The following is a 50981-nucleotide window of genomic DNA, read 5'->3' as shown; positions in this document are numbered from 1 at the left end:
GGCATCACCGGATGAAATCCCACGGCCACCTCAACCCACCACCAGAAGACAAACAGACACCCCCACCGAAACCTCAGCGGGCGGTACCAGAGACGTCCCCACCGGCGAAGTCCCCGCCAGGGAAGCCGAACCCCAACCGGGGCCACCACAGACCCCGACCACATCATCACCGACACCCACCCGCCGTAGTCGCGCCTGCTCGATGAGAGGTGAGATGTGCAGTGAATACTCACCGGCAAATGCCCTACTCCTCCAGCTCCAGGGCATCAATAATCCTGTCCGCACAGGCCGGAGGTTCCAGCGGAAGAGAACCGTCCTTCTCCGTCACAAAGTTCAGATGCGTGGACCGGAACTCACGGTAATCCGGCGGGCCAATGCTCAGCGCCGTCTCCACCGCCTCCGCTGCGGAGTGCACAATGGGCCCAGGAACCTCAGCCTCATAATCCACAGCCAGGCCACGCGCCTCGGTGTAGTCAGCAATGTCATAGGGCCAGAAAACCAGCGGAATGTTCCGCAAAGTCGCCTCATAAGTAACGGCTGAATAGTCCGTGATCACCACATCAGCAACGGCCAGCCAAGCCAGCACCCCCACATCAGTGCCAATGATGGTGCGCCCACCATTGGGTAGAGGCGATTTGTCGATCGGATGAGGCAGCAGCACCAAGGTATTGGCGGCGTCGTACTCAGCGAAAGCTGCAGCCACCTGCGTGTAGGGGATGTGCTTGCCGCGCCGGAAAGTGGGGATGTAGAGCACAATCCGCCCTCCCGACTCCGCGGTCTGCCGCAGCCGCGGATACCTGGTCAGAATCTGCTCCCGCCGCGCGGCCAGCGTCTCCTGGTCCAGCAGATAGTCGACCCTCGGCATGCCGAGCGGCAGCACGCGCTCAGCGGGAACCCCGAACGCCGCCGTATAGACCGAGGCCGGAACCTGCCCGGAGGCGCTTGCGAACGTGTAATTCTGGTGCATCCGCATGGTCGCAGCCACTCGAGGGTCTGGTCCTTCACGGGTGCCCGAGGCCAGATGCCCGAACTTCTTGATCGCCCCCAGAGCGTGCCAGATCTGGCCGATCCGCAGCCCCTTGCGATGATTGAGAATGCTCACCGGGATGATGTACCCATCCACCAGACAACCCGAACAGGTGGCCAGGTGATACATCTCCCGGAAAGCCTTAGGAATATACGACGCCGAAAGCTTCCGGTGCTTGATCACCACAATCCGGTGCCCCGGATGCTTGCGGCGGATCGACTCCTTCAGCAACCTGAAGTCCACCGTGATCTGACGGGGCTCGCGGGTAATAAGGACCACTTTGCGCTGAACCGGCAACAGCTTCATCAGCGCGTAGATACTGCGCGCAGTAGAGACCATGATGCCTAACGGAGTGGTCAGGATTCGCTTCTCCAGGACCCAGATCCTTCCATCATGGCGGGCGCATTGAATATCACCGCTACCCTAACGCACCCTCACGAATTCCTGGGTGACCTGGGACATTTCCTGCCTGATCAGCAAGATCCGGTAGCGTATCCGGCTATGCGAGTCACCATTACCCCAGACACAGAGGGCATCCTCAACAGCGACACCGGAACCACCGTCCGGCGCAGCGTACTGCCCTGCGGAGTGCGCGTACTCACCGAAGAAATGCCCGGGGTCCGCTCAGCCACCATCGGCTACTGGATAGGCGTCGGCTCCCGGCACGAGGCCGACCACCAGCACGGCTCCACCCACTTCCTGGAGCACCTGCTCTTCAAAGGCACCGCCAAACGCTCCGCCCTGGACATCGCCTCAGCATTCGACGCCGTCGGTGGGGACTCCAACGCCGCCACCGGAAAAGAATCCACCTGCTACTACGCTCGCGTGCTAGATACCGACCTGCCCATGGCCGTGGATGTACTCACCGATATGGTCACCTCCGCAGTGATCGACCCCGCCGAACTGGAAGTCGAACGCGGCGTGATCCTCGAAGAGCTCGCCATGGATGAGGACGACCCCGCCGATGTAGTCCAGGAACGCTTCGCTGAACAAGTCCTGGACGGCCACCCGCTAGGCCGGCCCATCGGCGGAACCAAGGCCGCCATTGAGGCCGCCGTCCGCGACGACGTCGTCGACCACTACCACCGCTGGTACCGCCCGCAGGAGCTCGTCATCACCGCCGCAGGAGGACTTGAGCACGACGCCGTCTGCCGCCTCGTTGCCCAAGCACTTCAAGACTCCCGGTGGGACACCTTCACCCCCGCGCAGCCGGAACCGCTGCGCACCGCCAGGCAGGAACAGATCCCCGTCCGCGCAGGCACCGAACGCTTCACCAAACCAGTGGAGCAATCCCAGGTGATCCTCGGCGGCCGCGGCATGTCAGCCTCCGACCCCGACAGGTTCGCGCTCAGCCTGCTCCACGCAGTCCTCGGCGGGGGCATGTCCTCCCGCCTGTTCCAAGAAGTGCGGGAAAAGCGCGGCCTGGCCTACGCCACCTACTCATTCTCCGCCGCCTACACCGACGCCGGGTACTACGGGCTCTACGCCGGGTGCCTGCCCAGCAAAGTGGACCAGGTGGTTGGCGTGCTGGAGGATCAACTCCAACGCATGGCCACTGAGCCTGTCAGCGCCGATGAGTTAGCCCGCGCCAAAGGCCAGTTGCGCGGGGCCACCGTGCTCGGCATGGAGGAGACCTCCTCCCGGATGAATCGGCTCGGCCGGGCAGAACTGGTGCGCGGCGAATTCGTGGACATCTCAGAGACCCTCGATGAGGTCGACTCAGTCACGGTTCAAGACGTTCAACGTGTCGCGTCCCGTCTGGCCCAGAGCCCCCGGGCCACGACCATCGTCGCGCCAGAGCCTGTCTGAGGCGTAGGGTGGGCGTATGACTGACTACGATCCAAGCGCTCGAGTAATCGCACCGGTGATCGTCTCCACACGCGCCGCCACCGGAGAGCGCGAAGACCAGTCCACCGCGGTCATCGCCGAGTACGCCGAGCAGATCGGATTCATCTGCCGCCCACCGGTGGTCATCCCAGACGGGGAAGGCGTATTGGCCGCGCTCTCAGAGCTGATCGTTCAAGTCGGTCCCGCCGTCATCATCACCTCCGGGGGCACCGGTCTCACACCAGATGACCTCACCCCGGAATACACCAAACCCATGCTGGACAAAGAGATCCCCGGGGTGATGGAAGCTATCCGCAACCATGGCCGCACCAAGAACCCGCTGGCATCGCTCAGCCGCGGAGTCGCCGGGGTCAAAGACGCCACCGTCATCATCAACCTGCCCGGTTCGCCCAAGGCCGTGCGGGACGGCATGGAAGTTCTCGTGGAACTGCTGCCGCACCTGTGTGACCAGGTCGCCGACATCCGCGACTCACACCACTGGGGCTGATCACCATTGGCCCTGATCGGCTGCGAACGCAACACTCGGTAGGACGTTTCTTACCGGTGGGCAGTTGTCCCATCAGTTCGCGCGTACAGACCGCGAAATTGAGGTTTTCCGGCACATCCGATGGGAATCTCAGACATGGTGGCGAGTTGTCCTACCGTGACTCCCAGTCAAGCGCAGCACACCACTGCTGAACGGTCAGGCTACCGCTGGCGGTGCATGTCGATGGCCCGCTTCATGATCTTCCGGGCTCGGGAGCGGTCACCAGCGATGTCATAGGCATAAGCCAACCGGTACCACACCCGCCAATCCTCAGGGTCAGCCTCCGCTTCCGCTTTGAACCGCGCGAACTGCTCGTCCGCCTGAGCGCGATTCGGCCGCCCAGCGGGGGAGCGTTCCACAGTGTCCTCCGGAAGCGCGTCCTCAGAATCAAGGATCTTCCCCAGCTGCTCGGTGCGCACACCAAAGTAGATCGCATGCCACAGGAACCAGACGCCCATGGCCACGATCACCAGGGTGCCGGCGCCGAGCAGACGCGCCACCACGTCGTCGACCATGAGGAAGCGGATAGCTGACGTAGCCGCCCCGGTCATGATAATCAACACCAGGACGATCATGATCCACGTCCAAATTTTGTTCTTCACAGGCCCAAATCCAAGTAGCCGTCCAGGCCGTGGGTCAGGCCGGGGCGCTGCGCCACGGTGCGCAGCCCCAGCAGGACACCAGGCATGAAGCTGGCTCGGTCGAAGGAATCGTGCCGGAACGTGAGCTGCTCACCGGCCGACCCCAGCAGCACTTCCTGGTGAGCGACCAGTCCGCGAAGTCGCACCGAATGGACCCGGATGCCGTCGATATCCGCACCACGGGCACCCTCCACCTCCTGCTGCGTCGCATCAGGCGAAGGGCCCACACCCGCAGCCTGCCGCGCACCTGCCATCAGTTCAGCAGTGCGCACCGCCGTGCCGGAAGGCGCATCCACCTTATTCGGGTGATGCAGCTCCACGATCTCCGCTGACTCAAAGTACTGCGCGGCCTTCGCTGCGAAGGCTGAAGCCAACACTGAACCCAAAGCGAAGTTCGGGGCAATCAGGACACCCGCCTCCGGGTGCTCTTCCAGCAGTCCACGCAGCGCCTCTAAACGGCTAGCGTCCCAACCGGTAGTGCCCACCACAGAATGAAGGCCGTTCGCCACTGCGCCGTGCACGTTGTCCACCGTGGCATCAGGCACCGTCAGGTCCACCACATGCGTGGCACCGGAATCAATAGCCTGCTGGAACGAATCGCTTCGCCCCAAGGCCGCGACCAGCTCCATATCCTCGGCGGACTCCACCGCTTTCACTGCTTCAGAACCCATACGGCCGCCGGCGCCCAGCACCGCGACTCGAATTGTGTGCGCACTCATGACCTCCAGCCTACGTTCCGCAGACCAGTGCGACCACACCGCACAACGCACCACTAGGCGCTCGCTACCAGGGCGAAAAAAAGAATCTTCGCACCAGTGCAACCTTTTCTCACCACGGCCAGTAGTCCTGGTGTGAGCACAACATGTGTGAGCATAACAAAAAAGCCCATGGGCATTATGAAAGGCCGCGATCATGCGTAAGTCACTTTCCCTCGCCGCAACGGCCGGACTCGGTCTGGTACTTGCAGGCTCAGCAGCACCCGCCTTCGCCGATAACCACGAAGAAGGCGCACACCTGTCCGTACTCCACGCTGTACCGGATCTCCCGGTCGACGTCTACGTGGACGGCGAGCTCACCTTGGATGACTTCAACCCGGGTGATCTAGCTGGCCCACTTGAACTGCCGGCCGGCGAGTACGAAATCGCCATCACCGCTGCAGACGCCGAAGATGACTCCGACCCGGTCCTCGGCCCGGTGAGCGTCTCGCTAGACGGTGGCATGGACTACACCGCCGCCGCCCACCTGGACGCATCAGGTGAGCCCACAGTGACCCCGTTCGTCAACGACACCTCCGAGCTCAGCGCAGGAGACGGCCGACTGACCGTCCGGCACATCGCTGCAGCACCTGAGGTGGACATCTGGGCCAACGGCGAAGTTGCCGTTGAATCCCTTGCCAACCCAGATGAGGCTTCCCTCGAGGTGCCCGCAAGCACCGTAGAGGCGGCAGTCTCCCTGGCAGGTGAAAGCGACCCCGTGCTCGGCCCCGCTGACGTAGATGTTGCAGAGGGCGCCACCACGATCGTTTACGCCTGGGGCTCCGCTGAGGACGGCAACCTTGATCTGGCAACCCAGGTTGTTGACGGCATGCACTCCGCTCCCGACGGTGTTCCAGCCGGCAACTTCCAGGTCACCCAGCAGAGCTCACCCGCTGCCTGGGCCGCCGGCCTGGGCATCCTGGCCCTGCTTGGCGTCGGCGCAGCCGCCGTCGGCGTCCGGGCAAAGAGCCGCGCCTAAAGGTGACTATGGACCGCTGTCACCCCACACGAGGCTTCCGTAGAAGTGTCCCTGTGCTGCTGGTGGCCGCCCTGACTCTCTCAGGGTGTGCCGCCGGCGGTCAGGGCACTGCTTCCCAACCTCTAGAGTCAGCGGTCAACGACTCCCGGGGGTCAGAAGATCCCCCTGCTTCCCAAACCCCCGGGCCTTCCCCACAGGCCGGCACGGCATCGATCTCCGGTGCCGTGCCGGTCCAATCCGCCGAACTCGGAAGCACCGAGAAGGCTCCAGCACCGGTCCGGGTCGTCTACCCCGGGATCGACGCCGAGATTCCTGTCCTCGCCCACGGCGTGTCGGACGACGGACAGATGGACATTCCCGACGACGCCGCCGAAGCCGCCTGGTATCAGTACGGACGAGCTCCCGCTGACGACACCGGAACTACCGTGATCGCCGCCCACGCCGGGTCGACTCACACCCCAGTAGGACCCCTCTACCTCCTGCACGAGGCGCAACCGGGGGAGGAGATCACCGTGGAGGACGAATCCGGAGAGGAATTCCTCTACGAGGTGACCGAAGTGGAGCAGCAGGACAAAGATGACCTGGACTTCACCCCCTACTTCGCCCGCGACGGGGAGCACTTCCTGGTGCTCATCACCTGCGGAGGTCAATGGAATCCAGATCGGAGCAGCTACAATGACAACATCATCGTCACCGCCACGCCCGCAGACTAGTTCGGATTCTTCCGAGGTATTCGACCCTCCCCGATCGTAGGCCAAAGGAGGAACCCTGGACACGCAGTCTCTGGCGACGCGATTCGCATCTGGTGAGCCCGCAGCGATGCATGAGGTATATCAGCGTCACGCGCAACTGGTTTTCTCCCTGTGCATGGCTTCACTACGGCACCGGCAGGACGCTGAAGATGCCACCCAGCAGGTTTTCACCAGGGCGTGGCGATCCCGCGAGACCTATGATGTGACCCGCCCCACTGGCGCGTGGCTGACCGGTATCACCCGGCGAGTAATCGCTGATACCTTGGCAGCGCGTGACCGGCAGCGGCAGAGCGCCGAAGCAGGCGCCCACGCCCTCGACCGGGATGAAGTGTCCCAACCCACCGACGTCGTCGTCGACCGAGTCGTTGTTCAGCAGACACTCGGGCAGCTTGGCCCACCCCAGGATGAGATCCTGCGGCTCGCCTATACCCATGACCTACCGCTGAAGACCATTGCCGAGCGTCTCGAGATGCCGCTGGGTACCGTAAAATCCCACGTCCACCGTGGATTAGCCCGCATGAGAGAACGTTTGGAGGTGCACAATGACTGAGGAATTCCCCACCGGTCACGGCTCAGCAGCCGAACGGCACCTTTCGGATGAGATCCTCGCGGACCTCGCCTACGCCGCCATCCTCGGTGAAACCGCAGGCGAGCAGTCCGTCACCCATGCCGGCCATGCCGAGCACCTCATCTTCTGCACCGCCTGCCGCGAGGCGCTCGACGCCAACACCCGAGTCCTGCGGGCTCTGCAAAACCCGGTAGACCTTGAAGAGCCGCCGCCGGAACTCTGGGATCGGATCGCCGCCGAACTCGACGCCGACTCCTCACCAGACGAGGCCGGGGCCGAACCGGGCGTTGAGCGCGCAGCGGACTCAGCCTCCACCGTGCACTACCTGCCATCCCGCAAGACAGTGCGCTGGTGGGTGCCAATGGCCGCAGCCGCCGCCGGACTGCTCATCGGCGGTGCCGCCGTGGCAGGGGTGCTCCTGGGTCTGGAGGATGAAGAAGAACCACCGCCAGTGGCCACCACCACAGTCATCGGCGAAGCAACCCTAGAACCAGTAGCCGCCGACGAATTCAGCGGTGAAGCTTCCATGGTGGAAACCGAACAGGGCACGATGGAAATCACCGTGGAAATCACCAGCGCGCCAGAAGCCACCGAAGGGTACTTTGAGCTCTGGCTCCGGGATGAGGACGCCAGCCGACTCCACTCTCTGGGAGCTGTCAGCCCCGGCACCACCACCATCGAAGTGCCCACCGGTATTGACTTGGGGGAGTACCCGGTAGTTGACGTCTCCCACGAACACTTCGACGGAGACCCAGGCCACGGAGGCGTCACCCTCGCAGCCGGCGCCATGGAGCAGTCCGACTAACTGGAGCAGTCCGACTAGCTAGCGCGCTACCGCGGCTTCTGTCCGGCAAGGGCGATACCGGCCCCATGAGTCAGCGCCTCCAACGGACCACGACGCCGCAGCAACACCTTCAGCGCTCCGGCAGCCAGGGCAGCCACCACCAGCCACAGCAGCAGGACCGAATCCTCCACCTGCGCAAGTGGGGCGCCGTCGACGCGCCACAACGTCCCCAGGATGATCAGATGTCCCACGTACAGGCTCAGCGGCATCGCCCCGGCCCCCACCAGAGGCGCCAGTGCCCACTTCAGCCAGCGCACCAGAATGAGCATCAGGCCCAGCACCGCCACCGCACAGCTGATGGTGTGCAGCAGGTCCATATGGCTGCCCTGGTGCGGCATGGGGAGCAGGAACCACACAGGGTCCGTCACCAGTGGCAGGAAATGGTCGCCCGTCTCCAGCGAACCCTGAAGGGCGTCGTCGCTTCCGGTATATGGACGCATCCTATCCAGCACCTGCGATTGCGCCTCCACCCACCAACCCACCGCGTAGGTGAGTACAGCGCCAACGGTGCCCACCAGCAGAAGCCGCCACTGCGTTGTCGTTCTCCCCAGCGCCAACCGGCCCAGCGCCATCCCGGTGAACAGGTACGCCGGCCACAGAATCAGCGGGTAGTACCCGGTGACGAACAGATCCAGCCCCAACAGCCCAGGCTGGGCAAGGTCGAAGATCATCGGTGAATGCCACAGGCGCTCCGGGGGCTCGGCCGGACTGGGCCGCAGCATATTCTGCAACCACCAAAACAGCACCGGCGACGCCGCCACCCACCCGGCAGCCCACACCATCAGGGCCTTCGCGCCCATCCTGAGGAACGGCAGCGCCAACAGGAACAGCACACCATAGTGGACCAGGATCACCGCCACCCCGGCATCCAGCAGAGACACGAACAGCCCGATCCCGATAATCACCGCCGCTCGGACGGCAATGACCTTCCGGTACCAGGCAACCCGCGCATTGGAGTGCTCACCGGCCGCACCAGCTTTGCCGGCACCCCCGGTCAGCAGAGCTAGGCCCACGCCGGCCAAAACAGCGAAGAGAGCCGCCGACCTGCCCGAAAACAGCAGGCCCGCCCAGGTGGCGTCGCCGGTGCCCGGATCCGTGGTGGGCACCACGTGGACCGTCATCATTCCCAGCAGGGCCAGCCCACGGGCGGCATCCACCCCCCAGAGGCGCTCGCCGCGAGCTGAGCTGGAACGGGATGCAGATGAAGGGGAGGTCACACAGGTAGGCTAATGCCTATGACTTCCGAGTTCGCCTCTGACGGCGCGCCGCAGGACCACGGCAGCGCCACCGGCCACGAGTTCGACCCCTACCTGGCCAAGGGTGAGGTCCAGCACCCCGACCAGACTGACCCGCACTTCGGTCACCTCATCACCGCCATGGTCACGCCGTTCACCAAAGACGACAGGGTGGATTTCAAAGCCTTCGAGGCGCTCGCCGTGAAGCTTGTCGATGAGGGCAACGATTCCCTCGTAGTCTCCGGGACAACCGGTGAGACCTCCACACTGGAGGACTATGAGAAGGCGGATCTGGTGCGCGCCGCCAAATCAGCGGTCGGCGACAGGGCCAAGATCATCGCCGGCACCTCCACCAACCACACCTCGCATGACCTGGAGATGGCCTCCAAAGCAGAACGCGCCGGGGCCGACGGCCAGCTGGTTGTCACCCCCTACTACAACAAGCCCTCCCAGGACGGGGTGCTCGCGCACTACCGTGCCGTGGCCGGAGCCGCTGACCTGCCGCTGATGATCTACGACATCCCGGGCCGCACCGGCATCCCGATCGCCACCGAGACCATCCTGAAGCTCGCCGAACACCCGCACATCATGAGCCTCAAGGACGCGAAGAATGACATCACCGCCACCACTGAGGTGCTGACCAAGACCGACCTGGAAGTCTACTCAGGCGATGACCAGAACGTGCTCGCCTGGATGGCCATGGGCGCGGCCGGCGTGGTGTCTGTCACCTCGCATGTGGCGGCACCCAGCTTCCGGCGTATGGTCGACGCCGTCCTGAACTACGACCTGAAGGAAGCCCGCATCGCCCACTCGGAGCTGGGACCGGTCATCCGTGCCCTGATGACCCGGGTCCAAGGCGCGGTATCCTCCAAGCTGGTGCTGAACTGGCTGGGCTTCCCCATCAACACAGACGTTCGCCTGCCCCTGGTGCAGGCAAATAAGGCCGAGCAGGAGCTCGTCCTTGCCGACCTGCGAGAAGCAGGTTGGACGCTATGAGATAAGGAGCCCCACCCAACTGTGACACCTGAAAAACTCCGCACACCACCGAAGCTTTCCCAAGGAACCATGCGGATCGTACCGCTCGGCGGCCTCGGTGAGATCGGGCGGAACATGACCGTGTTCGAGCTCAACGGGAAACTGCTGATCGTCGACTGCGGTGTGCTTTTCCCCGAAGAAGAACAGCCCGGCGTGGACCTGATCCTGCCGGACTTCAGCTACATCGAAGACCGGCTCGACGACGTCGTGGGACTGGTCCTCACGCATGGACACGAAGACCACATTGGAGCTGTGCCCTACCTGCTGCGGCGCAAAGCGGACATCCCGCTCATCGGGTCCAAACTGACCCTGGCGCTCATTGAGGCGAAGCTCCAAGAGCACCGGATCAGCCCGTACACGCTCACCGTGCGGGAAGGCGATGCCGAGCAGCTCGGCCCGTTCGAATGCGAATTCATCGCCGTCAACCACTCCATCCCCGACGCCCTGGCGGTCTTCATCCGGTCCGAGGCCGGCTCCGTGATGCACACCGGCGACTTCAAGATGGACCAGCTCCCTCTGGACGGGCGCATCACCGATCTGCGGCACTTCGCCCGTGTGGGTGAAGAAGGTGTGGACCTGTACCTGGTGGACTCCACCAACGCGCACGTACCCGGGTTCACCACACCTGAGCAGGAGATCGGGCCGGTGATCGACCAGGTCATCTCCAAAGCGCAGCGCCGGGTCATCGTGGCCAGCTTCTCCAGCCACATCCACCGAGTCCAGCAGGTGCTGCGCGCCGCTGACGCACACGGCAGGAAGGTCGCGTTCGTGGGCCGCTCCATGGTGCGCAATATGTCGATCGCCAAGCAGCTGGGCTACCTCGACATCCCCGAGAACATCCTGATCGACCTCAAGAAGGTGGACCAGTACCCCGACCACAAAGTGGTGCTGATGTCCACCGGCTCACAGGGGGAGCCCATGGCCGCGCTCTCCCGCATGGCCAACGGCGACCACCAGGTGCAGGTGGGCCAGGGTGACACGGTGATTCTGGCGTCGTCGTTGATTCCCGGCAATGAGACCGGCGTCTACCGCGTGATCAATGGCCTCATGAGTTTGGGCGCTGATGTGGTCCACAAGGACAACGCCAAGGTGCACGTCTCCGGCCACGCAAGCGCCGGGGAACTGCTCTACACCTACAACATCCTCAAGCCCAACAATGTGATGCCCGTCCACGGCGAACACCGGCACCTGATCGCCAACGGCAAACTGGCCGAGCAGTCCGGCGTCCCGCGGGAGAACGTACTGCTGTGCGAAGACGGATCCGTAGTGGACCTGCGCGCCGGCCTGGCCCGCACTGTGGGTCAGATCGAGGCCGGCTATGTCTATGTGGACGGCTCCAGCGTCGGTGAAATCACCGACTCCGAGCTGAAGGACCGCCGGACCCTGGGGGAGGAAGGCTTCATCTCCGTGATCACCGTGGTGAACCGGCAGACCGGCAAGATCATCTCCGGTCCCGACATCCACGCCCGCGGTGTGGCCGAAGAAGACGAGGTCTTCAAGAAGATCAAGCCGAAGATTGCCGAGGCGCTCACCGAGGCCATCGAAAGCAATAAGGAACACACCACGCACCAGCTGCAGCAGATTGTGCGCCGCACACTGGGCTCCTGGGTCAGCCGCAAGCTGCGCCGGAAGCCGATGATCGTTCCCGTGGTGGTCGAAACCTAGCCACTCGCCCCCGTGGCCTACGCACCCGCCGTCCCCGCCGTTTGACCCTGGGTTTTCGACATGACAACGCGTTATCACGCCGTGTGATGTCGGAAACCCAGGGTAAAACGCAGCCAAGAGGCCCAACCCCGGCTGCCGCGCGTAAATGCGGGGCAACTGGGATGTCTGCGGCTAAGTTGGTCATATGGCGACACGTACTTCCCCCTCGCGGTCGTCCGGCAAGAAGAAGCCCACTTCCTCCGGATCTCGCGCGCAGACGTCGAAGAAAACCCCTTCCAATGAGCAGGAGCGCGGCAATCTGCTGGTGATTGCTGCCCGTGGCCTGTGGACGGCCCTGTCCACTCCAGTCGGCGGTGCTGTGCGTAGCATTGGCACCCAGGTGAAGATTCATCCCGATGATCGCCGTGATGGCGCGGGTCTGGTGTTCTTCCTCCTCGCCGCCCTCACCGCCGTCGTCGACTGGTGGGGTGCCCACAACTGGGACCACTGGTTGCCTGACATCGTCCACCGGGTGACTGCCGGGACCTTCGGATGGGCCTCGGTCATCCTGCCGCTGGCACTGTTCATCACGGCCATCCGCTACTTCCGCTCCCCGCAGCAGCACGATGCCAACGGTCGCGTCGCCATCGGCCTGTCGATCGTGCTGGCTGCCTCGGCCGGACTGTCGCATCTGGCCGCCGGCATCCCCACCATCAATGAGATCTTCGACCAGTCGCAGGCTGGCGGGTTCGATCAGATGATCAACTCCGGTGGAATTCTCGGCTACTTGGTGGTCGTCCCGATGTCCTCCCTCGTCACCCAATACCCCGTATGGGTCGTGCTGTCGGTTCTGCTGGTGGTCGGCCTGCTGGTGCTCACCGACACCCCCGTCCGCCGCATCCCCGACCGGCTGGCCGTAGCCCGTGACTACATCATCGGTGAACCCACCCCGCGTGCGGAGCGCTCTGAGGTGCCCAGTGGTGGTGCCGCCCAGCAGCAGCACGCTGAGTATTACGGCGACGACGCCGATTCCAAGGCTCCCCGCCCCAAGACCCGTAAATCAGGCCGAGGCAAGAAGGGCGACAACACAACAGAACGCCCCAGCTTCTTCGCCAAGATCACAGGCAACGACGCCGCCGGCTCATCCTCGGATACCGCGGCCACCGAGGCTGTGGACGCCGCTGCCGCAGTGGAGGGAGCCTACGACTCCTCTGTCCACGTGGAACCGGTGGACGAGTCAGCGCAGCTGAAGCCCGGGCAGAAGCGCCCCACTAAGCAGCAGCAGGAAATCGAGGCCACCAAGCGCGCAGCCGGGTTCACCGGCACCAACGGGAGAGCCACGGCGTCGTCCCCGAAAGCCACCTCCGTGCCGGAAGCCCCCGCTCCGGCCAAGGACCTGCCGGTGCGGAGCGAACAGCTCGAACTCTCAGGAGATGTCACCTACACCCTGCCGGAGCAGTCGCTGCTGCCGGCTGGGCCACCGCCTAAGAACAACACTGAAGCCAATGCGGAAATGGTGGCAGCCCTGGACGCCACCTTCCAGCAGTTCAAGGTCGACGCTGAGGTCACCGGGTTCTCCCGCGGGCCCACCGTCACGCGCTATGAGATTGAGCTCTCCCCGGGCACCAAGGTGGAGAAAGTCACCAACTTGGAGAAGAACATCGCCTATGCGGTGGCCTCCAATGAGGTGCGCATCCTCTCGCCCATCCCCGGTAAGTCAGCGATCGGCATCGAGATCCCCAACCGGGACAAAGAAGCCGTCGCCCTGGGTGATGTGCTGCGCTCCAATGCCGCACGGAAGCTGGAACACCCCATGGTTATGGGTGTCGGCAAGGACGTGGAGGGCGGCTTTGTGGTCGCCAACCTGGCCAAAATGCCCCACCTGCTGGTCGCTGGTGCCACCGGTGCGGGTAAGTCCGCCTTCATCAACTCCATGATCACCTCTGTGCTGATGCGCGCCACCCCTGACGAGGTGCGCATGGTCATGGTGGACCCCAAACGGGTGGAGCTCACCGCCTTTGAAGGCATCCCGCACCTGGTGACCCCCATCATCACGGACCCCAAGAAGGCCGCCGAGGCCCTCGAATGGGTCTGCAAGGAGATGGACAACCGGTACGACGACCTCGCCCACTTCGGGTACAAGAAGATCGACGAGTTCAACGCTGCCGTTCGCGCTGGCAAGATCGTGCTGCCGCCGGACTCCAAACGCGTACTGCGCCCCTACCCCTACCTGCTGGTGATCGTCGACGAGCTCGCCGATCTGATGATGGTCGCTCCCCGAGATGTGGAAGATTCCATCGTCCGCATCACCCAGCTGGCCCGCGCAGCCGGCATCCACCTGGTACTGGCCACACAGCGTCCGTCAGTGAACGTGGTCACCGGCCTGATCAAGGCCAATGTGCCCTCCAGGATGGCATTCGCCACCAGCTCCGCCACGGACTCCCGCGTAGTGCTGGACTCCGTCGGCGCAGAGAAACTGCTGGGCCAGGGTGACGCCCTGTTCCTGCCCATGGGCCAGTCCAAGCCGATGCGTGTGCAGGGAGCCTGGGTCAACGAATCCGAGGTCGTGGCCGTCGTCGCCCATGTGAAGTCTCAGCTGAAGGCTCAGTACCGTGAAGACGCGGTCAAGGCCATGGAGCCCAAGAAGCGCCAGATCGACGATGACATTGGTGAAGACCTCGATCTGCTGCTGGCTGCCACTGAACTGGTGGTCACCACCCAGTTCGGTTCCACCTCTATGCTGCAGCGCAAGCTCAAGATGGGCTTCGCTAAGGCTGGGCGCATTATGGACCTCATGGAGTCCCGTGGCGTGGTGGGCCCCTCAGAGGGCTCCAAGGCCCGCGATGTGCTCGTCGCACCCGATGAACTCGCAGACGTTCTGGCTGCCATCAACGGGGAATCGAACGACGACGAGGCCCCGCAGCCCTTCGACGGAGCCGCCGAGGTCGAACCAGCAGAGTCAGTGCCCACCACCGCGCAGACTGAAGCGGTGGAGCGTCATGGTCACGCCCCAGCTGCCGAACCCTCACCGGAGCCAGTGGCGGAGGAGAACGCGGAGGATGACTGGGGTTCGGACCTCATCGCCCGCGATATGGCCGAGCGCACCCGTGACCTCAGCGAAGTGGTCGACTACCACGATGAATCAGACAACCCCACGGGTTCTGAGGACGCTTGGGCGCTCACCGGACGGTGAGTGCCACGTGGGCCCGGGCCGGTCGTAGAAGCTCGCAGTGGGTAGTACTCTGACTGGGATGAATGCCAACGCCCAGGCTCCGCTGCTTAACATCGCCAATGCGCTCACCATGTTGCGCATCATTCTGGTGCCGGTGTTCATTGCCCTGCTGGTCATTGACGCCGGGCCCTCTGGCGGCGGGTCACTGCAGCCGTTAGAAGCCGGAGACGGCGGCTGGCGCTGGGCCGCTGCCGGTGTTTTCTTTGTGGCGATGGTCACCGACGCCGTGGATGGTGACCTGGCGCGTAAACGAAACCTCATCACCGACTTCGGCAAAATCGCGGACCCCATCGCTGACAAGCTCCTGATCGGCGCGGCCCTGGTCATGCTCTCACTGCTGGGCGAGCTGCCCTGGCTGGTCACGATCCTCATCCTGGTGCGCGAAATCGGTATCACCGTCCTGCGGCTGGTCATGCTGCGCACCCAAGTGATGCCCGCATCGCGGGGCGGAAAACTCAAAACCGTTCTGCAGACTGCAGGTCTGCAGCTGATGCTGCTTCCGCTGGCCGTCATTGCTGGCTGGCTGGCAGACGTGGCGTTCTGGATCATGATGGCCGCACTGGTGGTCACGGTGATCACTGGCGTTGACTACGTCGTTCAAGCACTAAGAATCCGCAGGGCTGCGAAAGGTGGACACTGATGGTGGATGGCGATGCGGAGAAAGTGGCCCGGAGCGCTGAAAAGTCCACCGATCCGGTGGAGATCGTCCAGCGGCTAGGACACCGCGGGCTGACCATCGCCACAGGGGAGTCACTGACCGCCGGCTCACTGGCCTCCAGGATTGCTGATGTCCCGGGCGCATCGGTCGCACTGCTCGGGGGAGTGGTGTCCTACTCCAACGGGGTCAAGGAGAACGTGCTCGGCGTCGATGCTCAGCTTCTTGAGACCCGCGGCGCCGTTGACGGTGGCGTGGCAGCACAGATGGCCCAGGGTGCCGCCCAGGCATGCGGCGCTGAGCTGGGAATCTCCACCACCGGTGTGGCCGGCCCCGAACCCCACCAGGGGAAACCAGTGGGGACCGTGTACTTGGGCTTCTACGTGGCCCCCGGCGTCGTCGAGCGCTTAGGGCTCCGCATCCCAGAGAACTGCTCCCAAGATGAGGCTGCCCCCTCCGACGGTGCCCTGGTGGGTTTCAGGCTGCTAGACCTCGATGGTGACCGGGAAGCAATCCGCTGGGCGAGCGTAGAAGCTGCGCTGCAACTGGTCAGCGATTTGCTGCACACAGAACCTGCGGGTCTGCCCGAGGCATAAGCTCTTTCCCAGGGAGCGAGGTTACTCTGAGGGAACAAATTGGGGGTGTGCCTAGTTGGATCTAGTCGAGAGTAGTACACGCGAGGGAGATTCTCATGGTGAGACAGCCAGTCACCGTAAACGGTGTCACCCGGTGGAAAGACACCGATACTCAGGGCGTACCCGAAGTGGCCCGCGAGGCCAAGGGTGTAGTCCTGCGTCAAGAAATTGGTGACGTTCTGCGCAGCATCCGGCAGTCTGAAGGCCGGACTCTGCGTGATGTCTCTCACGATGCCCGGGTCAGCCTGGGATATCTGTCAGAGGTTGAACGCGGCCAGAAAGAAGCGTCCTCGGAACTGCTCGCCAGCATCTGCACAGCACTGAACGTGCCACTGGCGGCAATGCTCTTCCAGGTCGCAGAGCGCATCGCCACTGCTGAGGGCTTCAGGGTGCCGGACACGGTACCCACCGAGCTGCAGCGTGAATTCGATACCGGAGAGCTCGAGCTTCTCCACTGATCAGGTCTCTGTTGGTTCGCGGGCATCGAGCCTGCGGACCGCAAGCCTGTGACCGTTGCCGCTAGACTTGGCTGCATGGTTTCTGAGGATCGACGCGCGCACGTCAAAGAGCTGCAGCAGGAACTTCACCGACTTTTCCTGCGCCGGCGCCACAACGCCATTCAGCTGGCCAAGACAATCGATCCCGAGATCGAGCCCGCAGCCTATTCCATCCTTTTCACCCTCCAACGTGAGGGCGCCCAGCGGATGACCGACATCTCCAAACATCTGGGGATCGGCAAACCCACACTGTCCCGCCAGCTCACCACCCTGGCTGAACGGGGCTTCATCACCAAGAAAGCTGATCCGGCCGACGGCCGAGCCATGGTGATCTCCCTGACCGAACAGGGACGCTCCAGGCTTGACGCCGCGCAGCAAGAACGCTCCGAGCGGTATCTGCACATGCTCGAACCGTGGTCAGAGGAAGACATCATGACGCTTTCCGGCCTCCTGGCAAAGATGAACCAGACATACGCCGAATACGACGACGCCGGCAGCGCCCCGGCTGCGGCTGTCCAGCCCAAGGTGGCATAGCACCCATGCGCGAGTCACGTTTCTGGGCGCTCATGGAAGACGAGTTCGGCAAGGCTTACGCCCATGTTTTGGCCGATCAGCTGGTCATCACCCCCTTCCAGCTCACAGCCAAGGAGGCACTCGGTGCGGGCGTATCCACCCGTGAGGTGTGGGAGGCAGTCTGTGTCCAGCAGGACGTTCCGGAAGAGCGCCGGCTCGGCAGGGACATCCCGCCCAAGCCATAGCAGGACGGGGCGATGATGGACTCCCCACGGCGTGTTGATCGAATATGTGTTCGATCATTGCGTAGAGTTTTCCTCAGGCGTGATGTGTGCGGTGAAGACACGCCGAGCTCAGCACAGGTCACCAACCGACCGAGCGCATGTCCGGGGCTGCCCCTAGTCTCGACTATGTCAACGAACAACAACTCTCCGTGAGGTGAATCATGGCTTCCAGCCCAGATCGTCAAAAGGCCCTAGAAGCGGCACTGGCTCAGATCGACAAGCAGTACGGCAAGGGTTCGGTGATGCGTCTGGGCGATGAAGTCAGAACGCCCATTGAGACCATCCCTACATCCTCCATTGCGATGGACGCCGCCCTAGGGATTGGCGGGTTCCCCCGCGGACGTGTCGTGGAGATCTACGGCCCTGAGTCCTCGGGTAAGACCACTGTGGCGCTGCACGCGGTGGCCAATGCGCAGAAGGCCGGCGGAATCGCAGCGTTCATTGACGCAGAGCACGCCCTGGACCCTGCTTACGCCGAACGGCTCGGCGTCAACACCGACGAACTGTTGGTCTCCCAGCCGGACACCGGTGAGCAGGCACTGGAGATCATGGACATGCTGATCTCCTCCGGTTCACTGGATATCGTGGTCATTGACTCCGTGGCAGCCCTGGTGCCCCGTGCGGAGATCGAGGGTGAGATGGGCGACTCTCACGTGGGTCTGCAGGCCCGGCTGATGTCCCAGGCACTGCGTAAGATCACCGGCCGGCTCGCCCAGACTAAGACCACTGCGGTCTTCATCAACCAGCTGCGTGAGAAGGTCGGGGTCTTCTTCGGCTCCCCAGAGACCACCTCAGGTGGTAAGGCGCTGAAGTTCTACGCATCCATCAGAGTCGATGTCCGCCGCATTGAGACGCTGAAGGAAGGCGTCAACGCGGTCGGTAACCGGACCCGCGCCAAAATCGTCAAGAACAAGATGGCACCGCCATTCAAGCAGGCCGAATTCGACATCCTCTACGGTGAGGGCATTTCCCGTGAAGGCGGACTCATTGACGTGGGCGTGGAGAACGGCCTGGTCAAGAAATCCGGTTCATGGTTCACCTATGACGGTGACCAGCTCGGCCAGGGCAAGGAGAAGGCGCGAACCTTCCTGAAGGACAACCCTGACTTGGCTGATGAGATCGAGCTGCGCATCAAGCAGAAGCTCGGTATGGTCCCCGCGGCGGAAGAGGACGCCCCGGAGCTCAAGGCGCTCTGATTCGCTATGGCCGACCCCAAAGTAGACGCACTGCGGGAAACGCTGCAGAAATACGAATCAGGTGAACTGCGCTCGGATCTCTTCGAAGGAAACTCAGAGGTATCACCTTCTGCGGAGAAGCCCGGCGGTGGCGGCTCGGCTGCCAGCCCCTCCGGTGACGAGTACACCAAAGCCCGCGCCACGGTGTTGCGCAAACTCACCGGATCTCCCAAGTCCAGGCACCAATTGACTCAGGCGCTGCTGGAAAAAGAATTCAGCCAGGAGGTGATCACCTCCGTCCTTGACCGGATGGAGGAGGTCCTACTCATCGACGATGCCGAATTCGCTCGCACCTGGGTCCGGACTCGTCATGAGATGAAAGGGCTGGGCTCGGCTGCCCTGCGCAGGGAGCTCCAGGAGAAGGGAATAGCCAAAGAGACCATTGAGACTGCCCTTGACCAGCTCACCGTTGAGGACGAGGACGCCGCAGCCCGCGAGCTCATCGAGAACAAGCTCCGCGGGGTTACCATCCCCGTGGGCAACGGCGAGGAAGACCGGAAAGAGCGGGAGAAAATCACACGTCGGCTCGTGGGGATGCTCGGACGCCGGGGGCACAACCCCGGCGCAGCCTTCCAACTGGTCCGTGAGGCCATGGAAGTTCGCAGCGCCTAAAGCTCAGATGTCGCTGCTGGTCAAAGTCTTGGTTCCGAGCGGTAGAATTGGCCGGCACCCCAACCGCACCCGACACTATACTGAGCTGACATGACTGAAGCACTCCTGGACCGCACCGAATCATTCGCCGCCACGCGCACCTACCAGGTGCGAACCTATGGCTGCCAGATGAATGTGCACGACTCTGAGCGGATTGCTGGGCTTCTTGAAGAAGCCGGCTACACCAAAGCGGCTGAGGGTGCTAGGCCCGACCTGACGGTCTTCAACACCTGCGCGGTGCGGGAGAACGCCGATAACCGGCTCTACGGAAACCTCAGTCAGCTCAAACCGATTAAAGAAGAACACGGCATGCAGATCGCCGTCGGTGGCTGCCTCGCCCAGAAAGACCAAGACGCCGTTCTCAAGCGCGCGCCTTTCGTTGACGTGGTCTTCGGAACCCACAACATCGGGTCCCTACCCACGCTGCTCGAACGCTCACGGCACAATAAAGAAGCCAGCATCGAAATTCTCGAAGCGCTGGAAACCTTTCCCTCAACGCTGCCCACCAAGCGGGAGTCGGTCCACTCAGGGTGGGTCTCCATCTCAGTGGGGTGCAATAACACCTGCACCTTCTGCATCGTGCCCTCGCTGCGCGGTAAAGAACGCGACCGACGCCCCGGAGACGTGCTCGCGGAAGTCCAAGCACTGGTCGACGACGGCGCCGTGGAAGTCACCCTCTTGGGGCAGAACGTCAACACATACGGAGTGGAATTCGGTGACCGGCAGGCCTTCGCCAAACTGCTTCGAGCCTGCGGCGAGATCCGCGGCCTCGAAAGGGTCCGCTTCACCTCCCCACACCCGGCCAGCTTCACCGACGACGTCATTGACGCCATGGCAGAGACCCCCAACGTCATGCCCCAGCTGCATATGCCACTGCAGTCCGGCTCAGACCGAATCCTCAAAGCCATGCGGCGCTCCTACCGCGGCAAGAAATTCCTGGGAATACTCGACAAGGTCCGCGAACGCATGCCGGAGGCGGCAGTCACCACAGACATCATCGTCGGATTCCCCGGTGAAACCGAAGAGGACTTCGAAGACACTATGCGCGTCGTGGAAGCCTCTCGCTTCGCCAGCGCCTACACCTTCCAGTACTCGCCCCGGCCCGGAACACCCGCCGCTGACATGGAAGATCAGATCCCCAAAGAGATCGTCCAAAAGCGCTTCGTCCGGTTGCTCGAACTTCAGGACCGCATCACAGCTGAAGAAAACGCCACACTGGAAGGCACCACCCAGGAACTCCTCGTCACCGCTGACACCGGCTCCAAGGGGCACGAAACTGGCCGCCTGTCCGGTCGGGCACCCGATAATCGCCTAGTCCACTTCAGTGTCCCTGAGGGCGCACCTACACCACGTCCAGGGGACTTCGTCACCGTGCCCATTACCCACGCGGCAAGCTTCCACCTGCTCTCCGACCCTGCGCAATCCGACTTCCGGATACGTCGGTCACCAGCCGGAGACGCCTGGGACCGCTGGCAGGCTGACTCCTGCGGGGTAGGCACCACCAAGATCGACTCCGATAAGCCCGGCTCAGTTTCGCTCGGCATGCCGGTTCTGCGTGCCGCACCTTGATTCCGTGACGCAAGCGCCCCTCATCGCCGTGGTCGGTGCCACCGCCTCTGGCAAAACAGGTCTGAGTTTAGAGCTTGCCCGGCGGCTCAATGCAGAGGTGGTCAACGCCGACTCCATGCAGCTCTACCGGGGCATGAATATCGGCACAGCCAAAATCACGGCCGAACAGGCAGAAGGCGTACCCCACCACCTGTTGGACGTCCTCCACGTCACCGAAGACGCGTCCGTGGCCAGGTACCAATCCGCAGCACGGGAAGTCATCGCGGATATCCGAAGCCGCGGTAGAACCCCCCTCATGGTCGGAGGCTCAGGTCTCTACATCCGTGCCGCCCTCGACACCATCGAATTTCCACCCACGGACCCACAGCTACGGGCGCAGATCCAAGCGCAGCTCACCGCCGATGGCGCTGCAGCCCTGCGGGAGGAACTGCGGGAGGCCGACCCCGAAACAGCCTCCGTCATCAAAGACGAACGCCGACTAGTCCGCGCCCTGGAAGTTGTGCGGCTCACTGGACGCACCTTTACATCCTTCATGCCCCAACGCGTCCATGAACCCACCCTCACCCCGGTGGTGCAGCTCGGGCTTCGGATGGACCGTTCCGTGCTCCACGACCGGATCGCGGTCCGTGTCCAACTGATGCGCGACTCCGGCCTGCTGGAAGAGGTCCGGGACCTCGACGCCCAGGGGTTGCGGGGCGGCAAGACAGCCGGTGCGGCCATCGGATACCAACAGTTCCTGCGGGTCATCGACGGAACACAGACTGAGGAAGACGCCGTGGAGGACACCATCGTGGCCACCAGAAAATTCGCCCGACGGCAAGAAACCTGGTTCCGGGCGGACCCACGCACGACCTGGCTGGACTCCCAGGATCCTCACATTGCTGACCGTGCCATGGAAGCAATCCACAGACAGGCTGGTTGAATACTCGTATGCGCTTCACTAAGGCCCAGGCCACCGGTAACGACTTTGTCATGGTCTCCGACCGGGAGGCCCAGATCGAGCTCTCACCCAAAGACGTCTCCAGGCTCTGCGACCGCCACCTCGGAGTAGGAGCTGACGGCGTCATCCGCGCCGTGCCGGCACACAAGTCCACGCCCGGCCAAGTGGCGCTCACCGAAGCTGAGCTGACCAGCACCGATGAGATCCCCCTGTGGTTTATGGACTACCGCAACGGTGACGGCTCCGAGGCGGAAATGTGCGGAAACGGGGTGCGAGCCTTCGCCCACTACCTCGAGGCTGAGAACCACATTGAGCTCGCAGAGGGCGAGAGCATCCCGGTGCTCACCCGCGCTGGACTCCGCACAGTGCGGAAAGTGGAGGAAGGCTACGCCGTCGGGATGGGTGTCTGGTCCTTCATTGACCCGGAGATGGCTTCAGAATCCGCCTCCGACTCCCTCGTACGAGCCACTGGGCTCACAGACCCACGTCCAGCCCTCAGCATCTCCATGGGCAACCCGCACACTGTGGTGGCCCTGCCAGATGAAGCCACCCTGGAGAAACTGGACCTGCACTACGCACCCATCGTGGACCCTACCCCTCCGCACGGCACCAACGTGGAATTCGTAGTGCCAGCAGACCCGCTCGTGGAGAACAACCAGGGACGAGTCCAGATGCGCGTCCATGAGCGCGGCGTCGGAGAGACGCTCTCCTGCGGAACCGGAACCTGCGCCGCCGCCGCGGCCGTTCGAGTCTGGGCCGGTGCCGACGCAGTGGACACCTGGACAGTCACCGTGCCGGGAGGCGAAGTCACCGTCCGCTTCACCGCCCGCACAGACGGAGCAGAGGACGTCGAACTCGCAGGACCAGCAGTGCTCGTCTACTCCGGTGACATCAGCCTGAAACAGTAAACAATTGCGCAGCATCAGCGCCCACAGTGCGCAACGTCAATGAGGTGAACAGCACTGTGCCCACAGCCAGTGAATCAGCGCGGTGAAGCAAATCCAGCAACTGGGCCGAGCCCTGCGCCTGATGCACTTCTTGACCACCTAAATCATCCAGCCGGACCCATTCCCACCCTGAGCCAGCCGGCCATTCCGAACGTTCTGGGGTGCCGACATAGGCGCCTGGCATCTCAACAAACACCTTCGGCCCGGAAAAACCATCGAGCTCCGCGACAAACCCCGCCACATCCTTCGAGGGCGGCAGACACACCAGCACCTGACCTGCGCCGCCGAACTGGTCCTCTGCACAGCTCAGCGCAGCCCGCAGCCCGGTGCGTGAGACTGCCGAATCCACCACACAGCGTCGGCCGGTGCCCACCGAAGAAGCTCCAGCGCCAGCGGGAACCTCATGCACCGATAAGCGGCCCGGATACCGCACAGACCGTGTCACAGCGGAGAGTTTGCTCACGTGCGTGTCAGTGAGTGGGCTCGTCGAGATCGTCACACCAGCAATGACACCCGCAGCCGCGTTCTCCTGCGCGAAACCTACCGGCAGGTGGGACACCGCCTGGTCGATCCACCGTTCCCGCGCCGCCTCCGGCGTCACCAGCTGAGCCCCGATCTGCTGGCAGCGCGCCTGGAGGATCGCCTGCACTGATGGTGTCTGCGGACAAGTCACGACCCACTGGGTCCGGGCAGTAATGACCGCCGACTTATCCCGTGCGACATCCTCCACAGCAGGACCCAACAGGTCCAGGTGCTCACCAAAAATCCCTGTGACGATCACCCCATCCAACGGCCAATGCGACAGGTCATCCGAGGCGCCGCCAATACCAGCTTCCGCCACCACCACATCCGCGCGGACTTCGCGGGCCACTAAGAACCCCATGAGCAGAAACAACCCCGTAGGAGCGAGGTACCCAGAACTCTCCGTGGCCGGGGGCAGCTGCAGCCGGGCTGCGCAGATCCTCTCCAAAGCGCGGCGCCGGAGGTCCTCACTCGCCGCCGTGCCGGCAACACGGATCCTGTCGGCATTGGACAGCACCCCAGGGCTCATCACCGTCACCACCCGACTACCACCACTGCTGGCAGCAGCCGATGCGTAGGCAGTTGCGGTCCCCTTGCCCTTGGACCCGACCACGCCCACGGTGCGGTGTGCAGCTTCTGCAGGGCAGTAGTCCAACAGCTCCATCAGCGCCCGCATCCGGGGCAGGGAGCGAGAGCTCACCTGGCGCAGCTCGCGCCACTCCGCGAACACGACCTGCTCTTCATATTCCGCTATGGGCAGTAAGGCCAGTGCGGCGTCGTCGTTCTCGGTCACAGCTGGAGTCCGCGGCGGACCCGAATAATGCGGAAGCCCTTGACACTTGTGACACGTTCGACTGTGAAGTCGTCCCCCACCGCAGCGAGCATGGACTTCAACCAGGTCAACAGCGAGTCTGCGCCTAGGTTCTTCTGCACGACCAGATACGCCTCGCCACCGTCATCGAGCCGCGGAAGCCACAACTGCAGCAACTGGTGCAGAGCAGGCTTCCCGATCCTGATAGGCGGGTTAGACCAAATGGTGGCGAACCGCAGACCGGAGGGCACCTCTTCGGGAGCGCAGACACTGATGTTGCTCAGTCCCAGCTCTGCGGCGTTCTCCGCACACAGCGTGCGGGCGCGTTCGTTGACGTCCACAGCCCACACCTCGGCGTCAGGCGCCAGCATCGCCTGGGTCAGCGCGATGGGCCCCCAGCCGCAACCGATGTCCAGCACACGGCCTGACGCTGCCGGGGCAGGGACCTCCCGCAGCAGAATCTCGGTGCCCCTGTCCACACCGTCAGGGGAGAAGATCCCACCGGCAGTGCTCGCAGTGAACCGCCTGCCGGCCAGCGTCACCTCAATACGGCGGCGCTCGAAGGGACCCGCAGGAGAACTGAAATAGTGCGCAGAATTCATCACTTGATAGGGTAGTACGTATGTGGATTCGTCTTACCCAGCACGCACGGCCTCGTTCAGCAGCCTGAACAGCACACGCCAGCTCCCGGATGACCCGTTGCGGTCCCGGTTGAGCATGTCCGAATCCAAGACCTACACAAGTCCCGCGCAGGGGATGACACCCACGGGTGCGACGACGCCCGAGTCACCCTGGCAGTACGGGCAAGGAATTCATGACTGAACACAAAAATACCCCCGAGTCCTCATCCTCGATCGATGACACCATCGCCCGCATCCTCGCAGCCGATGATGCGGCGAAGTCCGCAGATGAGGACTTTCCCACTGTGGAAGAACCACAGCGCCGCAGCAGAATCCTCGGAGACCAGGCCCGGGAGCTCTCCGGCGGTGACACTCACACCGACCACGACGGTGACCAGTACGATCTGTTCGAGCGCCGCAACCTCCGCCGAGTAGAAGGGCTCTCAACGGAGCTGGACGACGTCACTGAGGTTGAGTACCGCCAGCTTCGCCTGGAACGGGTGGTCCTGGCAGGACTCTGGTCCGGCGGTTCCGCGGCCGAGGCTGAGTACTCACTGCGCGAACTCGCCGCCCTGGCCGCCACAGCAGGTTCGACCGTGCTCGACGGTTTTCTGCAGCGCCGTTCCACCCCGGATCCCGGTACCTTCTTCGGCTCCGGCAAAGCCATCGAGATCAAAGAGGCTGTCGCAGAGCTCGGAGCCGATACGGTCGTGGTGGACTCCGAACTCGCACCCTCCCAGCGCCGAGGCCTGGAGGACATCGTCAAGGTCAAGGTCATCGACCGCACTGGTCTGATTCTGGACATCTTCGCCCAGCACGCCAAGTCCCGGGAGGGCAAAGCTCAGGTGGAGCTCGCCCAGCTGGAGTACCTGCTTCCGCGCCTTCGCGGTTGGGGTGAGTCCATGTCGCGCCAGGCAGGTGGACAGGTCGGCGGTGCCGGGGCAGGTATGGGCTCCCGCGGGCCAGGTGAGACCAAGATCGAACTGGACCGACGCCGCATCAACACGCGGATGGCCAAGCTGCGCAAACAGATCGCTGCCATGAAACCAGCACGGGAGGCCAAGCGCGCGAACCGCAAGCGCAACGCAGTCCCCAGTGTGGCGATCGCCGGGTACACCAACGCCGGCAAATCCAGCTTGCTCAATCGGCTCACCGACGCCGGTGTGCTGGTGGAGAACGCGCTGTTCGCCACCCTGGACCCCACCACCCGCAAAGCAGTCACCCCTGACGGCATCGGCTACACGCTCTCCGACACGGTCGGATTCGTCCGGCAGCTGCCCACACAGCTGGTGGAAGCCTTCCGGTCCACGCTGGAGGAGGTCGCCGACGCTGACCTGATTCTGCATGTTGTGGATGCTTCCCACCCGGAGCCGGAAGGACAGATCGCCGCGGTGCGCACCGTGCTCGCCGACGTCGATGCGCATCAGGTGGACGAGATCATCGTGCTGAATAAGGCCGACGCCGCCGAAGACCACGTCATCGACCGGATCATGCGGCGTGAGCCTCATGTTTCCGTCGTCTCTGCGCATACCGGGGAGGGGATCGCGGAACTCAAAGAGCGCATCAGCGCCGCGATACCGCGTCCCAACACGGAGATGGAACTGCTGGTGCCCTACGATCACGGTGAGATCGTCTCTCGGCTCCACGCAGAAGATGCGGAAATCCTCTCCTCAACATATGAGGAAGCCGGGACCCGGCTCTCGGTGCGGGTCAGGCCAACCCTCGCCGCAGAGCTGCAGCAATTCCAGGTAGAGTCCTAGCCTGTGACGCAGGGGAGTACCGCGACTTCGCATCCGCAGGCAGCAGAGCGTCTGCTGGACAGTGCAGTCGCATCCTTCAACGGCAGCCGGCGGTCCGGCCAGGTGGAAATGACCCGCCGTGTGGCTGACTCGTTGCGCAACGGGAAGCACCTACTGGTCCAGGCTGGAACAGGTACCGGGAAATCCCTGGCCTATCTGATTCCCGCGCTTCATCACGCAGTGTCCACCGGTAAACCGGTCCTCGTCTCCACAGCGACCCTTGCCCTGCAGGCGCAGATCATGGGCCGGGACCTTCCACGACTTCTGGAGAGCATCCAGGATGAGCTACCCCGGCCGGCGCAGATCGCACTGGTCAAAGGCAGGTCGAACTACCTCTGCAAGCAGAAGCTTGCTGGGGGTTTCCCGGACGACGACGAGGACCAGGAAGCGCTCTTCGCCGCCGCCGTGGAGCCCACCGGCGGTGTGACCACCTACGAGCCGACCTCCAAGCTGGGCAAAGAAGTGGTGATGCTGCGCGAATGGGCGGACACCACCGACACCGGCGACCGCGACGATCTGCCCAGCGGCGTCACGGACAAAGCCTGGCGGCAGGTCTCGGTCAACGCGGTGGACTGCTTGGGCCGGAAATGCTCCATGTTCGAAGAGTGCTTCTCTGAACTGGCCAGGAAAGACGCCCAGGAGGCTGACCTGGTCATCACCAACCACGCCATGCTCGCCATCGACGCCTTCGAGGGTTTGGATGTGCTCCCGGAACATGCGGCGGTGATCATTGACGAAGCTCATGAACTGACCGACCGAGTGACCTCCGCTGTGACCGTCCAGCTGTCCGCCCAGATGATCCAGGCTGCAGCGAGCTCAGCACGCCGTTACACCGCCATCAACGTTGACGGTCTGCAAGCCGCCGCCGTGGCAGTAGAAGCCGCATTCGGAGGTGTGGAGGACGGACTCCTGGCCCGCGGGCTGAACGAGCAGCAGGCCAATGCTGTGGAATCGGCCCGCAATGCCGCACGAACGGCGTTAGCCGACTCCAAACCCTCCGGTGACGCTGACGCGGATCCTGGCCGTACCAACGCACGCTCCCGGCTTCAGGCAGTCTTCGATGTCACAGAGCGTATGCTCTCCAGCAGCCACACCACCGACGTGGTCTGGGTTTCAAGGCCCGGAACCTTCACACCGGGCCAGGGGTATCAGCAAGCAGATGTGACCGAACCGCCGTTGCTGTTCGTCGCTCCCACATCGGTCGCTGGCCGCCTGGGCGAAGGGTTGTTCGGCACCCGCACTGTGGTGCTGACGTCGGCTACCCTCACCATCGGTGAGAGTTTCGACCCCGTGGCAGGCTCCCTAGGACTGCTGGGCGCCGGGGCCCCTCAGTGGGATGGAGTCGATGTGGGAAGCCCATTCGACTATCCGCGTCAAGGCATGCTGTACGTGGCCAAGCATCTACCTGCCCCATCGATGAAATCTCAGGATGCTCAGCGTGAGGAGCTCGCCGGGCTCATTGAGGCTTCTGGAGGTGCCGCTCTGGCGCTGTTCTCCTCCCGCCGGGCTGCTGAGCAGGCAGCGGAGGATCTGCGGAAAACGCTGGACGTACCCATTCTGTGCCAGGGCGATTCGACCATGTCAGCCCTGGTGCGGGAGTTCGCCGAAGATGAGCAGACGTGCCTGTTCGGAACCATGAGCCTCTGGCAGGGCGTGGATGTTCCCGGCAGATCATGCCGACTGGTGGCCATTGACCGTATCCCGTTCCCGCGACCGGACGATCCGCTGAACAATGCACGCAGCCAAGAGGTGGCCAAAGCTGGCGGCAACGGGTTCATGCAGGTAGCCGCCACCCATGCCGCCATACGGCTCAGTCAGGGCGCCGGGAGACTTATCCGAACCACCGAGGACAGGGGAGTCCTGGCCATTTTGGACTCCCGGCTTGCCAACGCGCGGTATGGGTCTTTCCTCAAGAAGTCCATGCCGAATTTCTGGGCCACAGCCAATGGCGACGTCGCCCGTCACGCCTTGACCCGGCTCAGAGACTCCTGAGCACTGTCACGACTTTGCCCATAATGCTGGCCTCATCACCCAGGATAGGCTCGTAAAGTCGATTCTGAGGCAGCAGCCACTGGTGTCCGTCCCGTCGCCGTAGCACTTTGACTGTGGCCTCGTCATCCAGAAGGGCTGCCACAATGTCCCCGTTGTCCGCATCCTGCTGGCGGCGCACCACGACCCAGTCGTCTTCGAAAATGCCGGCATCGATCATGGAATCACCGCGCACCTGAAGCATGAACAGATCGCCTTCACCGGTGAGCTGTCGAGGAAGCGGCATCACATCTTCAAGATGCTGCTCAGCGAGAATCGGGCCACCGGCGGCAATACGACCCACAACTGGAACATCTGCAGTGCGGGAATCACTCTCAGTTCGGTAGGAGTCCAGGTCGACCACCGTGGAGTCCCTGGGGGTGTCAGCAGGTTCCTCAGCGCTGAGAGCCTCTGTCAGCAGACGACCGGAGGAATCACGCATGACCTCCATGGCACGTGGTTTACCTGGATCGCGCCGCAGATAGCCCAGGTCCTGCAGCCGAGCGAGCTGATGAGTGACGGAGGAGAGCGAGGCCAGGCCGACAGCGTCGCCAATTTCACGCATTGACGGCGGGTAGCTGCGCTCACACAGTGACGTCTGGATCATGTCCACAATCCGCCTCTGCCGTTCCGTCAGCGGCTTGGGTGTGTCTTTCTCGTCGCCTGCGCTCATGGGGTTCTCCTCGCCGGGTCGAAACCATGTCCGACCCTCCTGGTGTGATGGACCACGACACCGACGTTGTCGAATGTCAATTCGAACTTCACGCTCAGGATAGTCCAGATCGCACATAGTTTCCATAGATTTGGATGCGTGTCCTGGAAAAGGTTCGAATATATGTGCTATACATAGAACACAGGTTCGAATAAGGAGGAACTTCCCCATGACTGCCACCGCGAACTCTGACGTGATTCGCATCCACCGGAAATCACAGGTGCCCGCACTTACCCGGCGCGGTCGCGTTCTGCTGCTCGGAGTGCCCGCCATGCTACTTGCCGCGGCCCTGCTGGTCGCAGCCGTCTTCGCCGCAGCCGCGTTGTTCAATCAGGCGCAAGCGAGCACTGATTCCGATGCCGGCCTCGAAGCTGAAGTCATCACCGTGTCAGAAGGTGACACACTCTGGTCGATCGCGTCATCGGCAGAGAGCGGCACTGACGTGCAGCAACTGATCACGCAGATTGCCGAGTTGAACGACCTCGACTCCTCTCAGCTTGCTCCGGGCCAAGAGCTCTACGTTCCCGTTGACTAGTTGAGGCCGCGCTGCTTTTCGCTGGGTGAGACAGGCCGTGCTGAGCCCATCCCAACGCAGGAGTGGGCGACTACCATGGACTGGTGACTGAACCTCGACTGGCTGACCTTCCGCTGCGGGACGAACTCAGAGACCAAGAGCCGTACGGCGCACCGCAATTGCCTGTACGAACGATGCTCAACGTCAATGAGACTACCTATGACGTTCCTCCCGATGTGGTGGATGCAATCGCCAAAGAGGTCCGAGCTGCAGCAGCAACTCTCAATCGCTATCCTGACCGAGAGTTCACCGTTCTGCGCCAGAAGCTAGCGGCGTACCTCACCGGTGAGTCCGGAGCCGAGCTCAACGCCGACCAGATATGGGCGGGCAATGGCTCCAATGAGGTCATGCAGCACATTCTGCAGGCTTTCGCGGGGCCAGGGCGCTCTGTGATGTCTTTCCCTCCCACCTATTCGATGTACCCGCTCTACGCCCGAGGGGTTTACAGCGACTACATCGCGGGAACCCGAAGCGCGGATTTCACGCAGGAACCCGATGATGTCGCCGCGCAGATCAGAGAAGACCGGCCCCACGTGGTCATCCTCTGTTCGCCCAATAACCCCACCGGTACATCTCTGAGCCTCGACGTCGTCGAAGCAGCTTATGACGCTGCGCTCGAATCGGACACCATGGTGGTTGTCGATGAAGCCTACGGCGAGTTCCGTCAGCCCGGAACCCGCTCCGCGCTGACAATGCTGCCCGGACGGCCGCGACTCATTGTCACGCGGACAATGTCCAAAGCTTTCGCCCTGGCAGGAGGGCGGCTCGGCTACCTCGCTGCGGCACCGGCAGTGACAGATGCGCTCCGCCTGGTTCGACTGCCCTATCATCTGTCCGCCATCACCCAGGCTGCGGCAACGGCCGCCCTGGACCACGCCGAAACCCTGATGGCCAATGTGCAGCGCATCAAGGTCCAGCGAGACCGGCTCGTCTCTGAGCTCAACGATATGGGGCTCAACCCCTACCCTTCGGATGCGAACTTCGTACTCTTCGGCGGTCTTCAGGATGCCCACGCCGCATGGCAGCACTTGCTCGATGATGGCATCCTCATCCGGGAAGCGGCGATCACCGGCCATCTCAGGGTCACGGCAGGAACCGAGCCGGAGACCACAGACTTCCTGAACTCCATGCGCAGCTACCTCAACGGTTAGGATTGACTCCTTATGTCAGCTGAACTCATCTCCGGCCGCGGAACCCCCTCACGGGCCGCGCACATGCAGCGCACCACCAGTGAGTCTCACGTCAGCGTGAAACTGGATCTCGACGGAACCGGCACCTCCAATATCTCCACCACTGTGCCGTTCTTCGACCACATGCTCACCGCACTCGCCAAGCATTCGCTGATCGACCTCACTGTGGAGGCCCAAGGGGACACACATATTGATGTCCACCACACCGTGGAAGACACCGCGATCGTCCTCGGGGAGGTGCTCCGCACAGCACTGGGTGATAAGCGCGGCATCCGCAGGTTCGGCTACGCTTCCATTCCCCTCGACGAGGCCCTGGCTGAGGCAACCGTCGACGTCTCAGGCCGGCCTTATCTGGTCCACACCGGAGAACCGGAAGGCCAGCAGTATCACCTCATCGGCGGCCACTTCACCGGTTCTATGACCCGGCACGTCTTTGAGGCCATCACCTACCACTCCGGCATCTGCCTGCATATGCGGGTGCTCTCCGGCCGGGACCCGCACCACATTGTGGAGGCCCAGTTCAAAGCTTTCGCCCGCGCCCTGAGAGCGGCCGTGGAGTCTGACCCACGCACAGATGAGATCCCCTCCACCAAGGGTGCCCTGTGACCGGCAGGCCTTCAGTTGCGGTCCTGGACTACGGATCAGGGAATGTGCACTCTGCGGTGCGCGCCCTGGAACGCGCCGGGGCAGATGTGGAACTCACCCAAGATGTGGACACCGTTCTCAACGCCGATGGGCTCGTCGTCCCCGGAGTCGGCGCGTTCGCCGCTGTTATGGACGCGCTCAACGCTATTGAGGCTCCCCGGTGGATCGGCCGGCGCATCGCCGGTGGACGCCCGGTGCTCGGCATCTGCGTAGGACATCAGGTGCTCTTCGACCGCGGTGTGGAACACGGAATCTCCGCAGGAGGTATGGCGGAATGGCCCGGTGAGGTGACAGCTCTGCCCAGTGACGTCGTCGTCCCACATATGGGCTGGAATACTGTTCAGCCCCCTGAAGGAAGCACGCTATTCAGAGGTATCGAGGACCAGCGTTTCTACTTTGTGCATTCCTACGCCGTGCAGTCCTGGGACTTCGACCAGAGCATCGGCGCCATCGCCCCGCCCAAGGTCACCTGGTCGCACCACGGCGCTGATTTCATCGCCGCCGTGGAAAACGGCCCACTGACCGCCACCCAGTTCCACCCGGAGAAGTCCGGCGACGCCGGCATGCAGCTGCTGCACAACTGGATCACCTCACTCTGACCCTCTCAGGAGAAACCCCCGCAATGACTCACCCCACTGTGCCCACGCCCGCCACCGCCGCCCTGGAGCTGCTGCCTGCCGTGGACGTAGCCGACGGCCAAGCGGTCCGGCTCGTCCAAGGTGAAGCCGGATCGGAAACCGGCTACGGAGGCCCAGTCGAAGCAGCCCAGGCATGGCAGGATCAGGGCGCTGAGTGGATTCACCTGGTGGACCTCGATGCAGCATTCGGCCGTGGACACAACCGCGACATCCTGAAGCGCGTGGTGGAGCAGATGACCATCAAGATCGAACTCTCCGGGGGCATCCGGGATGACGAATCCCTCGACCGCGCCCTGGAGATGGGCGCTACCCGGGTCAACCTGGGCACCGCAGCCCTCGAGGACCCGGAATGGACCGCCCGCGCCATCCAACGCCACGGTGAAGCGATCGCCGTGGGTCTTGACGTCCGTGGTGAAACCTTGGCCGCACGCGGTTGGACCAAAGAAGGTGGCAACCTCTGGGACGTCCTAGCCCGCCTGGAAGATGCCGGCTGCCCCCGCTACGTGGTCACCGACGTCACCAAAGACGGCACCCTCCGCGGTCCCAACACCGAACTTCTGGCGCAGGTCGCAGCAAAGACCAACCGTCCCGTCGTTGCATCCGGTGGAATCTCCAGCCTTGAAGACATCGCCGCACTGGCGGGCATGGTCTCCTCCGGAGTCGAAGGTGCCATCATGGGCAAGGCGCTCTACGCCGGAAAGTTCACTCTCCCTGAGGCGCTGAAGGTCGCAGCCGAATCTCGCTGAACGAGGAACCTGTGACCCACGGCCCCAAACACTTACCGGCGCATATCTCCGCGCTGCTGGATCGTCAGCAACGCAGCCCTGATGGGCAGCCTGCCGACTCAGCCGGCACACCCTGGTCAGGGCGCGACCTCTCCGGGGAGGGCAACCCGCTGCACACCTTCGACGGAGACGACGGGCTCATCGCAGCAGCACTCGGTGAAGCACGACGCCGCCTGCTCGCCGGAGACACCGATGAACCTGGGTTCGTCAATGCCCTGGCAGGGCAGCGGGTCTTCGCCCCGGTGATCGCCACAGGTCACGGCGACGCCGAGCAGGGCGATAAAGAAGCTGACATTTCCCTCGTGACCTTGACCGCCTCAGACGGCCGGTCCGCGATGCCGGTCTTCACCTCAGTTGAGGAGCTGACCGCTTGGCATCCGCAGGCGAGACCTGTCGCAGCCGAGGCCGAGCGGGTGATGCTCGCAGCCCTAGCCGAAGGTGCCCAGCTTGTCGTGCTGGATCCGGGCAGCCCAATCCTGACATTTGTGGTTCGCGGACCCGCGGTAGAGGCGCTGGCAAGGGGCCGGCGCTGGACGCCGAGCTACCAGGACCAGGAGTTAGCTCAGGCTCTCGCGGAGCTTCCAGACATGTGCCCAGGGGTGACGGGGCTGCGGCTCAGTCCCGGCCAGGGCATCATGAGCGCTGCCGCAGACGGAAGCGCAGTGATCGGGGGAGGTGCCGGGCCAGAGTTGAGCATCGGCGTCGTCGTCGAGCCTGGAACTGATGCGGTGGGGGTTCGCCTGGCCTTGGCTGCGGTCCAAGCAGCGATCGAAGATATTGATCTGCTGCGTGAGCGTGCAGATTCCGTGCAGGTGATCCGAGCGGCTGACCAGTCCTAGCAGGGTTCGTCAGCCTGTTGAGCGGTGCGGTAGATCTGTTCGCAGATCACCTGAAGCTCTGTGGCCTGAGCGTCATCCAAAGCAGGATGGAACAGCTGTTTGATGTGCTGGGCGTGGACCCGTGAGGCGGCGGAGAAGACTTTTTCACCCTCTGGAGTGAGCCGAGCCGTCATGCCACGCTTGTCGTTCTCATCAGTGCAGCGATCAATCAAGCCTCGGCTCGCCAAGGATTTCACCTGGTAGGACAGACGCGAGGGGGAGAACACCATCTGTTCGGCCAACTGGCCCATGCGCAGTTGGTGTTCCTCAGCCTCGGCCAGGAGCAGCAGAATGTTGTACTCAGCGAGCTTCAACCCAGTCACCGCGTGCAGGCGCTTTTCCATCCGGTCGCTGATCAACGCCGAGGTCTCGAAGAACGCACGCCAAGCTCTTGCCTTCGGCGAAAAGCCGGTCAGGTCACGCTCTCGGGATGCGAACGGCTCAGGGGTCACCCACACATACTACCGATGCGCATCCCAAGAGGCGTTCCTGGTGTCGAAGCGTCCGCCCAGGGCAGTGTCGACTCAGTGCAGTGGGGCCGCTGTGGCCTCCCGGATCTGGTCCTCGGTGACACCGGGCGCGGTCTCCACCAGTGTGAAGTGGGGTTTGGCTGGGTCGGAGCCGACATCGATGACGCCCAGGTCGGTGATGATCGTGTTCACCACGCCCCGGCCGGTCAGTGGCAGGGTGCACTGGGGCAGCAGCTTTGAGCTGCCATCCTTGGTGCGGTGATCCATCAGAACGATCACCCGCCGAGCCCCATGGACCAAGTCCATGGCTCCGCCCATCCCCTTGACCATCTTCCCTGGGACCATCCAGTTGGCAAGATCCCCGTTGGCTGCGACCTGCATGCCGCCAAGAACTGCGACGTCGAGCTTGCTGCCGCGGATCATACCGAAGCTGGTGGAGGAGTCGAAGAAGGCGGCACCGGGTTTGACGGTGACCGTCTCCTTACCAGCGTTGATCAGGTCCGGGTCGAGGTCCTGCTCCTCCGGGTAGGGTCCGACCCCAAGAATTCCGTTCTCCGAATGGAGGATCACATCGCGTCCGGCCTCAATATGATTTGGGATCAGCGTGGGCATCCCAATACCGAGGTTGACGTAGTCGCCGTCGTGGAGTTCCTGTGCAGCCCGCGCGGCCATCTGGTCACGGGTCCACCCTCTGGCCTGTGTCTGGTTTGTCATCTCAGCTCGCCTCCTCATCCGTTGCAGAGGTGCGCACGGTGCGCTTCTCAATGGGCTTCTCGATATCGGTGCCCACTTCAAGGATCCGGTGTACATAGATCCCGGGGAGATGGACATCATCAGGGTCGATCGCTCCTGGTTCGACCAGTTCTTCGACCTGCGCAATGCAGATTCTGCCGGCCATTGCTGCCGGGGGAGAGAACTGGCGGGCCGCCTTATTGAACACCAGGTTGCCGTGGAGGTCACCTCGTACGGCATGCACGAGAGCGAAGTCCGCCACGATTGACTCTTCCAACGCATAACTGACCACTGGACCCTCAGGGCTGCGGAAGGGGCGGACCTCCTTGGGGGCAGACTCTTCCGCCACATTGCCCTGGGCGTCGTACTTGGTGGGGATCCCGCCGTCTGCCACGGGTGTGCCCACACCGGCGCGGGTGTAGAAGGCGGGGATACCTGATCCTCCGGCTCGCAGCTTCTCAGCCAGCGTGCCTTGCGGGACGAGCTCCAGCTCGAGTTCGCCCTCCAAATACTGGCGGGCGAACTCCTTGTTCTCTCCCACATAGGAAGAGATCATCTTCCTGATCCGGCCTGCCTCCAGAAGCCTTCCGAGCCCCCAGCCGTCAACGCCTGCGTTATTGGAGGCAATCGTCAGGTTTGAGGCCCCCTGTCTCAGCAATGCCTCAATCAGCTGGATGGGGTTGCCGGACAGTCCGAACCCGCCTACGGCAATTGATGCGCCGTCAGGGATATCGGCCACGGCCTGATCCGCGCTTGTCACCGACTTATTCACACTCATGACATTCCTCCCAGATGTAGAGCCATCATCATAGATCGATCCTGGTCAGCGAGATAAGAGTTCAGCATCACGCCGCAGTCCACCCGCCGTCAATAGAGAACGACGTCCCAGTGACCATGCCTGAGGCATCTGAGGCCATCCACAGCGCTAGGCTCGCGACTTCTTCACTCTCCACAAGACGCTTGACTGCAGATTCAGTGAGCATAATCTTTTCGACGACGTCGTCCTCGCTGATCCCGTGGATGCGCGCCTGATCGGCAATCTGCTTCTCCACAAGCGGGGTGCGCACATAGGAGGGGTTGATGCAGTTCGAGGTCACCCCATGCTCAGCGCCCTCCAGTGAGGTGACCTTCGACAGCCCCTCCAGCGCATGTTTGGCGGACACATAGGCTGACTTATAAGGACTAGCCCGCAGACCGTGAGCGGAGGAGATATTGATGATCCTGCCGAAGCCGCGTTCATACATTCCCGGAAGTGCTGCGCGGATCAGCAGGAATGGGGACTCCACCATCAGTTGGTGCATGAACCGCCATTTCTGAGGATCAAACTCATGGATGGGGGAGACGTGCTGAATCCCGGCGTTGTTGATCAGTATGTCGGTGTCCAACGACAGCTCGTCGAGAGCTGCGGTCTCAGCGAGGTCAGCGACCCACGCATCACCGCCGATGTCCTGGGCTAAGTCCTGAGCAGCATCGCCGTTGAGGTCACAGACGGTGACATGTGCCCCGGCCGCCGCAAAGGCCCGGGCGCAGGCTGCACCTATCCCGGAGGCCCCACCAGTGATCAGCGCTCGCCGACCGCGCAGAGCATCGACGGGTACTGATGAGCCACGAGCTTGTGCTTCATTCATGAGCTGTCTCCTGTGAGCGATATCGAGGTTTTGGTGTGTTACGGCAGATCAGAACGCGCCGACTGCTGAGACCAGGCCTGCAAGTCCGAGGACGACGATCACTGGAATCGCTAGAGTCACCATACCGATGTCCTTATAGGCCTGCCGGTGGGTGAGGCCACACACAATCAGGAGGGTCACCACGGCGCCCGAGTGGGGCAGAGTGTCCAAACCGCCGGCGGCCATGGCTGTCAGCCTATGCATCGCCTCCAGGCTCGTGCCGTCAGCGGCGGCCATCGCCACCAGATCATCACCCAAGGCGTTGAGCGCGATCGTCATACCTCCGGAGGAGGAACCCGTCAGCCCGGCGGTGATGGAGGTTGTCATGATCGAGGTCCAGAGCGCGCCGGCACCCATATTGAACACGGAGTCGCGGACTATGGCGAATGCTGCCACTGAGGCCACCACTGCTCCGTAGCCGACCTCGGATGCGGTGGAGAAGATCGGCAGCATGGAGCGCTTCACACCGTCGGTGAAGCCGATCTTAAGCTCCCGAATGTTCTTGGCGTTCAGTGCCACAAGCACCAGGATGGCCACCAGAATGGCCACGAGCACTGCCCACAGTCCGCTGCGTGAGTCCATCGTGATCCCGCCGAACTGCTCCTCTTCCAGGTAGCTCCAGTCCAGTGCGGGGAAGATGAGGAGGGTGCAGGCGAAGTTGACCACGAAGACGGTGAGCAGCGGGATGAACGGCACTACTCTGTTGGCGGGAGCAAGGGTCTGCACCTGGTGGCTCGATCCGTCGTCAGCAGAGCCGCCGATGATGGGTTCGCTCTCCTTGCTTTCGAAGTGCTCACCCTTCTTGATGAGAGAACCACGCCGGTACTCAAGCCACAGCAGGCCCAGACCAAAGATCAGTGCGCCACCCAGAAGACCGATTCCGGGTCCGGCGTATGCGCCGGTTTCGAAGAACTGGCCGGGGATGATGTTCTGCACCTGAGGGCTGCCCGGCAGTGCGGTCATCGTGAAGGTGAAGATGCCCAGGGCGATGGTGCCCGGTACCAGGCGGCGCGGAATGTCAGCGACGCGGAAGAGCTCGCGCGCCAGTGGATACATCACGAACGCTACGACAAAGAGGCTGATGCCGCCGTAGGTCATCAGTGCTGAGGTGATGACGGTCGCGGCGATGGCGCTGCGGCTGCCCACCCACCCGGTGACGGAACGGGCAATGCTCTCCGCATAGCCGGTGACCGTCATCAACACTCCGAAAACCGCGCCCACAAGGAACACTGGGAAAAAGCTGCCGACAAAGTCCGCCATGGCCGGCATGAAGATTTCGGTGTACGAGGCGAGGATCGGTGCGCCGGAGAAGATGAGGCACACTGCGGAGGCGATGGGGGCTGCAAGGATCACGGGTACGCCTCGGTAGGCGAGCGTGATCAGCAGCACAAGGCTGATGATGATGCCGGCGATGCCAAAGATCATGGAGAGCTCCTGGGACGATTCGATGGTGCTGGCCGTGTGGATGAGCACTGGACTCCAGCATCTTCGCCCAAGTGTGACGTGGGCTACATCTATTTGGTCAACGTCGGAGGTGAAATCTTGTAGCTGGCTACGAAGCGCTGCCTGAATTGAGATCTCGGTGCCTGCCTGAGGCGAGCACCCAGGCCAGTTCGATGAGCGTGTTGAGGTCCCCGAGATCGGCGCCAGTGAGCTCACTGAATCGTTGAAGGCGGTAGCGCAGGGTGTTCACGTGGACCGGGATGCTGCGCGCAGCTAAGGGGATGCTCATCCTGTGGTTCAGATAAGCCTCCACAGCTTCCAGAATGTGCTGGCTGAATTCTCCTGAATTCTCAAGCGGTGCCAGGTGTAGCCGGTAGAGGATCTCAGTAGTTTCTGGGCAGGCGTGGACACCCAGCTGCCAAGAGAGCTCGGCGAGGTCGACGAGGCCGGTGCGCCCCACTTTTTCTGCTGCCTCCAATGCCATGGATGCTGACTGGAACGATCTAGGCAGCTCATCGAGGGTTGTTGCCTCACCCAGGCCGATGGTGAGCCCTGTCGCGTGGACGTTCTCGATGGGCTGTTCCACCATGATGCCCACCAGGCAGCTTCCCTGGACGGCGGCCAGCACCCTGGTATCGGCTTCCTGGGCCCAGGACTCGAGTCGCTGCATGCGGTCCACTGCAGCCCCTGAGGGAGCGTTGAGGACGATAGCTCGTATCGGCTCGTTGGTGGGTACGTCATGCAGGGTGGCGCCGCGGATACGTTCAGCCGGTGGCATCGATGTTGTCACCACGTTGCGGATCCATTCGGCTCGCAGGGCAGAGTCGGTGACCGCCCGTGAGACCTCCTTCTCCTGGTAGACAGCTACCGCTCTGGTGGAAAAGGCGTCCCCCAGTGCCCAGAGCAGGGTCGACGACGTCAGTATCTGCTCGGTGGGTATTCCGGCCTCGGGCGCTCGGGCCAGGATGTTCCGAAAAATCAGCGACAGTGACACACGGAACCCCGCCAGGACGCTGCCGATCGGCACTCCTTGGGCGTACCGTTCACCCGCTAGGGCATCGGCTTCCGCCACTTGATCTGGAGCTGGTTCCAGGCCGTCCCTTATGGTCCTGATGGTCAAGTCAATATTGCGCCGAACTGAGGCCTCCAGGGATGGAGTGGGAACATTCTCGTAACCGGGAACCTTGCTCCGCAGATCCGCCAGTGTCTGGTTCACCATGGCCTGATCGCCGCTCACCTGGCCCAGCAGCTCTTCCCACTGATGAGAATGCTGCGGACCGGCTGTGGGCTCAGACGGGGGCAAGGGTGCGCTCATAGGGAGACAAGCAGCAGGGTGGCGCTGAAGACGAGTCCTGAGGCCACCAAGGTGATGGTGGTGTAGCCCAAGATGTCGCGCATCTTCAGTCCTGCGATTGCCAGCAGCGGAAGAGCCCAGAAAGGCTGGATCATATTGGTCCACTGGTCACCATAGGCGACGGCCATGATGGCCACCGCTGGATCGGTGCCCAGAGATTCGGCGGCTTCGCGCAGGATCGGTGCCTGGACTGCGATCTGGCCTCCGCCCGATGGGACGAAGAAGTTCACCAATCCTGCCGAGAGAAATGCGAAGAGGGCGAACGTCTGCTGGTTGGAAATAGCCACGAACCCTTCGGAGATCACCGAGATCAGCCCGGTTCCGGCCATCATGCCCAGGATTCCTGCGTAGAGCGGGAACTGCAGCAGTATCTCGCCACATTGGAGGCAGCCTTCTTGGTCAGCGCGATCAGTTCGAAGGGGTTGCGCACCAGAAGCATGATCAGTGTCAGAAAGCTCCAGTTGACGATGTCCAACGTGAGACTGCCACCGCCAGCGAAGTGAATAAAGAGGTACCCCACCAGGAGGAGTCCTGTGGCGAGGGTCGGGATCCGTGATGCGTCGACCCGGTCTGCGGGAGTCACCACGTCTTGGTCGATCTCTGCTTCTTTCTGGCGGGCATCAACGGTGAGCGGGACGATGGCGCTGTCGTGACGGGGTGCGATCAAATACAGCGCCAAGCTGACCGCACCAATGGTGGCGGCGACGGCGATCAGGTTCCATGTGGAGAAGATCGACTCAGTAATGGCCAGCGGCTCACCGAGCTGCTCGGCCACAAAGGAGTCCGGGGTCGCCGCCAGGAGCGGTCCGGATGCGGAGTAGCCCATATGCCAGACAACGAATCCGGAGAAGGCGGAGGCGACCAGCATCGGGAAGTGCACTAACTGGTCTCGGCTCCGGAACTCGTAGGCGACTTCCCGAGCCAGCAGCGCACCGGCGACCAATCCCAGGCCCCAGGTGATGAGTGAGGCCAGCGCTGCGATGACGAACACAAACAGGTAAGCCTGCATCGCGGTCTTCGGCACTCGGGCAAGTTTCACCAGGAGTTTGTGCACCGGTCGAGTGTTCGCCAGGATATGGCCCAGCAACAGGATCAGGGCCATCTGAGTGATGAAGTCCAGCAGTCCCGCCAGCCCGATGCCCCATTCTTCGACGACCTCGACGGGGCCTGCGTCAGTGAAGATAAGGGCCAGCAGCGCCACCACGAACGTGAGAATAATGGCGAAGACCAGAGCGGAGGGGATGAACCGTTCGACCAGCGTGTTCAGCGGTCGCATGAGGCGCCCAAGGAGGGCCCCGCTCTCCTGCTTGGACTTGGTGTTGGCAGATTGTGCCCGTTCTTCGGGCGCCTGATCGGACACGTAGGTTCCCCACCCTTCCCGCACTAGACACTGCAACCTTGGAGCACTGGTGTGTGACACAGGTTACCCCAGAAAAAGGCTATTTCACGACGGTCTAGATCACTTGTCGAAGGGTAGGGAACCGTTCATTCCGAGGAGCGGAATGCGTGGGTACTAGTTGTCGACTCTTACGACCTCACCGGTTGCGACATCGACGTAGACCTCGACATCGTTGTCCATCTCGAACTCCCAGACGACGGCGCCGCTTTCTGTGTCCAGCTCTCCGTCTTTGGGTGAGCCGCCTGACTCTTCTTCTGCGGTTCGCAAGGCTTCGGCAATGTCGATTTCTACGGCCTGGGCCTCTTGCTCGTCGTCAGCGTCGATACCATCATCTTCGGTGTCGATAATTTCGAATGTTTCGGAGTCGACTTCTAACTCCCACTCCGTGGAGCCGTCGTAGATGAACACTTCTACATAGCCGTCTTCATCGGTGTTGTCCTCGAATTCGGTGACCACACCATCGGGATACTCGGCGAGTGCAGCGTCAATGGCCTGATAGACCGGGTGGTCGCCTGCGGCATCGGCACCGGTGTCTTCTGCGTCGGCGTCCTCTGTCTCTTCAGCGGCGTCGTCGGTGTCTTCAGGGCTGTCGGTTTCGTCAGTCTCGGTGGTGGTCTCTTCTGTCTCAGGTGCCGGCGAGTCCTCTACCTGTGCAGTGTCCTCAGTTGCGGGGGAGTCGTCCTCCGGGGCGCATGCTGACAGAGCCAGCGCTGCGGCGGCTGTCACGGAGACGATTCCGAAGGTTGAACGGTGGAGCGGAGAATGTGAATTAGTTGTCATAGGGATATTGGTACGCCCGGATTCTGAGTGATTGCCGGAGATTGACCCCGTGTCGTCTGTAATGAGAAAAGTCTCATATTTGGGGCAGTGCCCACTGCACCATGACGGCTCCTTCGGGGCGCAAGTGGACAGCCCGGCCGGGTATGGGACGGGACAGCAGTGGGATCATCGCCGCGAAGGCATCTGCCTGGCTTCTGCTGGTCGGGGAAAAGATCACATTGGCCCCTTCTAACCGGGCTGGATGCGCCCAGGGCAGCTGCGTGAACAGCGCCGACGATGCCGCCGCAGTAGCCACCACGCGCACGCCTTGGGTCACTGCCTGCTGGATGAAACTGTGCTGTTGGGCGCTGCAGGCTGGGGCGTCGTCGACAAGCAGAGTAGTGGGCAGGTCATGAGGGAGCGCGCAGTTCGGGGTGAGGAGGTCACAGCCGGGCAGCTGTTGCTTGAGCAGCTGAAGTGCAGTGGACTTGCCGGAGCCTGCAGAGCCGAGTATGAGGTTGACCGGGCCCAAGCGTAGATGAGCCGGCTCTCCGGTGAACTGCATCTTGCCAACCACTGGGTCCTGGCTACCTTGAGGATGCGCAAAGTCGGGGACATCCGAGGCGAAAAACCGATCCGGAAGAGGGTGGACCTCAAGGCGTGGTCTCCGGGTTGAACCCAACACCTCCTGCAATGGGGGCGGTTCAGTGACAAGCTGGACGGTGAGCCCCGGCGGGACACAATGTGGGGTCAGGAGCACGCCACGGCCGGGTACGGCGTCAGTGGTCCGGATCTTGGGCCACAGATAGCGGGCCTCATCGGAAGTGCCCAGCGGCAGGTACACCCGCGTCGGGATCCGTCCGGTGAGCTTCCCCAGGGCGAGCTCCCTTCCTCCGCTGATGAGAACTGAGATGCCGACCTGTGGCCCCTCGGAGGCCAGAGTTCCCAGTAGGTGGTCCAGAGTCTGCAGCTTTGTCTGAGCTGCTGCATGCCACTGGGAGTAACCGGTGACCACCACCTGGAGGGGACGCCGAGTATCAGAATACAGGCCCGAACCGCCGGTTCGACGGGCCGTCAGTTCATCGTTGAGTGCGCTGAGGAGGTATTCGACCTCCGGTGTGTCCTCCTCAGTGAGCCAACTGGCAACCCTAGGATGATGCGCCAGTGCAGCAAGTGAGTGATCACCGTCCAACAGGTACACGTCAGTCTCGGGTTGGACGTTGAGGATCTGCGTCACAACCGCGGCGGTCGCTTCAGAGGCACCGGAGCCGACCTCCCCGATCAGAGCCAGCGAGGTGGGTTCCGCCGCCTTCATCAACAGGTCCTCCTGGCGCTGAGCGGCGGGGTCATCCAGGCGCCCCAGGAGAGGGGAGGTGGCGTCGTCGCGCCCTAATCGGTCTTGCGCGCGCAGCGTCTCAGGTAGGGCAGGCAGCAGGGGAGTATGCCCACGGTGCTTCTGCGCTCTGGTTACGGCGTGACTGACCGCGGCGATCACATCGCTGAAGTTCTCTGCCGAGGCGGACGGTGCACTATCGATTTCAGGGCGCAGGCGGAGGGGGCGGTGGCCAGCCAGCTGGGCGCTCTGGAAGAGCACCGGGTCCTCTCCCGGTGTCCGTAGAGCCGCACGCCCGGGAACGGTCCGAGGGATTGAAGCAGCCATCGGACTGGCCATGACATCGCGGGATTCGTCCTCGCCGCGAACTCTCAGGCAGATGCTGGATCCTATATTGGCCCGGATATCGGCGGTCACCACGCCCTGCGGCCTTTGAGTGGAAAGTACCAGGTGCAAGCCCAGGGAGCGGCCGAGAGTTGCCAGACGCATGAGCTCATCCAACTGATCAGGCAGCTCATGTGAGAAGATCCGGAACTCGTCGATCACCACGAGAATCCGGGCCAGCGGCTGGTCTGGGCAGAGGTGACGGTATTGGCAGTAGTCGCCCGCCCCGGCGTCAAGAAACAACCGTTCCCTACGCACCAGCTCGCTGCGGATCCCTTCCAGGGTCCGTTCGGCCGCCGCTTGGGAGAGGTCAGTCACCAGTCCAAGAGAGTGCTCCAGCTGGCCGATCCGGTGAAAAGCCGCCCCACCTTTGAAATCAATCAGGACTAAGCCCAGTTCCCTGGGCCCGTAGCGCGCGCACAGGGAGACCAGCAGAGTCTTCAACAGCTCAGATTTACCGGATCCCGTGGTTCCAGCGATCAGGATATGCGGACCATCACCGACCAAGTCCAGGGTGATGTGCTCGGTTTCACCGCGACCCAAGACGGCGGTCAACGATTCAGTCGCAGTCTCGGTGAACATCTGTTGTGGGAGCCTATAAGTGCACATTGCCGGAAGTTCTCCGGAGGATGCTGTGCCGCCCAGGCTCGGGAGCGCAAGCCTCAGGTGCTGGTTTGCGGTGTCCTGTGAAAGTCCGTCGAAACTCAACTGCTCGGCTTGGACCTCTGAGGAGCCGTTGGAGGTGTGCCGCGTCAGGACTCTCAGTGCAAGATCCACGGACCAGCCTTCTGGGTGGACGTTTCCCGCCCCAAGACAGACCACATGCCATGAGGCCCTCAACGCGTGGTCGATACAGCGGACATCGTCGGGCTCAGTCATGAGCGCCACCTGTGGACATTCTGCGTCCACAGCGGAGCTCTCCAGCAGTGAGAGGAACTCCTTTGCTCGCAGGTGTGAAACCTGGGGGAGGTCGCGCAGCCCAGGCATTGGCTGTCCACCGACGACGACAACCCGGGGCCGCACAGGGTTGAGCGTGAGCTGGACGAGGGTCCACCTGAGGAGGCGTTGGGCGTCTCGTTCGGGCCCGCTGAGGCTAGTCTGCTCGCCAGGGTTGAGCACAATGCCCACTGCTGCGTGAACTTCTATGGTGTGGTCCTCCGGTGGTGAGGCTGAGCCGAAGTCCACCTCGGCGCACACCTGCCCAGTCCCAAGCCGGACTGCCGGTGCCCCTCCTGTGAAGGAGCCCGCGTGGATCTCATCATCATGATTGGCTCGGAGGAGCCGGATGAGGTGGCCTGGGGAGCAGAGCGCGGTGAAGGTCCGTGATGCCCATGTTTGGGCTGCGCGCTCAACATGGCGTCGATACTTCCGTTGTTTCTTCCTCCCATCCCAGAAGATCACAGCGGCGACAAGTGCGCTCGCGCCACTGAACAGGAGGAAGAACCACATGCCGGTGAAAACCACTAAGACGATTCCTGCCAGGAGCGGAACCAGAGCGAAGGCGAGCATCATCTTGTGCTTACCTTCGGGTGGGGCGACGCCGACTGGTTCAGCGGCGGGTGGCCAGGCCTGGACTGTGCGTGAGGTTGGTGGTTCGACGGCGATTCTGCAGGCAGTCGAGCCGAGCTGAAACTCGTCTTCGGTGGTGAGCCGAGCGGGGGCGTCGTCGTTGTTTCTGTGTTTTCGGTGCAAAGTGATGGCGCGTTTTCCCACATCCAGGACGGCTTCTCTGCGGGACATCGCCGGATCTGCGGTGCGGATATCGGCTTGACCGCGCCCAATCTCTGTCCTGCCCCGGCGCAGGGGGACGAGCCGGCCGGAGTCGGGGCCCGAGTCCACGCACAGAGTCAACTGGGATGGGCGCAATGTCCGGTTTGGCATCCCGGGTGGGGAAGCGAGCACGACCATCCCAGGGTGCAGCAAGTCAGAACCCGCTCCGATGGTGTGCAGCTGCTGCCCTGAAGTGCTCAGCCGGAGGTCGGCCGTGCCGAGAAACTCACGCAGAGCGCGGTCCAGGCTCGCCCCGGAGACAGAGTCCGCGGGCTCATCAGCCATGAGCCGGACCTCGTGCTCGTAGGTGCCGGGAGCCTGGCTGCGCAGCGCTGCCCAATGCTCAGCGTCAAGTGCACCGGGGGCGTGCACCACTGTGACGGTGAAGCTCATGAATCCTCACTCTGTTGCCGGTTTGATAGCTCTGAGAATCATTAGGACACTTTAGGTCTTGTTATGTTCGCTTGTTGTCCTGGTGATGGGATCTGTGAATAACGCCCCCGGCATGATGCTTTATCCACAGGAAATGAACGGGGGCTTTCCGAAACCTGGACGGATGGCTAGGGTAGTGAGCGCTCCATCCGTTCAGGAGCGTTGCACCGCGAGAAACTGACCCCTCACGCGGAGGAAAGCCCGTGGACGCTGTGTCCATCGTTGAAGACGAAGTTCGGGAAACGATTCGCATGCGCGGAATCGATCCCAGCGACGAACCCAGCAGGATCAAGAACCTGGTAGACGCCGCCGTAGCGGACTATGACAAACGGTCCATGGTGGCGGCGCTGCCAGTGCTCGGTGAGCCCACCGCTGCTGCGACCAGGATCTTCCACTCGGTGGCTGGCTTCGGTGAACTGCAGCCTCTTCTCGACGACCCTGAAATCGAAGAGATCTGGTGGAATCATCCGGGCCAGGTATTTGTCAGTCGGTCAGGGAGATCGGAGCTGACATCCATCACCCTGACGGAGACACGGGTCAAAGACCTGGTCGAACGCATGCTGAAGTCATCAGGAAGGCGACTCGACTTTTCCCAACCATTCGTGGATGCTGCGCTCGCCGACGGTTCGCGGCTGCATGTGGCGATTCCTGATGTGACTCGCAGCGCCTGGGCTGTGAACATCAGGAAGTTCATCGCCAGAGCCAATTCTCTCGACGATATGGTCCAGATGGGCTCCTTGACAGCGGAAGCCGCTGAGTTTCTTTCCACCTGTGTTGCGGGGGGACTTAATCTGCTGATCAGCGGTGCCACCGGCGCTGGAAAGACCACAATGTTGAACGCGCTCACCTCCGCGGTGGGGCCCCGCGAGCGAGTGGTGACTGTGGAGGAAGTGTTCGAACTCGACGTGCCGCTGCGCGACACCGTGGGACTGCAATGCCGCCAGCCCAATTTGGAGGGTCACGGGGAAATTCCACTTCGCAGGCTCGTCAAGGAGGCCTTGCGTATGCGCCCTGACCGGCTCATGGTCGGAGAAGTCCGTGAGGCGGAAAGCCTGGACATGCTCATTGCCATGAATAGTGGACTCCCAGGGATGAGCACCGTTCATGCCAATTCCGCTCATGACGCCCTCACCAAGCTCTGCACCCTTCCTCTCCTCGCCGGTGAGAACATCACCGCAGACTTCATTCTGCCCACGGTGGCATCGTGCCTGGACCTGGTGATTCACTGCGTTCGCACTCCACAGGGACACCGGTATGTGTCAGAGATTCTCGCAGTCGGGGGTCGGGTTGAGTCAGGCACCATCGAAACGACGATGCTGTTCCTCCATGATGGACAAGACCTGCAGCGTCGCGAAGCGGTCTTTGAGCATCACAAACTCTCAGGTGCCCCGCTGTGACAGGGGCATACGTTCCGCATGCCGCCGCTCTGGGGCTCGGACTTGGGCTCGGCCTCCTCCTGGTCCTGAGCTCCACCACGCCCCGGCCAGCAAGATCGGAGAACGGACCTCAGAACACCCGGAGGATCCGCCGGCTGCTTGATGAAGCGGGACACCACCGGCTGCCCGTATCGGCAGTGTTCATGAGCACCATCGGGTGTGCTGCACTTGCGTTCATTGTGGTCTACGCGATCACTGCTGCCTTACCCGTCGGCCTCTGCCTAGCGGTATTCGCAGGTCTCGTGCCATGGGGAACTCTGCGTTGGCAGGTAGGCCGCCGGAGGAGGCAACTGGCGGAAGTGTGGCCTGACGTCATTGACCATCTCCGCTCGGCGGTGCGTTCAGGACTTGCCCTGCCAGAAGGCCTGACGGAGTTGGGCAGCACCGGACCCGAACCACTGCGCGAGCCCTTTGCGGAGTTCGGTTCGGACTGGCGGGCAGGAGTCCCTATGGGGCAGTCCCTGGACCGGCTCAAAGTCAGGCTCGCGGACCCCGTCGGTGATCGCATCGTTCTGGCACTGCGTATGACCCGGGAACTCGGCGGCACCGATCTTGGTCGGCTTCTCGACACTTTGGCTGACGTACTCAGAGAGAACGCGAGGACTCGCAGTGAGCTTGAGGCGAGACAGAGCTGGACGGTGAACGGCGCCAAGCTGGCAGTGGCCGCGCCCTGGATCGTCGTGCTCCTCTTATCGTCCCGGCCCGAGGGGGCTGCGGCTTATCACAGCGTGACTGGCATGGCCGTGCTCAGTGCCGGTTTGGGGGTCTCCCTGGTCTGCTATTACCTCATGCTGCGTATCGGTGCGCTTCCTCCGGAAGAGAGAGTGCTGGCATGACAGGGACGTTCTTGTGGTCAGCGTTGATTGGCCTCACCCTGGGTTCTGGTGTGCTGGTTCTGGTGGCAGGACTGCCCGTGATGAACCGACCGCGCTTCACTGAACGAGTCGCGCCCTATGTGAGATCGGTCGCCCCTGACGCGGAGTCGACAGTACAAAGCCGAGCGCCGATCACATCAGCGGCCAAAATCTTCGCCCCCACCGCACAACGCCTCGCCGAGAGCTTGCGCCGTCTGGGACTCGCGCCGAGCTCGGAGGTACTGAGCAAACGGCTCAGGCACGCCAATCTTTCGTTGACTCCCGCAGAGTATCGGACCCAACAATTGGGGTACGCGGTGGCGGGTGCAGCTGTAGGTGTGCTCATGACAGGGCTGGCTTTCGCTGCTGAGAGGTTCCACCCGGTAGCTGCCGTGTTGTTCGTCACCGCCGGGGCAGGGCTCGGGGTTGCCGCACGAGACGTGCAACTGAACTCCCGCATCCGTTCGCGCCGCCGCCGGATGATTGCGGAGTTTCCTACAGTCGCTGAGCTGCTGGCTCTTTCCGTCAGCGCCGGCGAATCCGCGCCTGGTGCTTTTCAACGGATCAGCGTCAGCTGCCGCGGTGAACTCGCCGGAGAACTGAAGGAGCTGATGCGTCGAACGAGAGCAGGCACGCCCTTCGTTTCAGCTCTGCGGACACTCAGTGCGGAGATCGAAACGCCAGTGATCGCCCGCTTTCTCCACGGCGTCGTGGTCGCTGTCGAGAGGGGAACCCCGCTGGCAGAAGTCATGCGGGCCCAGGCAGCAGATGTCAGGGACCATTCCAAACGCGAACTCATGGAAGAGGCCGGGCGCAAAGAGGTCGCCATGCTCGCACCTGTTGTTTTCGGCATTCTTCCCCTCACTATCCTTTTCGCGGCATTCCCCGGTCTCGCACTATTACAGATAGGAATCTGACACCCAATGAATGGAGAGAACATGAACCGCGCCATAGAGACCCTTCGTCGGATAATCTCCGCAGCTCACCGTGAAGAGCGGGGTGACGTACCAGGCTGGGTGATGATCACCTTGATGTCTGCGGTCCTTGTGGCCGGGTTGCTCATTCTCGCCCAGGACGCCTTCCGAGAACTGTTCGAACAAGCCATTAGCCAGGTTACCCAGTCGTGAACTGTCCTGCGGATAGGCCTGACGAACAAGGGTCAGCTACCGCAGAATTCACGATGGTTGCTGCCCTGTTGGCTCTGCTGTTTCTAGCAGTGCTCCAAATTGCAGGGATGATTCACGTCCGGAATACGCTCATTGACGCAGCCTCTACGGGTGCCCGCTTTGGGGCGTTAGCTGATCGGTCAGCCGAGGACGGCGTGGCCCGGACGGAAGAGCTGATCAGTGGATCCGTCTCGGACCGCTACGCCCAGGAGATCACCTATGAGTACATGGACGAACCTGAAGGCAGGACGCTGCGCATTACGGTCGATGCCCGAGTTCCGGTCTTTGTTATCGGCCCCGGGGTGGGAGAGCTCGAAGTCACCGGGTCAGCGTATGAATTCGAGTGAAGACTCTGAGGAAGGTTCGGCGATCGTGGAATTCCTGGCGCTCGCGGTTATGCTGCTCATCCCTTCGGTCTGGTTCCTGATTGGGGTCTCCCAGATTCAGGCAGCGACGTACGCTGCTGTCGGCGCGGCCGATCAGGCTACCAAGATGTACATCGGGTCAGAAGCGCAGGCGGAGACGAGAGCGCAGCGCAGTGAAGCTGCCGTGCATGCCGCGCTCGCAGACTTCAACATCTCACCCGACCAGGCCACCATTACCAGGACTTGCAGTGAGGATTGTGAGCAGCCAGGCTCCTTGGTCCGCTACGAAATTGACGTTCGTGTCCCACTACCCCTGGTCCCTGAGTTTGGAGGCTGGAATCACTCTCTCGTGTCAGTCTCCGCGTCCTCCACTGGGGTGCAGGGAGAATGAACCCCGGCCAAGTGAAGAGACATGACCCCACAGATGATTCTGGACAGACCACCGTCCTGATCCTTGGGATGGTGTCGATCCTGCTGATGTTTACCGCCGTGATCCTGGGGGCGACCGTTGTCAACGCCGATGCGCGGCAACTGTTATCAGAGGCTGACGGCGCGGCCTCCGCGGCAGCACACTCAGCCCAACCTGCACCGGGGACTCCACAGATCACCGAGCAGCAGATCCGATCCGCTGCTGAGCAGCACCTCGCCGACGCAGGAGCGCATGAACGTCACACTGGGCTTACTGTCGTCGGTGCGGGAACCTCCCCTGGCGGGGAGACGGTCTATCTACAGCTGCGGGCAGAGGCGGAGCTCCCGGGTTTGCGGTGGGTGCTACCAGCCTCGGTGGAGATCACCGCTGAATCTCACGCGAGGATTGCCATTAGTCGGTGATCCAGTGACTGATTACTCGAGAACGGGACCCCCACCGCCAATGTCCTGTCAGGTGTTCGACGGGTCGGGGTCGTGTCTGTGGTGGCGGATAAAATTGTGGGTATGGAAGGCCAGTCAGTTTCTTTCTCCTCAGCCCGGGTTCCGGCGCCGGTGCCGGGGTCNTGGTGGCGGATAAAATTGTGGGTATGGAAGGCCAGTCAGTTTCTTTCTCCTCAGCCCGGGTTCCGGCGCCGGTGCCGGGGTCGTTGCGGCACTTGGTGCAGGTGCCTGAGTTGGTGTCTGCGTGGGAGGCCCAAGTGGCGGCCCGGCGTGCTGAGGCTGTGAAGATCCGGCACCTGGTGGATTATCTGGACCGGCGCTCAGTGGAGTGTG

At 62.6% G+C, this 50981-nt stretch carries 50 protein-coding genes and 1 pseudogene; 35 read left to right on the top strand and 16 right to left on the bottom strand.

Going from position 1 to position 50981, the window contains the following annotated elements; translation table 11 throughout:
• Nucleotides 1-244 precede the first annotated feature (244 nt).
• Nucleotides 245-1366, bottom strand: coding sequence for a CDP-glycerol glycerophosphotransferase family protein (locus FEF26_RS09855; protein WP_138253366.1), 1122 nt, complete (start codon nucleotides 1364-1366; stop codon nucleotides 245-247).
• A gap of 162 nt (nucleotides 1367-1528) precedes the next feature.
• Here FEF26_RS09855 and FEF26_RS09850 point away from each other — a divergent pair, with 162 nt between their 5' ends.
• Both FEF26_RS09850 and FEF26_RS09845 read left to right on the top strand, forming a co-directional pair.
• Nucleotides 1529-2836 carry a M16 family metallopeptidase gene (locus tag FEF26_RS09850; RefSeq protein WP_138253371.1) on the top strand — a complete coding sequence of 436 codons (1308 nt, stop codon included), beginning with the start codon at nucleotides 1529-1531 and terminating at the stop codon, nucleotides 2834-2836.
• A 16-nt stretch (nucleotides 2837-2852) separates the two neighbouring features.
• Complete coding sequence (locus FEF26_RS09845; RefSeq protein ID WP_138253365.1) at nucleotides 2853-3362, top strand: MogA/MoaB family molybdenum cofactor biosynthesis protein; 510 nt, start codon at nucleotides 2853-2855, stop codon at nucleotides 3360-3362.
• A 200-nt stretch (nucleotides 3363-3562) separates the two neighbouring features.
• On the opposite strand, the gene FEF26_RS09840 is transcribed toward FEF26_RS09845, so the two are convergent.
• Together FEF26_RS09840 and dapB are read right to left on the bottom strand one after the other, a co-directional pair.
• Complete coding sequence (locus FEF26_RS09840) at nucleotides 3563-4003, bottom strand: hypothetical protein (protein ID WP_138253364.1); 441 nt, start codon at nucleotides 4001-4003, stop codon at nucleotides 3563-3565.
• Nucleotides 4000-4761, bottom strand: coding sequence for a 4-hydroxy-tetrahydrodipicolinate reductase (dapB, locus tag FEF26_RS09835; RefSeq protein ID WP_138253363.1), 762 nt, complete (start codon nucleotides 4759-4761; stop codon nucleotides 4000-4002). The genes FEF26_RS09840 and dapB overlap by 4 nt, the downstream gene beginning before the upstream one ends.
• Before the next feature lie 193 nt (nucleotides 4762-4954).
• Here dapB and FEF26_RS09830 point away from each other — a divergent pair, with 193 nt between their 5' ends.
• The 4 genes from FEF26_RS09830 (at nucleotide 4955) to FEF26_RS09815 (ending at nucleotide 7901) form a co-directional block, all read left to right on the top strand.
• The gene (locus FEF26_RS09830) at nucleotides 4955-5776 is read left to right on the top strand and encodes a DUF4397 domain-containing protein (protein WP_138253362.1); all 822 of its coding nucleotides are present in this window, start codon (nucleotides 4955-4957) and stop codon (nucleotides 5774-5776) included.
• A gap of 8 nt (nucleotides 5777-5784) precedes the next feature.
• Complete coding sequence (locus FEF26_RS09825) at nucleotides 5785-6489, top strand: class F sortase (protein WP_138253361.1); 705 nt, start codon at nucleotides 5785-5787, stop codon at nucleotides 6487-6489.
• 106 nt (nucleotides 6490-6595) lie between these two features.
• Nucleotides 6596-7078 carry an RNA polymerase sigma factor gene (locus FEF26_RS09820; protein ID WP_138253360.1) on the top strand — a complete coding sequence of 161 codons (483 nt, stop codon included), beginning with the start codon at nucleotides 6596-6598 and terminating at the stop codon, nucleotides 7076-7078.
• Nucleotides 7071-7901 (top strand): anti-sigma factor, encoded by an 831-nt coding sequence (locus FEF26_RS09815; protein WP_138253359.1) that lies wholly within the window; start codon nucleotides 7071-7073, stop codon nucleotides 7899-7901. Before FEF26_RS09820 ends, FEF26_RS09815 begins: the two co-directional genes overlap by 8 nt.
• 26 nt (nucleotides 7902-7927) lie before the next feature.
• Here the strand turns inward: FEF26_RS09815 and FEF26_RS09810 are convergent, their stop codons facing one another.
• Nucleotides 7928-9157: a heparan-alpha-glucosaminide N-acetyltransferase domain-containing protein gene (locus FEF26_RS09810; protein ID WP_138253358.1), complete on the bottom strand. Its 1230-nt coding sequence runs from the start codon at nucleotides 9155-9157 to the stop codon at nucleotides 7928-7930.
• An 18-nt stretch (nucleotides 9158-9175) separates the two neighbouring features.
• Between FEF26_RS09810 and dapA the strand changes: the two genes are divergently transcribed.
• From dapA to dapF, 13 genes are all read left to right on the top strand, one after another.
• Nucleotides 9176-10171 carry a 4-hydroxy-tetrahydrodipicolinate synthase gene (gene dapA / locus FEF26_RS09805; protein ID WP_138253357.1) on the top strand — a complete coding sequence of 332 codons (996 nt, stop codon included), beginning with the start codon at nucleotides 9176-9178 and terminating at the stop codon, nucleotides 10169-10171.
• Between the two features lie 69 nt (nucleotides 10172-10240).
• Nucleotides 10241-11875: a ribonuclease J gene (locus FEF26_RS09800; protein ID WP_138253370.1), complete on the top strand. Its 1635-nt coding sequence runs from the start codon at nucleotides 10241-10243 to the stop codon at nucleotides 11873-11875.
• Between the two features lie 184 nt (nucleotides 11876-12059).
• Nucleotides 12060-15047 (top strand): FtsK/SpoIIIE family DNA translocase, encoded by a 2988-nt coding sequence (locus FEF26_RS09795; RefSeq protein ID WP_138253356.1) that lies wholly within the window; start codon nucleotides 12060-12062, stop codon nucleotides 15045-15047.
• Between the two features lie 58 nt (nucleotides 15048-15105).
• Nucleotides 15106-15726 (top strand): CDP-diacylglycerol--glycerol-3-phosphate 3-phosphatidyltransferase, encoded by a 621-nt coding sequence (gene pgsA, locus FEF26_RS09790; protein ID WP_138253355.1) that lies wholly within the window; start codon nucleotides 15106-15108, stop codon nucleotides 15724-15726.
• Nucleotides 15726-16337, top strand: coding sequence for a CinA family protein (locus FEF26_RS09785; RefSeq protein WP_138253354.1), 612 nt, complete (start codon nucleotides 15726-15728; stop codon nucleotides 16335-16337). Before pgsA ends, FEF26_RS09785 begins: the two co-directional genes overlap by 1 nt.
• Before the next feature lie 95 nt (nucleotides 16338-16432).
• Nucleotides 16433-16834: a helix-turn-helix domain-containing protein gene (locus tag FEF26_RS09780; RefSeq protein ID WP_138253353.1), complete on the top strand. Its 402-nt coding sequence runs from the start codon at nucleotides 16433-16435 to the stop codon at nucleotides 16832-16834.
• 75 nt (nucleotides 16835-16909) lie between these two features.
• Entirely contained in the window at nucleotides 16910-17407 is a 498-nt protein-coding gene (locus FEF26_RS09775) for a MarR family winged helix-turn-helix transcriptional regulator (RefSeq protein ID WP_138253352.1), read from the top strand.
• Nucleotides 17408-17412: 5 nt separating this feature from the next.
• Nucleotides 17413-17631 (top strand): DUF3046 domain-containing protein, encoded by a 219-nt coding sequence (locus FEF26_RS09770; protein WP_138253351.1) that lies wholly within the window; start codon nucleotides 17413-17415, stop codon nucleotides 17629-17631.
• A 200-nt stretch (nucleotides 17632-17831) separates the two neighbouring features.
• Nucleotides 17832-18866: a recombinase RecA gene (recA, locus tag FEF26_RS09765; protein ID WP_138253350.1), complete on the top strand. Its 1035-nt coding sequence runs from the start codon at nucleotides 17832-17834 to the stop codon at nucleotides 18864-18866.
• Nucleotides 18867-18872: 6 nt separating this feature from the next.
• Complete coding sequence (locus FEF26_RS09760) at nucleotides 18873-19517, top strand: regulatory protein RecX (RefSeq protein ID WP_138253349.1); 645 nt, start codon at nucleotides 18873-18875, stop codon at nucleotides 19515-19517.
• A gap of 90 nt (nucleotides 19518-19607) precedes the next feature.
• Entirely contained in the window at nucleotides 19608-21125 is a 1518-nt protein-coding gene (miaB, locus tag FEF26_RS09755) for a tRNA (N6-isopentenyl adenosine(37)-C2)-methylthiotransferase MiaB (protein ID WP_138253348.1), read from the top strand.
• Nucleotides 21126-21129: 4 nt separating this feature from the next.
• Nucleotides 21130-22047, top strand: coding sequence for a tRNA (adenosine(37)-N6)-dimethylallyltransferase MiaA (gene miaA, locus FEF26_RS09750; RefSeq protein WP_138253347.1), 918 nt, complete (start codon nucleotides 21130-21132; stop codon nucleotides 22045-22047).
• Nucleotides 22048-22055: 8 nt separating this feature from the next.
• Nucleotides 22056-22973: a diaminopimelate epimerase gene (gene dapF, locus FEF26_RS09745; RefSeq protein WP_138253346.1), complete on the top strand. Its 918-nt coding sequence runs from the start codon at nucleotides 22056-22058 to the stop codon at nucleotides 22971-22973.
• On the opposite strand, the gene FEF26_RS09740 is transcribed toward dapF, so the two are convergent.
• Both FEF26_RS09740 and FEF26_RS09735 read right to left on the bottom strand, forming a co-directional pair.
• On the bottom strand, nucleotides 22957-24327 hold the full coding sequence (locus FEF26_RS09740; protein WP_138253345.1) for a folylpolyglutamate synthase/dihydrofolate synthase family protein: 1371 nt from the start codon (nucleotides 24325-24327) through the stop codon (nucleotides 22957-22959). The genes dapF and FEF26_RS09740 overlap by 17 nt on opposite strands.
• Complete coding sequence (locus tag FEF26_RS09735) at nucleotides 24324-24947, bottom strand: class I SAM-dependent methyltransferase (protein WP_138253344.1); 624 nt, start codon at nucleotides 24945-24947, stop codon at nucleotides 24324-24326. Before FEF26_RS09735 ends, FEF26_RS09740 begins: the two co-directional genes overlap by 4 nt.
• Nucleotides 24948-25159: 212 nt before the next feature.
• On the opposite strand from FEF26_RS09735, the gene hflX reads away from it, so the two are divergent.
• Both hflX and FEF26_RS09725 read left to right on the top strand, forming a co-directional pair.
• Complete coding sequence (gene hflX, locus FEF26_RS09730; protein WP_138253343.1) at nucleotides 25160-26725, top strand: GTPase HflX; 1566 nt, start codon at nucleotides 25160-25162, stop codon at nucleotides 26723-26725.
• Nucleotides 26726-26728: 3 nt separating this feature from the next.
• Nucleotides 26729-28756: an ATP-dependent DNA helicase gene (locus FEF26_RS09725; RefSeq protein ID WP_243730512.1), complete on the top strand. Its 2028-nt coding sequence runs from the start codon at nucleotides 26729-26731 to the stop codon at nucleotides 28754-28756.
• On the opposite strand, the gene lexA is transcribed toward FEF26_RS09725, so the two are convergent.
• Nucleotides 28743-29465 (bottom strand): transcriptional repressor LexA, encoded by a 723-nt coding sequence (gene lexA, locus FEF26_RS09720; RefSeq protein ID WP_138253342.1) that lies wholly within the window; start codon nucleotides 29463-29465, stop codon nucleotides 28743-28745. The two genes, FEF26_RS09725 and lexA, sit on opposite strands and share 14 nt — an antisense overlap.
• A gap of 208 nt (nucleotides 29466-29673) precedes the next feature.
• Here lexA and FEF26_RS09715 point away from each other — a divergent pair, with 208 nt between their 5' ends.
• From FEF26_RS09715 to FEF26_RS09690, 6 genes are all read left to right on the top strand, one after another.
• Nucleotides 29674-30039 carry a LysM peptidoglycan-binding domain-containing protein gene (locus tag FEF26_RS09715; protein ID WP_138253341.1) on the top strand — a complete coding sequence of 122 codons (366 nt, stop codon included), beginning with the start codon at nucleotides 29674-29676 and terminating at the stop codon, nucleotides 30037-30039.
• Between the two features lie 80 nt (nucleotides 30040-30119).
• A complete protein-coding gene (locus tag FEF26_RS09710; protein ID WP_424991734.1) occupies nucleotides 30120-31229 on the top strand; it encodes a histidinol-phosphate transaminase in 1110 nt (369 codons plus the stop codon).
• A gap of 12 nt (nucleotides 31230-31241) precedes the next feature.
• Nucleotides 31242-31874, top strand: coding sequence for an imidazoleglycerol-phosphate dehydratase HisB (gene hisB, locus FEF26_RS09705; protein WP_138253339.1), 633 nt, complete (start codon nucleotides 31242-31244; stop codon nucleotides 31872-31874).
• Entirely contained in the window at nucleotides 31871-32512 is a 642-nt protein-coding gene (gene hisH, locus FEF26_RS09700) for an imidazole glycerol phosphate synthase subunit HisH (protein WP_138253338.1), read from the top strand. Before hisB ends, hisH begins: the two co-directional genes overlap by 4 nt.
• Nucleotides 32513-32550: 38 nt before the next feature.
• Nucleotides 32551-33297 (top strand): bifunctional 1-(5-phosphoribosyl)-5-((5-phosphoribosylamino)methylideneamino)imidazole-4-carboxamide isomerase/phosphoribosylanthranilate isomerase PriA, encoded by a 747-nt coding sequence (gene priA, locus FEF26_RS09695; protein ID WP_208012889.1) that lies wholly within the window; start codon nucleotides 32551-32553, stop codon nucleotides 33295-33297.
• Nucleotides 33298-33308: 11 nt separating this feature from the next.
• Nucleotides 33309-34175 carry an SseB family protein gene (locus FEF26_RS09690; RefSeq protein ID WP_138253336.1) on the top strand — a complete coding sequence of 289 codons (867 nt, stop codon included), beginning with the start codon at nucleotides 33309-33311 and terminating at the stop codon, nucleotides 34173-34175.
• Here FEF26_RS09690 and FEF26_RS09685 read toward each other — a convergent pair.
• The 9 genes and pseudogenes from FEF26_RS09685 to FEF26_RS09645 all read right to left on the bottom strand — a co-directional run bounded on the left by FEF26_RS09685 (nucleotide 34172) and on the right by FEF26_RS09645 (nucleotide 45918).
• The gene (locus tag FEF26_RS09685) at nucleotides 34172-34666 is read right to left on the bottom strand and encodes a MarR family winged helix-turn-helix transcriptional regulator (RefSeq protein WP_138253335.1); all 495 of its coding nucleotides are present in this window, start codon (nucleotides 34664-34666) and stop codon (nucleotides 34172-34174) included. The genes FEF26_RS09690 and FEF26_RS09685 overlap by 4 nt on opposite strands.
• A 72-nt stretch (nucleotides 34667-34738) precedes the next feature.
• The gene (locus FEF26_RS09680) at nucleotides 34739-35398 is read right to left on the bottom strand and encodes a CoA transferase subunit B (RefSeq protein WP_138253334.1); all 660 of its coding nucleotides are present in this window, start codon (nucleotides 35396-35398) and stop codon (nucleotides 34739-34741) included.
• A gap of 1 nt (nucleotide 35399) precedes the next feature.
• Nucleotides 35400-36194 carry a CoA transferase subunit A gene (locus FEF26_RS09675; protein ID WP_138253333.1) on the bottom strand — a complete coding sequence of 265 codons (795 nt, stop codon included), beginning with the start codon at nucleotides 36192-36194 and terminating at the stop codon, nucleotides 35400-35402.
• Nucleotides 36195-36261: 67 nt separating this feature from the next.
• Nucleotides 36262-37044 (bottom strand): 3-hydroxybutyrate dehydrogenase, encoded by a 783-nt coding sequence (locus FEF26_RS09670; RefSeq protein ID WP_138253332.1) that lies wholly within the window; start codon nucleotides 37042-37044, stop codon nucleotides 36262-36264.
• A gap of 48 nt (nucleotides 37045-37092) precedes the next feature.
• Nucleotides 37093-38556: a GntP family permease gene (locus tag FEF26_RS09665; protein ID WP_243730511.1), complete on the bottom strand. Its 1464-nt coding sequence runs from the start codon at nucleotides 38554-38556 to the stop codon at nucleotides 37093-37095.
• Nucleotides 38557-38635: 79 nt separating this feature from the next.
• Nucleotides 38636-39841: a PucR family transcriptional regulator gene (locus tag FEF26_RS09660; protein ID WP_138253331.1), complete on the bottom strand. Its 1206-nt coding sequence runs from the start codon at nucleotides 39839-39841 to the stop codon at nucleotides 38636-38638.
• Nucleotides 39838-41156: pseudogene (locus FEF26_RS09655) on the bottom strand (short-chain fatty acid transporter). Before FEF26_RS09655 ends, FEF26_RS09660 begins: the two are co-directional and overlap by 4 nt.
• A gap of 237 nt (nucleotides 41157-41393) precedes the next feature.
• Nucleotides 41394-42059, bottom strand: a complete 666-nt coding sequence (locus FEF26_RS09650; protein ID WP_138253330.1) for a PepSY domain-containing protein — start codon at nucleotides 42057-42059, stop codon at nucleotides 41394-41396.
• A gap of 73 nt (nucleotides 42060-42132) precedes the next feature.
• Nucleotides 42133-45918: an FtsK/SpoIIIE domain-containing protein gene (locus FEF26_RS09645; RefSeq protein WP_138253329.1), complete on the bottom strand. Its 3786-nt coding sequence runs from the start codon at nucleotides 45916-45918 to the stop codon at nucleotides 42133-42135.
• Between the two features lie 242 nt (nucleotides 45919-46160).
• Here FEF26_RS09645 and FEF26_RS09640 point away from each other — a divergent pair, with 242 nt between their 5' ends.
• From FEF26_RS09640 to FEF26_RS09605, 8 genes are all read left to right on the top strand, one after another.
• The gene (locus FEF26_RS09640) at nucleotides 46161-47354 is read left to right on the top strand and encodes a TadA family conjugal transfer-associated ATPase (protein WP_138253328.1); all 1194 of its coding nucleotides are present in this window, start codon (nucleotides 46161-46163) and stop codon (nucleotides 47352-47354) included.
• A complete protein-coding gene (locus FEF26_RS09635; RefSeq protein WP_138253327.1) occupies nucleotides 47351-48229 on the top strand; it encodes a type II secretion system F family protein in 879 nt (292 codons plus the stop codon). Before FEF26_RS09640 ends, FEF26_RS09635 begins: the two co-directional genes overlap by 4 nt.
• On the top strand, nucleotides 48226-49164 hold the full coding sequence (locus FEF26_RS09630) for a type II secretion system F family protein (RefSeq protein WP_138253326.1): 939 nt from the start codon (nucleotides 48226-48228) through the stop codon (nucleotides 49162-49164). The genes FEF26_RS09635 and FEF26_RS09630 overlap by 4 nt, the downstream gene beginning before the upstream one ends.
• 21 nt (nucleotides 49165-49185) lie before the next feature.
• The gene (locus tag FEF26_RS09625) at nucleotides 49186-49374 is read left to right on the top strand and encodes a hypothetical protein (RefSeq protein ID WP_243730510.1); all 189 of its coding nucleotides are present in this window, start codon (nucleotides 49186-49188) and stop codon (nucleotides 49372-49374) included.
• A complete protein-coding gene (locus FEF26_RS09620; protein ID WP_243730509.1) occupies nucleotides 49371-49760 on the top strand; it encodes a TadE/TadG family type IV pilus assembly protein in 390 nt (129 codons plus the stop codon). Before FEF26_RS09625 ends, FEF26_RS09620 begins: the two co-directional genes overlap by 4 nt.
• Nucleotides 49747-50169, top strand: a complete 423-nt coding sequence (locus FEF26_RS09615; RefSeq protein WP_138253324.1) for a hypothetical protein — start codon at nucleotides 49747-49749, stop codon at nucleotides 50167-50169. Before FEF26_RS09620 ends, FEF26_RS09615 begins: the two co-directional genes overlap by 14 nt.
• Nucleotides 50166-50609 (top strand): hypothetical protein, encoded by a 444-nt coding sequence (locus FEF26_RS09610; RefSeq protein WP_166432992.1) that lies wholly within the window; start codon nucleotides 50166-50168, stop codon nucleotides 50607-50609. The genes FEF26_RS09615 and FEF26_RS09610 overlap by 4 nt, the downstream gene beginning before the upstream one ends.
• 185 nt (nucleotides 50610-50794) lie before the next feature.
• Nucleotides 50795-50981 (top strand): hypothetical protein (locus FEF26_RS09605; protein WP_138253322.1); only part of this gene is annotated, 187 nt, incomplete at its 3' end.

It is taken from the genome of Nesterenkonia salmonea, assembly GCF_005771525.1.
GTDB classification, from domain to species: domain Bacteria; phylum Actinomycetota; class Actinomycetes; order Actinomycetales; family Micrococcaceae; genus Nesterenkonia; species Nesterenkonia salmonea.
This window is presented reverse-complemented; position numbering and strand designations above follow the sequence as displayed.

What these genes read in the sequence shown, in the direction of transcription:
- FEF26_RS09855 (WP_138253366.1), bottom strand. Translation starts at nt 1,366, where the DNA reads ATGGTCTCTACTGCGCGCAGTATCTACGCGCTGATGAAGCTGTTGCCG.
- FEF26_RS09850 (WP_138253371.1), top strand. Translation starts at nt 1,529, where the DNA reads ATGCGAGTCACCATTACCCCAGACACAGAGGGCATCCTCAACAGCGAC.
- FEF26_RS09845 (WP_138253365.1), top strand. Translation starts at nt 2,853, where the DNA reads ATGACTGACTACGATCCAAGCGCTCGAGTAATCGCACCGGTGATCGTC.
- dapB (WP_138253363.1), bottom strand. Translation starts at nt 4,761, where the DNA reads ATGAGTGCGCACACAATTCGAGTCGCGGTGCTGGGCGCCGGCGGCCGT.
- FEF26_RS09830 (WP_138253362.1), top strand. Translation starts at nt 4,955, where the DNA reads ATGCGTAAGTCACTTTCCCTCGCCGCAACGGCCGGACTCGGTCTGGTA.
- FEF26_RS09825 (WP_138253361.1), top strand. Translation starts at nt 5,785, where the DNA reads ATGGACCGCTGTCACCCCACACGAGGCTTCCGTAGAAGTGTCCCTGTG.
- FEF26_RS09820 (WP_138253360.1), top strand. Translation starts at nt 6,596, where the DNA reads ATGCATGAGGTATATCAGCGTCACGCGCAACTGGTTTTCTCCCTGTGC.
- FEF26_RS09815 (WP_138253359.1), top strand. Translation starts at nt 7,071, where the DNA reads ATGACTGAGGAATTCCCCACCGGTCACGGCTCAGCAGCCGAACGGCAC.
- dapA (WP_138253357.1), top strand. Translation starts at nt 9,176, where the DNA reads ATGACTTCCGAGTTCGCCTCTGACGGCGCGCCGCAGGACCACGGCAGC.
- FEF26_RS09800 (WP_138253370.1), top strand. Translation starts at nt 10,241, where the DNA reads ATGCGGATCGTACCGCTCGGCGGCCTCGGTGAGATCGGGCGGAACATG.
- FEF26_RS09795 (WP_138253356.1), top strand. Translation starts at nt 12,060, where the DNA reads ATGGCGACACGTACTTCCCCCTCGCGGTCGTCCGGCAAGAAGAAGCCC.
- pgsA (WP_138253355.1), top strand. Translation starts at nt 15,106, where the DNA reads ATGAATGCCAACGCCCAGGCTCCGCTGCTTAACATCGCCAATGCGCTC.
- FEF26_RS09785 (WP_138253354.1), top strand. Translation starts at nt 15,726, where the DNA reads ATGGTGGATGGCGATGCGGAGAAAGTGGCCCGGAGCGCTGAAAAGTCC.
- FEF26_RS09780 (WP_138253353.1), top strand. Translation starts at nt 16,433, where the DNA reads ATGGTGAGACAGCCAGTCACCGTAAACGGTGTCACCCGGTGGAAAGAC.
- FEF26_RS09775 (WP_138253352.1), top strand. Translation starts at nt 16,910, where the DNA reads ATGGTTTCTGAGGATCGACGCGCGCACGTCAAAGAGCTGCAGCAGGAA.
- FEF26_RS09770 (WP_138253351.1), top strand. Translation starts at nt 17,413, where the DNA reads ATGCGCGAGTCACGTTTCTGGGCGCTCATGGAAGACGAGTTCGGCAAG.
- recA (WP_138253350.1), top strand. Translation starts at nt 17,832, where the DNA reads ATGGCTTCCAGCCCAGATCGTCAAAAGGCCCTAGAAGCGGCACTGGCT.
- FEF26_RS09760 (WP_138253349.1), top strand. Translation starts at nt 18,873, where the DNA reads ATGGCCGACCCCAAAGTAGACGCACTGCGGGAAACGCTGCAGAAATAC.
- miaB (WP_138253348.1), top strand. Translation starts at nt 19,608, where the DNA reads ATGACTGAAGCACTCCTGGACCGCACCGAATCATTCGCCGCCACGCGC.
- dapF (WP_138253346.1), top strand. Translation starts at nt 22,056, where the DNA reads ATGCGCTTCACTAAGGCCCAGGCCACCGGTAACGACTTTGTCATGGTC.
- FEF26_RS09735 (WP_138253344.1), bottom strand. Translation starts at nt 24,947, where the DNA reads ATGAATTCTGCGCACTATTTCAGTTCTCCTGCGGGTCCCTTCGAGCGC.
- hflX (WP_138253343.1), top strand. Translation starts at nt 25,160, where the DNA reads ATGACTGAACACAAAAATACCCCCGAGTCCTCATCCTCGATCGATGAC.
- lexA (WP_138253342.1), bottom strand. Translation starts at nt 29,465, where the DNA reads ATGAGCGCAGGCGACGAGAAAGACACACCCAAGCCGCTGACGGAACGG.
- FEF26_RS09715 (WP_138253341.1), top strand. Translation starts at nt 29,674, where the DNA reads ATGACTGCCACCGCGAACTCTGACGTGATTCGCATCCACCGGAAATCA.
- hisB (WP_138253339.1), top strand. Translation starts at nt 31,242, where the DNA reads ATGTCAGCTGAACTCATCTCCGGCCGCGGAACCCCCTCACGGGCCGCG.
- FEF26_RS09680 (WP_138253334.1), bottom strand. Translation starts at nt 35,398, where the DNA reads ATGACAAACCAGACACAGGCCAGAGGGTGGACCCGTGACCAGATGGCC.
- FEF26_RS09675 (WP_138253333.1), bottom strand. Translation starts at nt 36,194, where the DNA reads ATGAGTGTGAATAAGTCGGTGACAAGCGCGGATCAGGCCGTGGCCGAT.
- FEF26_RS09670 (WP_138253332.1), bottom strand. Translation starts at nt 37,044, where the DNA reads ATGAATGAAGCACAAGCTCGTGGCTCATCAGTACCCGTCGATGCTCTG.
- FEF26_RS09660 (WP_138253331.1), bottom strand. Translation starts at nt 39,841, where the DNA reads ATGAGCGCACCCTTGCCCCCGTCTGAGCCCACAGCCGGTCCGCAGCAT.
- FEF26_RS09650 (WP_138253330.1), bottom strand. Translation starts at nt 42,059, where the DNA reads ATGACAACTAATTCACATTCTCCGCTCCACCGTTCAACCTTCGGAATC.
- FEF26_RS09645 (WP_138253329.1), bottom strand. Translation starts at nt 45,918, where the DNA reads ATGAGCTTCACCGTCACAGTGGTGCACGCCCCCGGTGCACTTGACGCT.
- FEF26_RS09630 (WP_138253326.1), top strand. Translation starts at nt 48,226, where the DNA reads ATGACAGGGACGTTCTTGTGGTCAGCGTTGATTGGCCTCACCCTGGGT.
- FEF26_RS09625 (WP_243730510.1), top strand. Translation starts at nt 49,186, where the DNA reads ATGAACCGCGCCATAGAGACCCTTCGTCGGATAATCTCCGCAGCTCAC.
- FEF26_RS09615 (WP_138253324.1), top strand. Translation starts at nt 49,747, where the DNA reads ATGAATTCGAGTGAAGACTCTGAGGAAGGTTCGGCGATCGTGGAATTC.
- FEF26_RS09610 (WP_166432992.1), top strand. Translation starts at nt 50,166, where the DNA reads ATGAACCCCGGCCAAGTGAAGAGACATGACCCCACAGATGATTCTGGA.